Source organism: Streptomyces sp. NBC_00457 (assembly GCF_036014015.1).
GTDB lineage: Bacteria > Actinomycetota > Actinomycetes > Streptomycetales > Streptomycetaceae > Streptomyces.
The window spans coordinates 629,169-685,924 of the sequence record NZ_CP107905.1 but is presented as its reverse complement, the minus strand read 5'-3'; the positions used below and the strand labels follow the sequence as shown (position 1 = coordinate 685,924).

52 protein-coding genes and 4 pseudogenes (2 of these 56 cut by a window edge) are annotated in these 56,756 nt (G+C 71.6%); 33 read left to right on the top strand and 23 right to left on the bottom strand.

The features are described from left to right. Together OG828_RS03255 and OG828_RS03250 are read left to right on the top strand one after the other, a co-directional pair. Positions 1-1,427 carry the 3' portion of an MFS transporter gene (locus tag OG828_RS03255; protein ID WP_328504791.1) on the top strand. 52 nt of this gene lie to the left of the window's left edge, so 1,427 of the gene's 1,479 nt are visible here — the last part of the coding sequence; its start codon lies off the left edge, out of view; its stop codon occupies positions 1,425-1,427. A 57-nt stretch (positions 1,428-1,484) separates the two neighbouring features. Next, positions 1,485-1,937, top strand: coding sequence for a flavodoxin family protein (locus OG828_RS03250; RefSeq protein ID WP_328349957.1), 453 nt, complete (start codon positions 1,485-1,487; stop codon positions 1,935-1,937). Between the two features lie 37 nt (positions 1,938-1,974). On the opposite strand, the gene OG828_RS03245 is transcribed toward OG828_RS03250, so the two are convergent. The 6 genes from OG828_RS03245 to OG828_RS03220 all read right to left on the bottom strand — a co-directional run bounded on the left by OG828_RS03245 (position 1,975) and on the right by OG828_RS03220 (position 6,008). Beyond that, complete coding sequence (locus OG828_RS03245; protein WP_328500030.1) at positions 1,975-2,724, bottom strand: carbonic anhydrase; 750 nt, start codon at positions 2,722-2,724, stop codon at positions 1,975-1,977. A 188-nt stretch (positions 2,725-2,912) separates the two neighbouring features. Further along, on the bottom strand, positions 2,913-3,278 hold the full coding sequence (locus OG828_RS03240) for a peptidase M23 (protein ID WP_328349953.1): 366 nt from the start codon (positions 3,276-3,278) through the stop codon (positions 2,913-2,915). A 53-nt stretch (positions 3,279-3,331) separates the two neighbouring features. After that, positions 3,332-3,718, bottom strand: a complete 387-nt coding sequence (locus OG828_RS03235) for a hypothetical protein (RefSeq protein ID WP_328500029.1) — start codon at positions 3,716-3,718, stop codon at positions 3,332-3,334. Positions 3,719-3,743: 25 nt separating this feature from the next. Next, positions 3,744-4,100 (bottom strand): SH3 domain-containing protein, encoded by a 357-nt coding sequence (locus OG828_RS03230; RefSeq protein WP_210570294.1) that lies wholly within the window; start codon positions 4,098-4,100, stop codon positions 3,744-3,746. 111 nt (positions 4,101-4,211) lie between these two features. Next, the gene (locus tag OG828_RS03225) at positions 4,212-4,664 is read right to left on the bottom strand and encodes a hypothetical protein (protein WP_328500028.1); all 453 of its coding nucleotides are present in this window, start codon (positions 4,662-4,664) and stop codon (positions 4,212-4,214) included. Positions 4,665-4,856: 192 nt separating this feature from the next. Further along, entirely contained in the window at positions 4,857-6,008 is a 1,152-nt protein-coding gene (locus OG828_RS03220) for a S1 family peptidase (protein ID WP_328349944.1), read from the bottom strand. 247 nt (positions 6,009-6,255) lie between these two features. Here OG828_RS03220 and OG828_RS03215 point away from each other — a divergent pair, with 247 nt between their 5' ends. Further along, positions 6,256-6,894, top strand: a complete 639-nt coding sequence (locus tag OG828_RS03215; protein ID WP_328500027.1) for an SAM-dependent methyltransferase — start codon at positions 6,256-6,258, stop codon at positions 6,892-6,894. A 20-nt stretch (positions 6,895-6,914) separates the two neighbouring features. Here OG828_RS03215 and OG828_RS03210 read toward each other — a convergent pair whose 3' ends face one another. From OG828_RS03210 to mgrA, 3 genes are all read right to left on the bottom strand, one after another. Further along, positions 6,915-7,595: a class I SAM-dependent methyltransferase gene (locus OG828_RS03210; protein ID WP_328500026.1), complete on the bottom strand. Its 681-nt coding sequence runs from the start codon at positions 7,593-7,595 to the stop codon at positions 6,915-6,917. A 50-nt stretch (positions 7,596-7,645) separates the two neighbouring features. Further along, a complete protein-coding gene (locus OG828_RS03205) occupies positions 7,646-8,521 on the bottom strand; it encodes an oxidoreductase (RefSeq protein ID WP_328500025.1) in 876 nt (291 codons plus the stop codon). A gap of 113 nt (positions 8,522-8,634) precedes the next feature. After that, positions 8,635-9,678, bottom strand: coding sequence for an L-glyceraldehyde 3-phosphate reductase (gene mgrA / locus OG828_RS03200; RefSeq protein ID WP_328504790.1), 1,044 nt, complete (start codon positions 9,676-9,678; stop codon positions 8,635-8,637). A gap of 311 nt (positions 9,679-9,989) precedes the next feature. Here mgrA and OG828_RS03195 point away from each other — a divergent pair, with 311 nt between their 5' ends. Further along, complete coding sequence (locus OG828_RS03195) at positions 9,990-11,972, top strand: DUF1996 domain-containing protein (RefSeq protein WP_328504789.1); 1,983 nt, start codon at positions 9,990-9,992, stop codon at positions 11,970-11,972. Between the two features lie 97 nt (positions 11,973-12,069). Here OG828_RS03195 and OG828_RS03190 read toward each other — a convergent pair whose 3' ends face one another. Together OG828_RS03190 and OG828_RS03185 are read right to left on the bottom strand one after the other, a co-directional pair. Next, a complete protein-coding gene (locus OG828_RS03190) occupies positions 12,070-12,996 on the bottom strand; it encodes a GNAT family N-acetyltransferase (RefSeq protein WP_328349936.1) in 927 nt (308 codons plus the stop codon). A gap of 215 nt (positions 12,997-13,211) precedes the next feature. Beyond that, positions 13,212-14,086: pseudogene (locus OG828_RS03185) on the bottom strand (alpha/beta fold hydrolase). A 142-nt stretch (positions 14,087-14,228) separates the two neighbouring features. Between OG828_RS03185 and OG828_RS03180 the strand changes: the two are divergent. Further along, a pseudogene (locus OG828_RS03180) lies at positions 14,229-16,149 on the top strand (AfsR/SARP family transcriptional regulator). Between the two features lie 18 nt (positions 16,150-16,167). Here the strand turns inward: OG828_RS03180 and OG828_RS03175 are convergent. From OG828_RS03175 to OG828_RS03150, 6 genes are all read right to left on the bottom strand, one after another. Continuing rightward, positions 16,168-17,379, bottom strand: coding sequence for an MFS transporter (locus tag OG828_RS03175; RefSeq protein ID WP_328349934.1), 1,212 nt, complete (start codon positions 17,377-17,379; stop codon positions 16,168-16,170). Beyond that, positions 17,364-17,918, bottom strand: a complete 555-nt coding sequence (locus OG828_RS03170; RefSeq protein WP_328349932.1) for a GNAT family N-acetyltransferase — start codon at positions 17,916-17,918, stop codon at positions 17,364-17,366. The genes OG828_RS03175 and OG828_RS03170 overlap by 16 nt, the downstream gene beginning before the upstream one ends. After that, complete coding sequence (locus OG828_RS03165; RefSeq protein ID WP_328500024.1) at positions 17,909-19,093, bottom strand: type III PLP-dependent enzyme; 1,185 nt, start codon at positions 19,091-19,093, stop codon at positions 17,909-17,911. The genes OG828_RS03170 and OG828_RS03165 overlap by 10 nt, the downstream gene beginning before the upstream one ends. Further along, positions 19,090-20,439 carry a DUF6271 family protein gene (locus OG828_RS03160; RefSeq protein ID WP_328500023.1) on the bottom strand — a complete coding sequence of 450 codons (1,350 nt, stop codon included), beginning with the start codon at positions 20,437-20,439 and terminating at the stop codon, positions 19,090-19,092. Before OG828_RS03160 ends, OG828_RS03165 begins: the two co-directional genes overlap by 4 nt. Then, positions 20,436-21,467: a phytanoyl-CoA dioxygenase family protein gene (locus tag OG828_RS03155; RefSeq protein ID WP_328349928.1), complete on the bottom strand. Its 1,032-nt coding sequence runs from the start codon at positions 21,465-21,467 to the stop codon at positions 20,436-20,438. Before OG828_RS03155 ends, OG828_RS03160 begins: the two co-directional genes overlap by 4 nt. A gap of 259 nt (positions 21,468-21,726) precedes the next feature. Next, positions 21,727-23,217 (bottom strand): glycoside hydrolase family 3 protein, encoded by a 1,491-nt coding sequence (locus tag OG828_RS03150; RefSeq protein ID WP_328500022.1) that lies wholly within the window; start codon positions 23,215-23,217, stop codon positions 21,727-21,729. A 318-nt stretch (positions 23,218-23,535) separates the two neighbouring features. On the opposite strand from OG828_RS03150, the gene OG828_RS03145 reads away from it, so the two are divergent. The 8 genes and pseudogenes from OG828_RS03145 (at position 23,536) to OG828_RS03110 (ending at position 32,273) form a co-directional block, all read left to right on the top strand. Beyond that, entirely contained in the window at positions 23,536-24,300 is a 765-nt protein-coding gene (locus OG828_RS03145) for a GntR family transcriptional regulator (RefSeq protein WP_328349925.1), read from the top strand. A gap of 253 nt (positions 24,301-24,553) precedes the next feature. Continuing rightward, complete coding sequence (locus OG828_RS03140) at positions 24,554-25,885, top strand: helix-turn-helix domain-containing protein (RefSeq protein WP_328436495.1); 1,332 nt, start codon at positions 24,554-24,556, stop codon at positions 25,883-25,885. 51 nt (positions 25,886-25,936) lie between these two features. Further along, positions 25,937-26,439: pseudogene (locus OG828_RS03135) on the top strand (acyltransferase family protein); the annotation flags it as partial. An 80-nt stretch (positions 26,440-26,519) separates the two neighbouring features. Beyond that, positions 26,520-26,894: a glycoside hydrolase family 15 protein gene (locus OG828_RS03130; RefSeq protein WP_328500021.1), complete on the top strand. Its 375-nt coding sequence runs from the start codon at positions 26,520-26,522 to the stop codon at positions 26,892-26,894. A gap of 77 nt (positions 26,895-26,971) precedes the next feature. Continuing rightward, positions 26,972-29,635: a LuxR C-terminal-related transcriptional regulator gene (locus OG828_RS03125; RefSeq protein WP_328500020.1), complete on the top strand. Its 2,664-nt coding sequence runs from the start codon at positions 26,972-26,974 to the stop codon at positions 29,633-29,635. Positions 29,636-29,782: 147 nt separating this feature from the next. Continuing rightward, positions 29,783-31,399 (top strand): MFS transporter, encoded by a 1,617-nt coding sequence (locus tag OG828_RS03120; RefSeq protein ID WP_328500019.1) that lies wholly within the window; start codon positions 29,783-29,785, stop codon positions 31,397-31,399. 15 nt (positions 31,400-31,414) lie between these two features. Then, the gene (locus OG828_RS03115; RefSeq protein ID WP_328349917.1) at positions 31,415-31,930 is read left to right on the top strand and encodes a hypothetical protein; all 516 of its coding nucleotides are present in this window, start codon (positions 31,415-31,417) and stop codon (positions 31,928-31,930) included. 145 nt (positions 31,931-32,075) lie between these two features. Continuing rightward, on the top strand, positions 32,076-32,273 hold the full coding sequence (locus OG828_RS03110) for a hypothetical protein (RefSeq protein WP_328349915.1): 198 nt from the start codon (positions 32,076-32,078) through the stop codon (positions 32,271-32,273). 3 nt (positions 32,274-32,276) lie between these two features. On the opposite strand, the gene OG828_RS03105 is transcribed toward OG828_RS03110, so the two are convergent. Continuing rightward, entirely contained in the window at positions 32,277-33,686 is a 1,410-nt protein-coding gene (locus OG828_RS03105; RefSeq protein ID WP_328500018.1) for a DUF2252 domain-containing protein, read from the bottom strand. A 221-nt stretch (positions 33,687-33,907) separates the two neighbouring features. Between OG828_RS03105 and OG828_RS03100 the strand changes: the two genes are divergently transcribed. The 4 genes from OG828_RS03100 to OG828_RS03085 all read left to right on the top strand — a co-directional run bounded on the left by OG828_RS03100 (position 33,908) and on the right by OG828_RS03085 (position 37,020). Next, complete coding sequence (locus OG828_RS03100) at positions 33,908-34,570, top strand: HdeD family acid-resistance protein (protein ID WP_328349911.1); 663 nt, start codon at positions 33,908-33,910, stop codon at positions 34,568-34,570. 32 nt (positions 34,571-34,602) lie between these two features. Then, on the top strand, positions 34,603-35,946 hold the full coding sequence (locus OG828_RS03095; RefSeq protein ID WP_328500017.1) for a hypothetical protein: 1,344 nt from the start codon (positions 34,603-34,605) through the stop codon (positions 35,944-35,946). Between the two features lie 135 nt (positions 35,947-36,081). Continuing rightward, positions 36,082-36,534 (top strand): SHOCT domain-containing protein, encoded by a 453-nt coding sequence (locus tag OG828_RS03090; RefSeq protein WP_328349907.1) that lies wholly within the window; start codon positions 36,082-36,084, stop codon positions 36,532-36,534. Positions 36,535-36,573: 39 nt separating this feature from the next. Continuing rightward, complete coding sequence (locus OG828_RS03085; protein WP_328349905.1) at positions 36,574-37,020, top strand: DUF7144 family membrane protein; 447 nt, start codon at positions 36,574-36,576, stop codon at positions 37,018-37,020. A gap of 93 nt (positions 37,021-37,113) precedes the next feature. Here OG828_RS03085 and OG828_RS03080 read toward each other — a convergent pair whose 3' ends face one another. Further along, on the bottom strand, positions 37,114-37,464 hold the full coding sequence (locus tag OG828_RS03080) for a DoxX family protein (RefSeq protein WP_328349903.1): 351 nt from the start codon (positions 37,462-37,464) through the stop codon (positions 37,114-37,116). Positions 37,465-37,567: 103 nt separating this feature from the next. Between OG828_RS03080 and OG828_RS03075 the strand changes: the two are divergent. The 3 genes and pseudogenes from OG828_RS03075 to OG828_RS03065 all read left to right on the top strand — a co-directional run. Next, positions 37,568-37,783: pseudogene (locus tag OG828_RS03075) on the top strand (LysR family transcriptional regulator); the annotation flags it as partial. A 223-nt stretch (positions 37,784-38,006) separates the two neighbouring features. Continuing rightward, positions 38,007-38,369 carry an ArsR/SmtB family transcription factor gene (locus tag OG828_RS03070; RefSeq protein WP_328349901.1) on the top strand — a complete coding sequence of 121 codons (363 nt, stop codon included), beginning with the start codon at positions 38,007-38,009 and terminating at the stop codon, positions 38,367-38,369. After that, a complete protein-coding gene (locus tag OG828_RS03065; protein WP_328349899.1) occupies positions 38,362-38,994 on the top strand; it encodes an SRPBCC family protein in 633 nt (210 codons plus the stop codon). The genes OG828_RS03070 and OG828_RS03065 overlap by 8 nt, the downstream gene beginning before the upstream one ends. Positions 38,995-39,044: 50 nt before the next feature. On the opposite strand, the gene OG828_RS03060 is transcribed toward OG828_RS03065, so the two are convergent. Together OG828_RS03060 and OG828_RS03055 are read right to left on the bottom strand one after the other, a co-directional pair. Further along, complete coding sequence (locus OG828_RS03060; protein WP_328349897.1) at positions 39,045-39,689, bottom strand: lipoprotein; 645 nt, start codon at positions 39,687-39,689, stop codon at positions 39,045-39,047. 67 nt (positions 39,690-39,756) lie between these two features. After that, entirely contained in the window at positions 39,757-40,173 is a 417-nt protein-coding gene (locus OG828_RS03055; protein ID WP_328349895.1) for a DUF6010 family protein, read from the bottom strand. 209 nt (positions 40,174-40,382) lie between these two features. Between OG828_RS03055 and OG828_RS03050 the strand changes: the two genes are divergently transcribed. Together OG828_RS03050 and OG828_RS03045 are read left to right on the top strand one after the other, a co-directional pair. After that, complete coding sequence (locus OG828_RS03050; protein WP_328500016.1) at positions 40,383-40,961, top strand: TetR/AcrR family transcriptional regulator; 579 nt, start codon at positions 40,383-40,385, stop codon at positions 40,959-40,961. A gap of 16 nt (positions 40,962-40,977) precedes the next feature. Next, on the top strand, positions 40,978-42,162 hold the full coding sequence (locus tag OG828_RS03045; protein ID WP_328349891.1) for a GDSL-type esterase/lipase family protein: 1,185 nt from the start codon (positions 40,978-40,980) through the stop codon (positions 42,160-42,162). Between the two features lie 26 nt (positions 42,163-42,188). Here OG828_RS03045 and OG828_RS03040 read toward each other — a convergent pair whose 3' ends face one another. Together OG828_RS03040 and OG828_RS03035 are read right to left on the bottom strand one after the other, a co-directional pair. Then, a complete protein-coding gene (locus OG828_RS03040) occupies positions 42,189-42,890 on the bottom strand; it encodes a bleomycin resistance protein (protein WP_328500015.1) in 702 nt (233 codons plus the stop codon). A 43-nt stretch (positions 42,891-42,933) separates the two neighbouring features. Next, entirely contained in the window at positions 42,934-44,133 is a 1,200-nt protein-coding gene (locus OG828_RS03035) for a hypothetical protein (RefSeq protein WP_328500014.1), read from the bottom strand. A gap of 91 nt (positions 44,134-44,224) precedes the next feature. Here OG828_RS03035 and OG828_RS03030 point away from each other — a divergent pair, with 91 nt between their 5' ends. From OG828_RS03030 to OG828_RS02980, 11 genes are all read left to right on the top strand, one after another. Beyond that, positions 44,225-45,202, top strand: a complete 978-nt coding sequence (locus OG828_RS03030; protein ID WP_328436481.1) for an ABC transporter substrate-binding protein — start codon at positions 44,225-44,227, stop codon at positions 45,200-45,202. Between the two features lie 104 nt (positions 45,203-45,306). Further along, positions 45,307-46,368 (top strand): FecCD family ABC transporter permease, encoded by a 1,062-nt coding sequence (locus tag OG828_RS03025; protein WP_328504788.1) that lies wholly within the window; start codon positions 45,307-45,309, stop codon positions 46,366-46,368. Further along, complete coding sequence (locus tag OG828_RS03020) at positions 46,365-47,372, top strand: FecCD family ABC transporter permease (RefSeq protein ID WP_328500013.1); 1,008 nt, start codon at positions 46,365-46,367, stop codon at positions 47,370-47,372. The genes OG828_RS03025 and OG828_RS03020 overlap by 4 nt, the downstream gene beginning before the upstream one ends. Positions 47,373-47,392: 20 nt before the next feature. Beyond that, a complete protein-coding gene (locus OG828_RS03015) occupies positions 47,393-48,214 on the top strand; it encodes an ABC transporter ATP-binding protein (RefSeq protein ID WP_328500012.1) in 822 nt (273 codons plus the stop codon). A 57-nt stretch (positions 48,215-48,271) separates the two neighbouring features. Next, complete coding sequence (gene amiA, locus OG828_RS03010; RefSeq protein WP_246884701.1) at positions 48,272-48,385, top strand: streptamidine family RiPP; 114 nt, start codon at positions 48,272-48,274, stop codon at positions 48,383-48,385. Positions 48,386-48,475: 90 nt separating this feature from the next. Then, positions 48,476-49,312, top strand: coding sequence for a hypothetical protein (locus OG828_RS03005; protein ID WP_328500011.1), 837 nt, complete (start codon positions 48,476-48,478; stop codon positions 49,310-49,312). Continuing rightward, the gene (locus OG828_RS03000) at positions 49,309-50,790 is read left to right on the top strand and encodes a CocE/NonD family hydrolase (protein ID WP_328500010.1); all 1,482 of its coding nucleotides are present in this window, start codon (positions 49,309-49,311) and stop codon (positions 50,788-50,790) included. The genes OG828_RS03005 and OG828_RS03000 overlap by 4 nt, the downstream gene beginning before the upstream one ends. Further along, positions 50,787-52,166, top strand: a complete 1,380-nt coding sequence (locus OG828_RS02995) for a YcaO-like family protein (protein WP_328500009.1) — start codon at positions 50,787-50,789, stop codon at positions 52,164-52,166. The genes OG828_RS03000 and OG828_RS02995 overlap by 4 nt, the downstream gene beginning before the upstream one ends. 10 nt (positions 52,167-52,176) lie before the next feature. Continuing rightward, a complete protein-coding gene (locus tag OG828_RS02990) occupies positions 52,177-53,289 on the top strand; it encodes a nitroreductase family protein (protein WP_328500008.1) in 1,113 nt (370 codons plus the stop codon). Continuing rightward, positions 53,286-55,025 (top strand): ABC transporter ATP-binding protein/permease, encoded by a 1,740-nt coding sequence (locus OG828_RS02985; RefSeq protein WP_328349867.1) that lies wholly within the window; start codon positions 53,286-53,288, stop codon positions 55,023-55,025. Before OG828_RS02990 ends, OG828_RS02985 begins: the two co-directional genes overlap by 4 nt. Beyond that, a protein-coding gene (locus OG828_RS02980; protein WP_328500007.1) for an ABC transporter ATP-binding protein crosses the window boundary here: on the top strand, positions 55,022-56,756 show its 5' portion. It continues 8 nt past the right edge of the window; only the first 1,735 of its 1,743 coding nucleotides appear in the window; it begins with the start codon at positions 55,022-55,024; the stop codon falls past the right edge of the window. The genes OG828_RS02985 and OG828_RS02980 overlap by 4 nt, the downstream gene beginning before the upstream one ends.

The window sequence follows — 56,756 nt, the reverse complement described above, 5'->3', positions numbered from 1 at the left end:
CCATCGTGAACATCGCCCTGCCGGAGATCCAGCGGGACCTCGACTTCTCCACGACGAGCCTGTCCTGGGTGGTCAACGCCTACACGCTGACCTTCGGCGGACTGCTGCTGCTCGGCGGGCGGGCCGGCGACATCCTCGGCAGACGGCGCGTGTTCATCTTCGGCGTGCTGCTCTTCGTCCTCGCCTCGCTGCTGGGCGGACTGTCGCAGAACGCCGGCCAACTCCTCGCCGCCCGCGCCCTCCAGGGCGTCGGTGGCGCCATCGCGTCCCCGACCTCGCTCGCCCTGATCAGCACGACGTTCCGCGAAGGCCCCGCACGCAACCGGGCGTTCGGTGTCTTCGCCGCGGTCTCCGCGGGCGGCGGCGCGATCGGGCTGCTGGCCGGCGGGATGTTGGTGGAGTGGCTCAACTGGCGCTGGGTGCTGTTCGTCAACGTGCCGATCGGGCTGCTCATCGTGCTCGCCACCCCGCGCTGGATCCGGGAGTCCGAGCGTCACCCCGGCCACTTCGACGTGACCGGCGCGCTCACCTCGACCGTCGGCATGGTGCTGCTGGTGTACGGGTTCATCCGGGCCGCCCAGGACGGCTGGCGGGACCCGCTCACCCTGGCCTCGTTCGGCGCGGCCGTCGTGATCCTGCTCCTGTTCATCCTCGTCGAACGCCGCTCCAAGCAGCCCATCACGCCCCTGCACATGTTCGCCGACCGCAACCGGGCCGGCACCTACGGGATGATGCTGAGCCTCGCCGCCGCGATCTTCGGCATGTTCTTCTTCCTGACCCTCTTCGTGCAGAACGTGCTGGACTTCAGCCCGCTCATGACCGGCCTGGCCTTCCTGCCGGTGAGCGCGGTCATCGCCGTCGGCGCGGGCCTCGCCTCCCAACTCCTGCCGAAATACGGGCCCAAGCCGTTCATGGTGACGGGCGCGATCCTGGCCGCAGCGGGCCTGGGCTGGCTGACGCTCACCGACGTCCACTCCACGTACGCGGGCAGCATCCTGGGCCCGATCCTCGTCTTCAGCCTCGGCATGGGCATGGAGTTCGTGTCCCTGACCCTGATGGCCCTGTCCAACGTGCCCGTCCACGAGACCGGCGCCGCCTCCGGCCTCCTCAACGCCACCCAGCAGGTCGGCGGGTCCCTCGGACTGTCCATCCTGGTCACGATGTTCGGCACGGCCAGCAACAACGAGGCGGAGAAACAGATCCCGGCCTTCCTGTCCCAGGCGACCCCCGCTGAACGGCTGCGCTTCGAACGCACCGGCCAGCTGCCCTCCCCCTGGGCCGACGAGGTCCTCGCCTCCGGTGTCTCCGCCGCCTTCATCGTGGCCGCGATCTTCACCGGTATCGCCGCGGTGATCGCCCTGCTGGTCATCCAGGTTCGCCCCTCCGATCTGGAACGCCTCAAGGGCGGGGTGGGCCCGGTCCCCTGAGGCATCGCGCGCGGCGCGGCTTGCGGCCGACGGAACCGGCACGGCAGGGTTCGCACTGTGGCCACTTTGCTGATCGTGCATCACACACCGTCGCCGAACTGCCAGGCGCTGTTCGAAGCCGTCGTCTCCGGTGCGACGGCGCCGGAGATCGAAGACGTCCGGGTCGTACGGCGGGCGGCGCTGTCCGCGACGGTGTCCGACGTGCTCGCCGCGGACGGATACCTGCTCGGCACTCCCGCGAACCTCGGCTATATGTCCGGCGCGCTGAAGCATTTCTTCGACCAGGTGTACTACCCGTGCCTGGACGAGACCCGTGGCAGGCCGTTCGGCTATTACGTGCACGGCGGCAGCGATGTCACCGGAGCGGTTCGCGGCATCGAGTCGGTCACGACGGGTCTGGGCTGGCGGCGTGCGGTGGAGACGGTGACCGTGACCGGCACGCCGGACAAGGCCGACATCGACGCGTGCTGGGAACTCGGCGCGACCCTCGCCGCGGGACTGATGAACTGAGAGAGGAGGGGCGCGGGCCACGCGCCCCTCCGGACCGTCAGACGATGCTGTGGACGCGCTGCGTGTTCAGTTCGTAACGGGCGCCCACGATGGCCAGTTGGCCGCCGGCGACCTTGGCCGCGAGGTCGGGCTCCGCGGCGAGCCGCGAGCGTACGAGCCGTACGTTGGCGTCGATCGTGGCGTCGACGCGGGCGTCGCCCGCCACGCCGCGGTCGATGGCCGGCTTGATCTGGTCGGCCAGGTACTGGATATGGGCCGGCAACCGCTCGCCGGACTCGTCCGACTCGACAGCGGCCTTCACGGCACCGCACGACTGGTGGCCGAGCACCATGACGAGCGGGATGTCGAGTTCGAGCACGCCGTAAGCGACGCTGCCGAGGACCGCCTCGTCCAGCACCTCACCGCCCGAACGCACGGTCATCAGATCGCCGAGGCCTTGGTCGAAGACCAGCTCCGGGGGCACTCGGGAGTCGATGCAGCCGAGTATGAGAGCGAAGGGATGCTGACCCGACGTCAACTCCGTCCGTACCGCGCTCGTCTCGTCCGGGTGCTGTTCACGGAAGGTGCGCCAGCGCCGGTTTCCGGCGGCGAGCTCGCGCAGGGCTGCTGCGGGGGTGGTGGGACGGGGCCGCGTGGCGGTGGCCGCAGGGGCCGCGGACGCGGTGGAGATGCCGGTGGACGCGGCACCGAGGACCGCGGCTCCGGTCAGCCCGGCGCGCAGGAGTGTGCGTCGGGCGGGCGTCGTGGCGGTCGGCTTGAGGCCGACTGCTCTGTGGGGAGTGTTCACGTCGCTGAACGTATGTGCGGATCGGAGGTCGAACCCTCGGCTTGCCGAATCATGGCCGGCCGTGACGCAATCATGGGCAAGATCGGACCCGTGTTTGGTGCTAGTGAGGGCTGCTCTTGGCAGAACCGCGGGGCGAGCCGGTCGCCCGGCTCGCCCCGCATGCCGTAGGACCCGATGATCGGCCTGCGTCAGCAGTCCGGGACGCCCTCGATCTTCTCGCCGCCCTGCAGGTACAGGTTGCTGACCCAGGCGATGTCGCTGCCGGCGAACTCCTGGACCGCGGTCCACCAGCTGTTCGTGCCGACGCCGGGGTCGGTCACGGTCTGGCCCTGCTTCTGGCACACGGCGTCCAGCCAGTGCTGCGAGCGGACCGCGAGCACGTTGGACGAGGTGTTCGTGTCCTCGCGGAGCTGGACGTCGGTCGCCCAGATGTAGACGTCGGTGAGGGCCGGGTCACCGTCGGCCGGGGCGGCCTGGGCCGTGGCGGCGAGGGCGCCGGTGGTGAGCGTGGCCACGGCGAGCGCGGTGGCGGTGCGGCGGATGAGCTTGTTCATGTGAGTCTCCCCCGGAGGTGGTGGTGGGTGTGGTGACGGGTTTGGGGCTGCGGTCAGCCGCCGGCCCAGACGCATTCCGTGGGCACCCCGTCGATCCAGTTGGTGGCGTTGTCGATGTAGTAGCTGGGCATCACCCCGTACTTGGTCCAGCCGGGCACCTCGACGACCACCCAGTACGGGTTCCCGCCGATCGTCTGACCCGGGAACTGGCAGCGCACGAAGACCTCGATCGGTGCGCTCACCTGCCCCAGTACGGACGGGCAGTTGGTCGTGGACGGGTGGTCCCAGCAGGCGTCGGGATAGACCTCGCGAATGTTGACGTCGGTCGCCCAGACGCCGTACATGCCGGGTCCGTGTCCGTCGGCTGCGGCCGTCGGGGCCGTGGCACCGATGAGGGCGAGGGCCCCGGCGGTGGCGAGCAGTCCGATTCTCCTGCGCATGGCGTACGCCTCCTTCTCGGGCGGGTCAGCAGGTCGCGGAGGCGGGCAGGTCGCCGTACTCGTTGCCCTTGAGGTAGACGGCGCTCACATAGCCCTCCACGAGCTGCACCCAGACGTCGTTGGTGACGCCGTGGTCGCTGACGGTCTCGCCGCGCGTCCAGCAGTAGGCGCCGCGCGGCTGGTCTGCCGCGACGCTGCCGACCTTGGCGGTCGAACTGGCCGGTCCCTGGCGCACGTTGACGTTCTCGTACGGGACGACGGCGTACGGCGCCGCCAGGACACGGGCGTCGGACGCGGAGGCAGCGGTGGCGGTGAGCGGGCCGAGCAGGGCGAGTGCTCCGGCGCCGACGAGTGCGGCCCTGGTGAAGGTGCGGGTGGTCATGGTGCGTGTTCCCCCTGTGCTGAGGTGGTGCTGTTCTGTGCTGAGGTGGTGCTCTTCGGCGAGGTGGTGCTCTTCAGCGCGGTGCGTACGCGCACGTGCCGTACGGATGGCTCAGTGCCAGCCCGTCTCGGCCAGGACATGGCCGTCGCAGGTGAGCAGGGCGTGCGAGACCCGGCCGTCGAGGTTGTTGCCGATCTTCGTGTAGGCGTAGTCGATGCCCGCGTCGACGGTCTCGGAGACCCAGCCGTCGGGGCGCGCGGCTCCGGAGTTCGCACGCTCCAGCACGGCGGCGCAGTTGTCCCGGGAGTTCTCGATCCGGGCGAAGGAGCCGCAGCTGTCGGAGTAGAAGTACTTCAGGGCCATGCCCTCGGCGTACTGGGTGGCGCCGACCTGGCGGAACGTGCCCGAGCAGCCGGAGACGGTGGGGTACTGGCCCTCGTGGGCGAAGGCCCCGTAGTTGCCCCCGGAGTGCGGGGCGGCCTGAGCGGTGAACGGCGTGGTCAGTGCCAGCGCTGCGGCGGCACCTCCGGAGATGAGCAGGGTCCTGAGCGAACGGCGGCGCATGAGACCTCTTTCGTGGTCGCGGTGTTCATGGCGTTACGGCGGGACGGTGACCTGCTGCGTGGTCAGCGCCCTTGTTCGCGACCTTAGGGTCCGTCAGCGCCTCTGCGGCACCTGACAATTGTCAGGACGCAGAAGGCTCCGCCGGGCAGCCCGGCGGAGCCTTGTGTCGTCGTGTGGATCAGGTCGTACGGATCAGGCGGTGTGCAGGGTCAGCCCGTAGCGGCCCAGGATCTCGTTCACGGGCTGGAACCAGGTCTCCCCGCCGCTGGAGCAGTTGCCCCAGCCGCCGGAGGTGACGCCCTGTGCCTGGTCCCCGCTGATGAAGGAGCCGCCGGAGTCGCCGGGCTGGGCGCAGACGCTGGTCTTGGTCATCTGGTGCACCGCGCCCTGGCTGTAGTTGACGGTCTCGTTCATGGCCAGCACCCGGCCGCAGTGCCAGTGCGTGGTCGAGCCGGAGCGGCAGATGGAGCTGCCGACGGGCGCCACGGCCGAGCCGCGCACCAACTGGTCCGGGACCGTGCCCCAGCCGAGGACCACCGGCACGGTCCACCAGCCGCTGCCGACGTTGACCCAGGCGTAGTCGTCGCCCGGGAACGAGGAGCCCTGGAAGTTCCCGATGTACGAGCCGTCCCAGCCGCGCACCCCGGCCCCGGCGCCACCGCAGTGCCCGGCGGTGACGAAGCCGCCGTGGACGGAGAAGCCGATGGAGCAGCGGACGTTGCCGGTGTAGTAGGGGTCGCCGCCGACGGTGCCGGCCGCGAAGGTCTCCGGCGCGTCCGCGACGGTCCGCACCGTCACCGGTCCGGTCTTGCGGGCCTGCGAGAGGAACCGCTGGACATCGTTGTCGGCGCGCTCGTCGTCGACCACGTTCACCACGACGGTGTTCGCGGCCGGATCGACGTGCCAACTGCTCACGCCCGAGGGCGCGGAGAGCCGGTCGATACGTGCCTTCGCCGCGTCGAGCTGTCGCGCACTGTGCTCTACGGTGCGGACGGCGGCGCCGGCCGCCTCGACGGCCCGTACGGTCGTGGGGGAGGCGTCCGGGGTGACGGCGACGGTCAGCCGTCCGCTCTCGGCGTCGAACCATGAACCGCCGTACGCGGCTCCGGCGGCCCGGCGTGCCGAGGGTGCCAGCTCCGTGGCGGTCCGCTCGGCCTTCAGCCGCGCTTCGGCCTGGTCCTTCGACAGTCCGAGATCCCGCTGCATCGCCTGCAGCAGGCCGGTGGAGAGGGATGGTGTGTCGGGGGAGTCGCTCGCGGCGGCCGGCAGTGTTCCGGCGACGGCCAAGCTGCCCAGCATCAGGAGGGCGGCCAGGCCGGCGCGCATGAGTCTGGTGCGTCTCATGGATGTTGCCCTTCGTCGTTCCAACGAGGTGGGGGTGGAACAACCGCAAACTGAGAGCGCTCTCACCGGGGTTGAGCCGAGCTTAGCCACGCACTCCTATCAGGTCCATGCCAATGCCGTTGATCGTTTCGCCGGGATGCGCCACGACGCCGCCCCCGAGTTGCGGAACCGGCAAAGAAGCTTTGCGGAGGATGCCGTATCGGCGCAGGCTGCACTTCTGGATCGCTCACCACCTCAGGGAGACACCATGACCGACATCCCCGTCACGGAGCCCGCCGCGTTCTGGGAGGCCCGCTACCGCGACAGCACCCGAGTCTGGAGCGGGCGCCCGAACGACCTGCTCGTCCGTGAGGCGGCCGGCCTCCGCCCGGGCACCGCCCTCGACCTGGGGTGCGGTGAGGGCGCCGACGCGGTGTGGCTGGCGTCGCGCGGCTGGCACGTCACCGGCGTCGACATCTCCGCCACCGCCCTCGAACGCGCCGCCGAGCACGCCGTCGAGGCCGGTGTCGGCGACCGGGTCGCCTGGGAACGCCACGAACTGGGCGAGACTTTCCCGCAGGGACGCTTCGACCTGGTGAGCGCGCACTATCTGCAGTCCCCGGTCGGAATCGACCAGGAGAAGGTGCTGCGGCGGGCCGCCGAAGCGGTCGACGCCGACGGCACCCTGCTCCTCGTGCTGCATGCCGCCTGGCCGTCGTGGCAGACCGAAGCGCCCTTCGACGTGCAGTTCCCCACGCTCGACGGAGTGCTCGCCCAACTCGCCCTGTCCGAAGGGAGTTGGACCGTCGAGACCATGGAGACGGTCCGCCGGCCGAGCGTCTCGCCCGACGGCATCGAGGGCCACCGGGAGGACAACGTGTGGCGCATCCGGCGTACCGGCCCCTGACCGGATCGGCCCGCACCGGATCAGCCTGCCGAGGGCTCCCGCTCGCAGTGCACGAACAGATGCGGCTCGGGCGGGGCATCGGGGAGCGCGGGCGTGAACATCACGCTCTCCTCGGACAGCACCGCCAGGCCCGCGGCGGTGAGCAGGGCGGTGAAGTCCTCGGCGGAGAAGCTGGTCGCGCGCACGGACTGCCCCATGAAAACGGTCTCGAAGTCCTCGACGTCGACCGGCACCGTGGCGAGCGCCATCTGCCCGGCGGGCTTGAGCGCACGCGCCAGACGCCGTACGAGGTCGGACTGCTCCCGGCGGGACATCTGCAACAGCGAGAAGTACACGCAGACCGCGTCGAACGCGCCCTCGTGGAGGGGGACTTCGCGGATGTCGGCGCAGCGGAAGGCGGCGTCGGGCACCTGCCGGGCGGCGAGGTCCACCATGACGGGGGAGACGTCGAACCCGAGGACGTCATGTCCCGCCGCGGCGAGCGTCTCGGCGGTGGGCCGCCCCGTGCCGCTGCCCACGTCCAGCACCCGGCTGCCGGGGGCGAGCCGGCCGAGCAGCCGTTCCAGCGAGGCCCGATGCGCCTCGGACTGCGCGAAGGCCTTCTCGTACGTCGCCCCCAACGCGTCGAACACCACTGCGGCCGGCGGACGTTGGTCCTCTGCGGTCACTTTGCCCCCTTCGCTGCGCGCGTGCCCGGGCATCGTCGCAACAGGGCCGGACGGCGCACAACCCGCAGTAGGCGCACACGGTTTCAGCGGGGCTCGATGAAGTAGCGGACGCCGGTGAGGAGTTCGGACCGCTCCCACAAGCGGGCGGCGAGCGTGCCGTCGCGTGACGTACGGCTCGAACCGACCGTCGTCGGATGCCCGTGCCGCTGCAGGAACCCGTCCGGCCCGATGCAGGTGCCGCCCACGATCCCGGGAGCCGCCGCCGCGTACAGGATCGGCAGCGCGCCCATCGCGGGGCTCTGCGCGGGCCCGCCGGCGAGAATCTTTCCCTGGAACGACGTGTCGCGGCGCTGCCCCTCGGTGGCGGCGATGCCGGGGTGGGCGGCCACCGAGATGGTTCGTCGGCCCGCCGCGGTGAGTCGGCGCTGGAGTTCGTGGGCGAACAGCACGTTGGCGAGCTTGGACTGCGCGTAGGCCAGCCACCGCTGGTAGCGGCGGCGTTCCCAGTTCAGGTCGTCGCTGATCCGGCCGAGCACGTGCAGGCCGCTGTACACGGTGACGACACGGTCGCGTACGCGGTTGATCAGCAGGCCGGTGAGAGCGTACGGCCCCAAGTGGTTGGTGCCGATGTGCCGCTCGAAACCGTCCGCCGTGGTGCCCTGCGGCACCGCCATGACGCCCGCGTTGTTGATCAGCACGTCGACCTCGCCGTCGAGACCGTCGGCGAACGTCCGCACCGACGACAGATCGGCCAGATCGAGGCGGCGCACCTCGGCGTCCCCGCCGATCGGCTCCGCCACCGCGCGCGCCCGGTCCGGGTCGCGGCACGCCATGATCACGTGAGCGCCGGCCCCGGCCAGTGCCCGGGTGACCTCCGCGCCGAGCCCGCTGTTCGCCCCGGTGACGACCACCGTGCGCCCGCGCTGGTCGGGTACGTCCGCCGCCGCCCACTTGGTCATGTGGCCTCACTCCCGCCATGCCCCGGCAGGACGATTCTCGCGGCTCGCGGCATCGGGAGCCAGCCGTCGTCGCCGGCCCGCAGGTGCGGGCGCGCGAGCGCCCCCGCGCCGGTTCAGCGGAGCTTGCCGAGGCGGGCGTCCTGCCACAGGTCGACGCCGCCGTCGCCGGCGTACTTGTCGATCTCGGCCAGTTCCTCGGCGCTGAAGTCGGGGTTCTCCAGTGCGGCGACGTTCTGCTCCAGCTGCTCGGTCCGCGAGGCGCCGATGACGAGGGAGGTGACGCGTGCGTCGCGCAGCGCCCACGCGAGGGCCATCTGGGCCAGGGTCTGCCCCCGTCGGGCGGCGATGTCGTTCAGCGCCCGCAGCCTGTGCAGCATCTCCTCGGACAGCCACGTGGTGTCGAACGACGTGCCCTGCGCGGCCCGCGAGTCGTCGGGAACGCCGTTCAAGTAGCGCCCGGTCAGCAGCCCCTGGGCGAGCGCCGTGAACCCGATGACCCCGAAGCCCTCCTCCTGTGCGGCGTCGAGCAGCCCGTCGGTCTCGATCCAGCGGTTGAGCATGCTGTACGACGGCTGATGGATGAGCAGCGGCGTGCCCAGCTCCCGGAGGATGGCGGCCGCCTGCCGGGTGCGCTCGGTGTCGTACGAGGAGATACCGACGTAGAGGGCCTTGCCCTGGCGCACCGCGGTGTCCAGCGCGCCCATCGTCTCCTCGAGCGGGGTGGTCGCGTCGAGTCGGTGGGAGTAGAAGATGTCCACGTACTCCAGCCCCGTCCGGCGCAGCGACTGGTCCAGCGAGGCGAGGACGTACTTGCGGGAGCCGCCGCCCTGGCCGTAGGGCCCCGGCCACATGTCCCAGCCGGCCTTGGTGGAGATCACCAGCTCGTCCCGGTACGGGGCGAGGTCCCGCCGCATCAGCCGACCGAAGTTGATCTCCGCGGCCCCGTACGGCGGGCCGTAGTTGTTGGCGAGGTCGTGGTGCGTGATGCCGAGGTCGAAGGCCCGCAGCGCGATCTCGCGCTGGGTGTCGAAGGGGCGGTCGTCGCCGAAGTTGTGCCAGTAGCCCAGGGACAGCACGGGCAGGTCGAGTCCCGAGCGTCCGGTGCGCCGGTAGCGCATGGTGCCGTTGTAGCGCTCGGGATTCGCGACGTGGTTCATCGGGTGGTCTCCGGGTGGTGCGGTGCGGGGTGCCCCGCCGGAATCGCGGGACATGTCCACCCTGCTCCTGCGTGATCGAGAAGTCCAACAGCTCGCCGTCATGCCATTCAGCGGTCGCGTTTCTGAATCGAACAATCTGAGAAATTTCCAAGAATCTGTGAGGGGTTTGAACACGCGAGGGCTGAGTTCCGTATGGGGCGTGGGGATTCCATGCCGAGCAGATCCACACGCGTAGGAGTACTTCCTTGACTCGCACCTCGCGCAGACGTCCAACGGGCAAGCGGCGCGCGACCTTTGCTGCGGTCGCGCTGATGCTGGGCGGAGGTGGACTGATAGCCGCGAACGTCTACGCGTCGGCGACCGAGGACGGCGCCACGCAGAGCGGGACCGATCAGGTCCTCGCCTCCGGAGCCGCCACGATCGACTGCCCGGACGTGGGCAGCCGGCTGACGACGGTGCCGGACACCGCACGGCCGGACGTCGACCGTGAACTCGCCGTGCTCGACCAGCAGATCACCGACGCCTACCAGCGTCTGAGGGAGGCCCAGGCCGCGCAGCAGGACGGCGGCTCCGTCGACGGCGGGATCATGAACCCGCTGAAGGAAGACCGGACCGCCACGATCGAGAGCATCGCCCAGGCCATCGACGGCGCCGGCGACCGCCCCGAAGGCCTCGACGCGCTCGCGGCCTGCGAACTGCGCGCCCCCGAGGCCCCGGTCGAGAACGGGGACCAGAACGGCCAGGACCAGGCGGAAGGCGACGCGGGCCAGGAGGCGGGCGAGGGCCAGGATCAGGAGCAGCAGGACGGCCAGGACGGGGGCGAGCAGCCGGCCGGCAACGGTCCCGTGGCCGCCGACTACGCGGACATCACCGCCGTCCAGCCCAACGCGCCGAGCCCGGCGAACGCCTCCCGCGGCACCTTCACCACCAGCTGCGGCGTCAACGAGAACGGCCTGTTCAACTCGGACAACGTGATCGTGGCCCCCGGCGTCTCCAACGGCGCCCACCACTTCCACGACTACATCGGCAACCAGGCCAACGACGCCTTCGCGAGCGACGACGACCTGGCCGCCGCCGACACCAGCTGCGAGGACGCGGGCGACAAGTCCACGTACTACTGGCCCGTGGTGCGCCTGCAGAACGGCGTCCAGGAACAGGACGCGAACTCTCCCGGCGGCGGCATCGAGGGCAACACCGGTGAGATCGTCACGCCCAAGCAGGTCACGCTGAACTTCGTGGGCAGCCCGCAGGGCGACGTCACGGCCATGCCGCGGTTCCTGCGCATCATCACCGGCGACGCCAAGGCGTTCGTCAACGGCACCGCCAACGCCAACGCCTCATGGAGCTGCACCGGCTTCGAGGACCGGCAGCTCAAGGACAAGTACCCGCTCTGCCCGCAGGGCAGCGACGTCGTGCGCACCTTCAAGTTCCAGAGTTGCTGGGACGGCTCGAACATCGACAGCGCCAACCACCGCACGCACGTGGCCTTCGCCGCGGCCGACGGCAGCTGCCCGTCCGGCTTCAAGGCCATCCCGCAACTGGTGCAGCGCATCGTCTACGACATCGACGCACCGAGCCTCGACGACGGTGGCCGTACGACGCCGCTGTTCGCGGTGGACGCCTTCCCCGAGCAGCTGCACAAGCCGGTCACGGACCACGGCGACTTCATCAACGTCTTCGACGAGGACCTGATGACGGAGATGGTGGACTGCATCAACAGCGGCCGCCAGTGCGGTGCGGGAACCGGTGACGGTGGGGGCGACGAGCCCGAGCAGCCGACTCCTCCCGCGGACGAGCCTGAGCAGTCGGCGCCGCCCGCCGACGAACCCGAGCAGTCGGCCCCGCCCGCGGGCGAGCCGGAGAAGCCGTCGCCGAGCGCGGACGACCCGTCCGGCGGCGACAACGGCGAGGCCACCCCCGGCGACCCGGGCAACGGGCAGCAGGACGAGGAGCCTCCGGCCGACACGCCGGCCACCGAGCCGGAGAACGGCGCCGCGAACCCTCCGGCCGAGGCCGACGAGCCCAAGGTCTACGCCACGCCGTCCCCGGAGCAGTCCGACGCCGCCGCCCCCGCACAGGGCGGCGCAGGACAGGACCAGGAGATCGGGGAGGCCGCGACCGAGCAGCCGGTGGCCAACGACGTCGGGTCCGACCAGCAGGCAGCGGGACAGACCGAACCGCAGACCGTCGACGGCTCACTCGCCGAAACCGGCGCGAAGCTGTGGCCGGCCGCGGCCGGGGCGGTGCTCCTGATCGCCGGTCTGCTGCTGTTGCGGCGACGCGGCTCGGCATGACACCGACCGCTCCCGCGGGCACCTGAACGGCGGCCGGACCTGCGAGGCGGGTCCGGCCGCCGTCGTTCCCGCACCGGGGGCCTCGCACCCCGGCCGGTCACGTCACGACCGCCTCCCACGTGTCGACGGCGTAGTGGACGGTCATGCCGTGGCGGGCGTACAGCCCGGGAGCCCCGGTGGCGTTGTCGGTGTCCACGCCGAGTCCCACGGTGTCCCGTCCCCGTGCGGCGAAAGCGGCGAACGCGTGCCGCAGCAACAGGCCGCCCAGGCCCCGGGCGCGGGCTTCGCCCAGGACGCCGATGCTCCGGATCCACCCCATGGCCGCGCGGTCGTCACGGGCGATCAGGAACCCGACGTCGCCCAGGTCCTCGGTGCTCACGATCCACACCAGTGACCAGTCGAGGCTCTCGGCGTCGATGTCATGCAGCCACTGCCGGTAGGTACGCGACTGGAAGTCGAAGTGCTCGGCGAACGTGCCCTGGTACAGGGCGTGCACCCGCACCCGGTCCGCCTCGTCGGCGCACGCCCGCAGACGCACCCCCGGCGGCAGCTGCGGCGCACCGTCTCGGGCGGGATCCAGAGGCCGGTGCAGCACGTGATAGCGCCGTACGACGGACCAGCCCCGTGCCCGGATCAGTTCCGTGTCCAGCGTGGGCGAGGTGTTCAGGTGCAGATGCACGACGGCCCTCACCACGCCGTTCTCGCCGGCCTTGCGCAGGGCCCTGGCCTCCATCGCCTCCAGCATGCGCAGCCCGGCCCGCTGGTGGTCGGGGAGCACGTAGTGGTCGATGTCGATGCGCTCACCACCCGACTCGTCCCACAACAGGCCGTAGGCCACCGGCCGGTCCCCGTCGAAGGCCAGCCAGGAGTCCTGCTCCAGGTCGGTTTCCGGGTGCTTCAGGTCGGCCTGCACGGTGTGCAGGTCGGTCTCCGGCCGACCGATCTCGATCCGGTCGATCTCGTTGAGCAGGTCGGTGATGACGGCCGCGTCGGTCAGCGCGGCGGGGCGCAGGGTGTAGGCCATGGGGTCAGGGTCCGGGGGAGGGGGAACCGGCCGCAACGCATTAACGGCCCACGGCCGGCTGACCGGCACCCGACTGCTCGAACGCCTCGGCCAGACCCGCACGTTGCTCTACGGCGCCACCGCCGCGCTCGGCTGCTCCTCGGGCCTCCGGCCATCGACTTCCTCACCCGCAGTGCGGCAGCGCGCTGACGCGTCGGCTCAGCGGGCCAAGAGCATCAGTGAGCCAGGAGCGCTCGAATCGCCTTGGTGACCTCGGCGGGGGCTTCTTCGGCCATGAAGTGTCCGCAGGTGACGGTGGTGTGGCTCAGATCCGGGGCCCAGGCGTTCCACAGGGCCGATGCGTCGAAGCCGAGAGCGGCGCCCCAGTCCTGCTGGAGCAAGGCGACCGGCATGGTCAGGCGGTTCCCTGCGTCCCGGTCGGCCCGGTCGTGGGCGAGGTCGATGCCGGCGGAGACACGGTAGTCGGCCACGATCGCGGGCACGGCGGTTCGGCAGGCGTCCAGATAGGCGGCCCGGACGTCGGCGGGGATCGTCTGCGGGTCGCCGGTCCAGCTGTCGAGGAAGTGACCGAAGAAGAGGTCGGGGACGGCGCCGATCAGTTGCTCGGGCAGTCCCGGAGGCTGGGCCATGAGGTAGAGGTGGAAGCCGACGGCGGCGGCGACCCCATGCATCACCTCCCACATGTCCACCGTGGGAAGCACATCGAGGCATGCCAGGTATGTGATCGTCTCGTGTGGTCGAGCCCGGCGCGGAACGCGACCAGGGCGCCGCGGTCGTGCCCGACGAGTGCGAAGCGCTCATGCCTCAGGGCCTGCGCCAGGGCGACGACGTCCGCGGCCATGGTGCGCTTCCCGTAGACCGTGTCGTCGGTCTCGGCGGGTTTGTCACTGTCGCCATAGCCGCGCAGGTCGGGGCAGATCACGGTGTGGTCGGCCACGAGGTCAGCCACATGCCGCCACATCAGGTGGGTCTGCGGGAAACCGTGCAGCAGGACGACCGGGGTGCCCGAACCGGCGACGGCGGCGTTCAGGGACACGCCCTCGGCGCCGGGAACGCGTCGGCGGTCGAACCCGGGGATGGCAGGCGTCATGATGCGGCCTGTCGTATGCGCAAGAGAAGTCGTGTCTCGTCATGCGCGACGTGGTGTCTCAGAGCCTGCCGGGCGTGAATGAGTAGCCGATGAGCGCGCTACCGTGACCAGGGCAGATGCATCCGGAAAGGGTGGTCGAGAGGTGGAGGTCGCACTCGGAGTGCTGGGGCCGGTGGCGGCCTGGGACCGTGCCGGAGATGCGATCGCCTTGAAGGGGCCGCGGCATCGAGCGGTGCTGGCCAGGTTGATCGTCGCTCGTTGCCGCATCGTCCCCGTCAGCCGCCTGGTCGAGGACCTGTGGGAGGACCCACCCGCCGACGCGCCCGCCCCGTGCGCCGGCCGGGCTGCTGGTCACCGAGGGGCCCGGGTACGCGCTGCGCGCAGCGCCGGGCACGGTGGACGCCTGGCGGTTCGAGCAGGCGGTGGCCGCGGCCACGACCGAGTCGCCCCGGCATGCGCCGGCCACGTTGGAAGAGGCTCTGGGATGGTGGCGCGGCCCCGCCTACGCCGACTTCGCCGAGGAGAGCTGGGCCCGTGCGGACGGCTCCCGCCTGGGCGAGCTGCGGCTGCACATCGTGGAGCGCGCGGCCGAGGCACGGCTGGCCCTGGGACGTGCCGCCGAGACGGTACCCGACCTGGACGCGCACGTCGCTGATCACCCGTCGCGCGAGGAGGCCTGGCGGCTGCTGGCCCTCGCGCTGTACCGCACCGGCCGCCAGAGCGACGCCCTCGCGGTGCTGCGCCGGGCACGCACGCTCCTCAGAGAGCAGCTGGGACTGGATCCGGGTCCCGGGCTGCGCCGTCTTGAGGCGGACATCCTCGAACACGCACCGCACCTCGATCGCGCCCCCGCATGGGCGGTCCGGCGCAGGTGTGGGCCGAGGCGACCGCGGCGTACGACCGCTCCGTCACCAGCGGCACCCGGGCGCGACTCGACTCGACCGTGGGCCTGCTGCGCAACTTCGCAGTGACCGGAGGCGACGGGCTGCTGGCCGCCCGTCGGCACCGCGTCGCGGCCATCACGGCGGCGGAGGAGCTGGGCGATCCGGAAGTGACCGCCCGGGTGATCGGTGCGTACGACGTGCCGGCCATCTGGACCCGTGTCGACGACCCGGAGCAGGCCGCCGGCGTGGTGGCGGCGGCCGAGCGCACCCTCGCCGCCTTTCTTCCGGGCGCGCACCCTGCGGCGCGGGCCCGCCTGCTGGCCACGATCGCCCTGGAGTCCCGCGGCACCCACTCACCCCGTGGCCACGAGGCCGCCCGAGAGGCCGAGGAGATCGCCCGCAGCCTGGACGACCCCACGCTGCTGGCGTTCGCCCTCAACGCCGTGTTCATGCAGAGCTTCCAGCGCGCCGGGCTTGCCCCGCTCCGCGACTCGATCGGTGCCGAACAGGTGGCCCTGTCGGCACGGAACGGTCTGGCCACCTGGGAGGTGCTCGGACACCTCATCCGGCTCCAGGCCCGCGGCGCGCTCGGCGACTCCCCCGGGGCGGACCGTCACGCGGCCGATGCGGACCAACTGGCCGAGCGTCATGAGCTGCCGCTGGTAGGCGTGTTCACCCGTTGGTACCGGGCCCTGCGGCTCGCCGCGACCGGCGGGAGGCCTGCGGCCGAGGCGGCGGCGGCCTACCAGGAAGCCGCCGCACTGCTGGAGGGATGCGGCATGCCCGGGCTGGAGCGCGGGCTGCTGCCGCTCGCCCTGCTGTGCGTCCGCGTACGGCACGCGCAGCCCGCGCAAGCCGACGAAGACACCGACTGGGGACCGTACGAACCATGGGTCCGCCCACTGGTGCTGCTGGCCCGCGACCGCGGCGACTGGGTCGCGGCAGCCCTGCAGCGGCTTCCGGCCCCCGCGCGACCTGCTGTTCGAGGCCCTGTGGTGCCTGGTCGCACGAGCGGCCGTCGCCGTCGGCGACCGTGCCACGATGGAGCGCGCCCACACCGAACTCACCCCCGCGGCGGCGGAGTTGGCCGGTGCGGGCAGCGGTCTGCTCACCCTGGGCCCGGTCGCCCGGCACCTCGACGACCTGGCCACGGCCACGGCCCTCGGGCACCCTCGATGAACCGCATAGTTCAAGCGCTCACGCGGCGCCGTGCTCGGCAGTCAGAGCCGAGGATTCTCCCGCTGAGTTCCCGGAGTCCCAGCGAATCCGGGTGGCACACACCGAGACGATGACGGCCGAAGCGGCCACGACACCCATGCCCCACGCCAGGCTGCTCACGCCGGCCACCAACCCGATCAGCGCGGGACCGGCCAGCAGCCCGGTGGTGCCCAGGGCTGCGACCAGCGACAGTGCCTGCGGGCCTTCTGCCGCCGCGGCGACGTAGAGGCACGGAGCCACGGCCGCAACGCCCAGGCCCACACACGCGAACCCGATGAGCGCGGGCACCACGCCTCCGGTGAGCAGTGCGAGGGCCAGTCCCGTTCCCGCCACCGCGCTGCCGACGCGGACGACGCGGGCGTCGCCCCAGCGGCTGCGCCAGCCGTCGCCCAGGAGGCGCGCGACGACCATCATGACCGAGATGACGGCGATGCCCAACGGAGCGACCTGGGCCGATGCGCCGGTCACGTCCTTGAGGTAGAGCGCCGACCAGTCGTTCATGGAGCCCTCGACCACCTCGGCGAACGCCATGGCGCAGCCGAGCCAGAGCATCACCCGCGACGGCCTGGTGAAGGTACGGCGCTTCTTGGCGGTCTTCTCCTCGGCGGGCTGCTCGTCCTTCGCCGCGTCGGCCAGCAGCCGGGGCCTGGCGCAGACGAGGAGCACCAGGAGGACCACGGACGCGGCGGCGAAGTGCGGCGCGATCTTCGAGGTCACGGCGTTCATGCCGGACGACAGCAGAGCGGCGAGGAACGCCCCGGCGCTGAAGGTGGCGTGCAGCTGGGTCATGGCGGTACGCCCGTACGTCGACTCCAGGGTCGCGCCCTGGGCGTTCATGGCCACGTTGAGACAGCCGACGGCCACGCCGTCGGCGCAGATGATCAGCAGGGCCACCGGGTAGTTGGGAGCCGCGGAGAGCCCGAGGAGGATCGCCACCAGACCCAGCCCGGAGAGCAGGGCGAGCAGCCGCGTGCCCAGGCGTTTCATCAGGAAGGTCACCAGGGGGAAGGAGGCTGCCGCCCCTGCTCCGCAGGCCACCAGGAGCAGACCCACCTCCCCCGCGTTCAGGTCGAGACGGGTCTTGAGGGCGGGCAGCCGGGACGCCCAGGTGGCGTACTGGAACCCGAGAAAACAGAACAGCGCCGCGATCGCCAGCTGCGTACGTCTGAAGTCGTCTAGGACGCGAGGCATGGGAACCGGACCACCTCCTTCGAAGGGCTGGCACCGCTTCCGCGCAGCGCCATGGACATGTACACGGCATCGTCGCCGTAGCTCTCCGGAAGCCGGACCGCCGACAGGGCCCGGAACCCACGCGACGCCCAGAAGGCCGCCATTCCGTCTACGGCGATGAGGGAGATGCGTTCGTACGACGGCTGCGCCGCCCCCGTGAGGCGGCGCAGGAGGCTGCTTCCCCATCCCCTGCCGCGCTGCTCCGGTGCGACGACCACGTCGTGCAGATGGAGGTTGCGCGAGTGGTGCGCGGGCTCTTCCGTCTGGGCCAGGCCCGGGTACTGGAACATCGGATACGGCAGGGCGAGCAGATAGCCCGCGATGCGTCCCTCGATGTCCACCACGAAGCAGGTGTGCGGCGAGGCGTGCCCCTTGGACTCCAGCGCCGCCTGCCCTTCGGAGAGCGAACTGCCGGCGTACGCGGTGGTTTCCAGGGCGGCTATCTCCGGCCAGTCGGTGTCGCGGACGTGGCGGATCCCGGTGTCGAGGCCTACTGGCACTGGTCACGCTCTCCCGCGGTCAAGGTGTAAGGAAGCGGCCCGAAGCCGTTGAAGCCCTGGGTCATATAGCTGGTGGCGTAGGCGCCCGCGGACAGGATCCAGACCGGATCGCCCGATACGAGCGCCCTGGGCACCCGCTGGTACGCGGCCCCGTAGGCGTCGTCGCTGTCGCATGTGGGACCGGCGACGACGGCGGACACGTACTCCCCGCCTGTGTGACCGGGAAAGACGAGCCGATGGCAGAGTTCGTCCATCTCGTAGAGGCCGTTGAACTTGCCGCAGCTCAGGTACAGCCAGTGGACGCGTTCGCCGTCGGGCTGCCGTCGCTCCGTGAGCCGGTAGACGTGCGCCCGGATGGCGCCGTGGTCGGCCACCAGATGGCGGCCCGGCTCCATGACGAAGTCGAGGGGAGCGGCGTTGAGGTCCCGCAGCTCTTCCATGCCCTCACGGAGGACGGTGAACATCTTGTCCAGCGGAGGCTCCAGCCTCCTGCCGTGCCGGTCGCGGTAACCGAGCGCGGGCAGACCACCGCCGAGGTTGACGTGATCCAGCACGATGCCCTGCTCACGCAGCGCCAGCATTGTGTCGGCCAGCACGTCGACGGCCCGTTGCCAGGCTTCGCACGTCATCTGCTGGGAGCCGACGTGCACGGACAGCCCCGCCGGGGTGAGACCTGCGGCGCGGGCCGCCGTCAGCACGCGCACGGCGTCGTCCTGTGAGCAGCCGAACTTCCGGCTCAGGCCCCAGAGGGCTCCGTCCCCGCTGGTGGCGAGGCGGCAGTACACACGGGCTCCGGGTGCGTGCGTGGCAATCGCCGCCACGTCCTGCATGCTGTCCGTGGCGAAGGTCCGCACGCCGAGCCGGTGGGCTTCCGCGATGCTCTCGTCGGACTTGATGGTGTTGCCGTAGTGGATACGGTCCGTCGGCACGCCCAGGCGCAGTGCCTGTGCGACCTCGGCCGGACTCGCCGCGTCGAAGCCGGCGCCCCGGTCCGCGAGGCAGGTCAGTACCTCGTCGACGGGACACGCCTTCATCGCGAACCGGATGGTGACATCCGGCAGTTCACGCATCAGGTGGTCGTACTGGCCCGCGATCCCCGTGAGGTCGAAGACGATGCAGTCCGACGACGCGGCGGCCAGTGCGCCGGCCAGCCGCGTGTCCAGGTCCGTGCTCACCCGTCAGCACTCCCGAGGCCGACCGCGGTTCTGAGGCCGGTGTCCCGTGCGGCGCGCACCAGCGCGGGCCAGGCGTCGATCAGCAGGGCGAAGTCCTCCATGTCCGACTGGGCCTCGTCCAGCAGCTGTTCGCGCCGCGCATCCATCAGCTCGGCGAACTCCGCATAGCGGCCGCCCAGTTTGCGGTAGGACGTGCTGACACGGTCCAGCCGCCAGACGTTGTCGGTACGGTCGAGACCCGTGCTCTCCCCGAGGAAGCCGGAGATGGTGTCGCCACGAACGTGCTCGTGGTCGTCCACCAGTGCGGCGCCGGCCGAACCCATCCTGTCGTAGACGAAGTTGAGGTAGAGCATGGACAGGAGGAACTTCACGAACCGCATCTGGTACGCCCTGAATCCGGCGTCGGTGCGGCGGTAGGGCGTGTAGAAGTTCTCGATGTGGCGGTTGTGGAGCACGCCGGGCAGGGCGGCGTCGTGGACAAGGTGGATGAGGAAGTAGTCGCTGCCGATGGTGTCGGTGGCCGGCGGCAGCGGCACCCGCTCGTACACCTCGTGGTGGAAGCCGATGTTGCTCATGTCCACCCGCATCGGGTCGACCAGGGTCAGCGTCGCGTGGTCGCCGGTGAAGGGTTCCGTTCCGGCGCCCTTGAAGGACTCGTCGACCAGCTGCCGCTTCTCCTCGTCCGACCAGTCGACGGGCCCCCACAGGCTGACGACGTCGTGGTAGACGCCCGCGTCGAGCCGCTCGATCTCGGCGATGTCCACGGACGGTTCACCGATGAAGGACGATCCGACCATGGACACGGGACGGTGGGCGTGGGCCGGCTCGAGGACGGTCTCCGACACGGCGGCCGATGCCTCGGAGGCGGGCTTGCCGAGCGAGGCGAGCTCGTGGTGGATCGGGAAGACCTTTTCGCCGTCGAAGACTTGGTACGTGCAGTCGGAGTCCCTGCGGTGCACGGACCGGCAGCCGAGCGCACTGGCGATCAGGAAGGCGCGATTGGTGCAGGCCCCGTAGGAGAGGTCGGCCGGCAGCATGAGTTCGAGCATCCGCTCCTGCTCGGCGAGGCCGGAGTGCCGGATCGCGTGCCGCAGGAAGTCGCGCTGCCGTGCCTCGTCGAGGTGGTGGACGGTCACGTTCGGCGTGACGGGCAGCTCGGCGACGACACGGGCGTGCTCGGACCGCGTGGCCTCGTCGCTGGAGTCGAGGATCAGCAGATCCACCTCGACTGGGAAGGTGCGGGCCGCGTACGCCGCCTCCTCGCTGATCTCGGCGATGGCGGGGGAACAGGCCCTGTTGGTGGGGAGGGTCAGGCAGATCCGGTCGGTGCTGGTCTCTCGGTTCACTTCGTGCTCTCTTGTCCGCTCCAGGACTGAAGTCCCAGGAGTTTCCTGCCCAGGTCGTTGAGCGTGGCGGGGCCGTACCGCACAGATTCGTGCCGCTGCGCGTCGCCGAGCAGCGTCCCGTTCCAGTCCGGTGTGCTGAGCGTCCGCCACGACTCGACGCGGGAGGACCGCAGTTCCTCGTGCTCCTCGAGCGCCGGCATCATCGAGAGGTACTGCACGGCCCGGACACCGTTGTCGGAGAGGTTGGGCGCGACGCCGTGGGCCAGCAGACCGTTGAAGATCAGCAGGTCGCCTGCGCTCAGATCGGGACGGACCACCGGGAACTCCCCGCGGTCGACCGCGGGCCTGATCGGATCGCGGCCGGCCGGCTGGGCGATCCGCCACTCCTCGAACTGCCGGAACAGGTCGGGCGCGCACTGGAATCCGCCGAGTTCGGGTTCGGTGTCATTGAGGGCCACGATGCCCTGGATCCGCTGCGGCAGCACGCCGAGGGTGGTGTCGACGTCCCAGTGCAGCTCGATGTCGAAGCCCTCGTCGGTGGGTTCGATGAGGGAACGCGAACGGCTGCCCCGATTGGGCGGGTTGAGGTTCAGCCGGTCGAGCGTGACCCACAGCTCCTCGCAGTCCCACACATCGACGAAGGCGTCGTAGACCCGCTCGGTCTGCCGGTTGTCCCAGATGAGCTGGTGGTGGTACGCCTCGACAAAGCCGTAGACATGCAGGTCACGGTCCAGGTCCGAGCGGAACTCCCGCTCCTCGTACCAGGTTTCGGGCCGGTCCGGATCAAGGCCCTGGAACTCCCAGGCGAATTCGAGCAGGCTCTTCGCGGCGCCCGGCGAGATGGCGTCCCTGACGACCACGTAACCGTAGGTCTGCCAGAAGGCGAAGTCCTCCTCCGACAGCACGCGCAGCGGTCGTGACTTTTCGATGTCCCGCAGTTGCGTCTGCGCGAGGTAGGTCTCGCCGTCGGCACTGAAGTACGGGCGTTCCGATAAGGCCCTGTACAGGAAGGGGGCGGGTGTCGGCATGTGCAATCACTCCAAGGCTCGGGTGCTCAGTGGCCGAGTGAAACCTCAGAACGCCGGATTTGACCGAACTGAGGTTCCCTCAAACTGGACTGGACCAGTTGAGGGTGTCAATCAGAATCGGCCGAAGTTGCCGCCAACTGCCTGTCAACTGCCGGTTGTTGAGCACGCGGGCAACGCTGCCTTCACCTGGGCGAACGTTCCAGGACGCGCGAGGTTCGGTTCTTCCGCGCGGCCCGGAACGTCGTACGACGGTGGGAGGTCAGCCCGCGACGATCGCCTCCGCCGCCGCCAGGCCGCAGACCCGGGCGGCTCCGTGGGTGGCGATGTGCACGGCACCCCGTGGCGGGGACTGCGGCACGCCCATCTCGACCACGAGGGAGTCCGGGCGCGCGGCGAGCAGGACGTCCAGGGCTGAGCGCATCCAGGGATGCCGGTGCTCGTCCCGGACCACCGCGACGATACGACGGCCGTCCGCCGCCCGCAGCGCCTCCTCGCCCGCGTCGGCGCCGGTGAAGGAGCCGGTTGCGGTGCCCGGCAGCAGCCGCTCGAGCTCGACTCCGACTCCCCAGGGCGTCTGGTCTCCGACGGCGATGTTCGCGGCCGGACTGAATGCCGCCACATACACGGGCCCGTCTACCGGGGCGGCAGGCCCGACACGCGTCACGGCCAGCGCACGGCGAGCCGCGACCAGTCCGATCTCCGGATCGAGGGCCGACCCCGTAGCCGTGACCCGCCCGGCCTCGGCGGTCCACCGCGCCAACTGCCGCACCCGGGCGGCGGCATCGGCCAGTCGTTCCTCGGGGAGCTCGCCGGACCGTACGGCGGCCACGAGCGCGTCCCTGAGCTTCAGCACCGTGCCCTCGTCGCACAGCCCGCCGCCCACGCAGATGGCGTCGGCGCCTGCCGCGAGCGCCAGGACCACACCCCGCTCCAGACCGTAAGGCCCCGAGATGGCGCGCATTTCCATGCCGTCGGTGACGATCAGCCCGCCGTAACCCAGTTCGCCGCGCAGCAGGTCGGTGAGGATGCGGCGCGAGAGCGTCCCGGGACGCTCGGGGTCCAGGGCGGGGACGAGTATGTGCGCGCTCATGACGGCGCGGGTGCCGGCCTCGATGGCCGCCCGGAAGGGCATCAACTCGCGTCCGCGCAGCGTGTCCTCGTCGACGTCGATGCGCGGTACCGCGTCGTGGGAGTCGACGTTGGTGTCGCCGTGGCCGGGGAAGTGCTTGGTGCAGGCGGCGACGCCGCTGGACTGCATGCCCTGCACATAGGCGGCCGTGTGCCGGGCCACGAGGCCGGTGTCCGCGCCGAAGGAACGTACGCCGATGACCGGGTTGTCGGGGTTGGCGTTGACGTCGGCGGACGGCGCCCAGTTGAGGTTCACCCCGCACTCGGCCAGGCGCCGGCCCAGCGCTTTTGCGACACGCCGGGTGAGGTCCGGGTCGTCGACCGCGCCGAGGGCGTGGTTGCCGGGAAACGAGGAGCCCGTGCGGACGTCCAGCCGGGTCACATCACCGCTCTCCTCGTCGATGGCGACCAGGAGATCGTCCTGTTCCGCTCGCAACTGAGCGGTGAGCGCGGCGACTTGCCCGTGAGAGACGACGTTGCGGCCGAACAGGGCCACGGTGGCGAGCCCTTCGCCGATGCGGCGGCGTACCCAGTCGGGCGCGGTGGTGCCGTCGAACCCTGGTTGGAGCACCGCGAGAGAGTCTCGGGTGAGGGTGTCGTCGACGGTGGCGAAAACTGTCATCGGAGGGTGATCCCTTCACGGGCGGCACCCGCCACGGCGTCGGGGCGCCCCTTCGCCGCCCGGCCCGGCACGGTGAGGCCTCGACGAGGTCTTGGGCGTGTCCGCCGCCACGGATTGCGCCGAATGGTGTAGACCTACGCGAGGAAGCTTGGTCTAGACTTTCAACCAACGTCAAGGTGGCCCAGCAGGCTGCGCTGACGGTGCCGAGAAGGTCACGGGACGACCTCCCGCCTGGAGCACACACCCTCATCTGGACTAGACCACAAGGCAGTTGGGGGCTATAACGGGATACCTTCGAGCGCACTCGAAAGGCAAGCCATGAGCACCGACGTCAGCAGCGCCCAGCGCGACACCGGGGCTCCCGGCAGCATCGCGCGAGTGCCGAAGTACTACCGCGTCAAGCAGCAGGTCCTCAACATCGCTCAGGCGCTGAGACCCGGTTCGCGCATGCCCGCCGAGCGATTACTCGCCGTCCGGCTCGACACCTCGCGCACCACCGTCCGGCAGGCGTTGCAGGAGCTCGTGGGCGAAGGCCGGCTGGACCGCGTTCATGGAAAGGGCACGTTCATTGCACGGCCGAAGCTCTACCGCACGCTCCGACTCACCTCCCACACCGAGGACATGCAGGCCCAAGGGCTCGAACCCGATTCGCGTCTGCTGGACATCGCCGAGGCCGAAGCGAACAAGAAGCTGTCGGAGCTGCTCGACATCGATGTCGGCGAAGGCGTGCTGCGTATCGAACGGCTGCGACTGGCCAGCGGCGAGCCCATGGCGATCGAGACGACGCACCTGTCGGCACGGCGCTTCCCCGGTCTGCGCGAGTCGCTGGCCAGACACAGATCCCTGTACACGGCGCTCGCCGAGGGCTACGGCGTGCACCTCGCGGAAGCCGAGGAGGGCATCGAGACATCGCTCGCCACCCCGCGCGAGGCCGCCCTGCTGGCGACGGCAGTGGGCCTACCGATGCTGCTGCTCTCCCGGCACTCGTACGACGCGGACGGCAGACCTGTGGAGTGGGTGCACTCCGTGTACCGCGGCTCCCGCTACAAGTTCGTGGTGCCCTTGATGCCCACGGTGGACTGAGTCACCGGCCGTCCCTTTCTCGCGCCCCCCACTTTCACGGCAGCCGCAGGCACTTGCGGCACCTTGATCGCGCGACCGACTCGCACAACGCAGCCCGCCACGGCGCTCCGTCGCCGACGGCTCCGGGCGATCCCCCCTGCTCACGTTCCTCATGATGACGACAGCACATCGATATCGGGACTACCGTGACACAACAGGGTGTACTCACCAGCCGAGTCCAGGCCGACAGGCCGGCCGAGGAGTTGGGCGTTCGGTGAGCGACACGCCATCGCCTGCGACGCTCGCGGCGGCTCTGGTCAACGCACGTGAGGCGGCCTGCCTCACCCAGGAGGACCTCGCGGACCGGTCCGGGGTCAGTGTGCGGGCCATCCGCAATCTGGAGACCGGTCAGACCTCCCGCCCCCGCAAGCAGTCGCTGGTCCTGCTCGCCAAGGCCCTCGGGCTGCCGCCCGGCGAGGTGGGGCAGTTGCTGCGCAAACCGGAGACCGGAAGCCACCGGGAGCCGTCGGCCGGGTCCACACCGGCAGAACTGCCGGCGGCCCCTCGCCACCGTCTCGTCGGCCGGAAGCCGCACCTCGACGCCCTGCGGGCCCATCTGTCGGCGCAGGAACGACCCGACCTCGGAACACCCGCGGTCGTCATCGGGCCGCCCGGCGCGGGAAAGACCTCACTGATCCTCGAAGCGGCACACAGTGTGCGCGGCCGCTTCCCGGACGGGCAGGTCTTCGTCGACCTGCACCCCGATGCCTCCTCCGTGCCGTTCACGCCGGACCGGCTGGTCCGCCGCGTGCTGCGTTCCCTGAGCGGTGCGCCCGTGGCGGACCATCCGGAAGAAGCGGCTGCCCGGCTGCGGGACGCGCTGAGCCGCAGACGCGTTCTCGTCGTCCTCGACAACGTCGACGGTGAGGGGCAGGTCCGGCCGCTGCTGGTGGACGGCGCGCGCAGCGCCGTACTGGTGGCCGCGCGGCGCGAACTCCCCGCGCTCCCAGCGCAGTTCCGCCGGCGGATCGGTGCTCTCAGCGAGGCGGACGCGTACCAGGTTCTGGAGGATCTGCTCGGTCCCGCGCGCACCCGCGCGGAACGGGCGTCCGCGATGAGCATTCTGCGTTCCAGCGCCCGGCTGCCGCTCGCCCTGCACATCGCCGGACTGTGGCTCTCGGCGCGACCGCACCGCTCACTGCGCGATCTGTCGGACCGCCTGATGTACGAGCAGGACCGCATCGGGTTTCTGCGCATCGGGGATCTGTCGCTGCAAGCCAGCGTGGCAGCGTATTGCCGTTCACTGCCGGACCCGGTCAGGGCCGCGCTGCAGCGGATGAAGACCGTACGCGGCGACTTCGGCCTCGACGACGTGGTAGAGGCCGATGTCACGCCGTCGAGAGGACTTGCCGCGGATCTCCTCGACGAGCTGCTGGACCGGCAGATGGTTCATGTCAGCGGAGTCGACGACAACGGCCGGGTCCGGTACCGGATGTACGACGCGGTACGTCAGTACCTGGCGTACGGTCCGCCGGATCTCTGGGGCACGCGCAGGGCCGCAGGCCATGTCTGGCTCCCCCAGCAGGCCGGCGGCCCTCGGCCATGAGTCCTGGAGCCGATGCAGGGTCACTCAGCCCGGAATTGGTGAGACGCGAGGGTGTTTCACCGCTTCCTCACAGCAGCCGCTCCCGTACCACCCGCCTCCGACGGTGGCCCGGCGCGCGAAGAGACCAAGCAGCGGGACGCGTTTTCGACAACGCCAAGTACCTGGCGATCGTGATGGTCGCGATGGGGCACGCGTGGGAGCCGCTGCGCGACGGAAGCCGGACCGTCACGGCGTTCCACCTGTCGGTGTACGCGTTCCACGCGTCACCCTTCATCGTCGTCTCCGACTATTTCGCGCGGAATTTCGAGCCGAGCCCCGTGCAGCTGAAACGGCTGGTGACCGGGCTCGCCGTGCCGTACGTCGTCTTCGAGACGGCGTACACACCCTTCACCAGGTGGACCGACCAAGTGCCGGACCGCCCGATCAGCCGGCTGGATTCTCTGTATCTGACGTGGTTCCTCGCGGCGCTGTTCATCTGGCGGCTGATCACTCCGCTGTGGCGACTGGTGCGCCATCCTCTCCCGATCGCGCTCGCCGTCGCGATGCTCGCGACCGGGGGTAGCTGCATCCCCGGTGCCCTGCGTCGAACTCCGGTCCTCTGCCACGTTCCGCCTTCTCGCCGTCTCCGCCCGTAGTGAGGTGGAGCCGAGGCCACAGCGAGGCAGCTCCGCCAGGCAGCGCCGAAGATCGACACCTCCACGCCGTGGCCGCAGCCGCTGCCCGTGCTCGACGAATCCGAGTGAGCGCAGGCCGGAAACGCACGCACCAAGCGATGCCCGAGGGGGAGTCGCTGTGCACGCAAAAAGCGATGTCCGCCTTCGACAAGATGCTGACCTACGCCAATCACGCCGGCCTGTTCGCCGAGGAGATCGGCCCGACCGGGGAGCAGCTCGGAAACTTCCCGCAGGCCTTCACACACCTGGCACTGATCAGGGCCGCCCTTTCGCTCGACCACCCCATGGACGCCGCCCGCCGAGTCGGCGCGGGGCCTGTGGCGCAAGGGGCCTGAGGGACGGCGCGCGCATGCGGAGCAACACTGGGATCCTGAGGAGGAGAGAGCTGCCCATGACCTGACGGACCGTGGGGGTGACCGACGTGTCCGGCACCGAGGACGAAGGGGCGGGACCGACCACTCCCTGCGCCGATCCGCTGGGAGATCCCTTCCTGGCCGCGAGTTTCGCCGTGCCTGCGCGGCCGGACACGTTTCTCCGGCGGGACAGGCTGGTCCGGCACCTCGACCAGGCTCTCCTGACGCCGTTGACGATGGTCAACGGCGCCGCCGGCGCGGGCAAGACGCTGCTGGTCGCCGACTGGGCCGCGGGGCTGGACCGGCCTGTCGCCTGGCTCACCACCGACGCGGTGGACCAGGGTCCCGGGATGTTCTGGGCATATCTGACGCAGGCCCTGCACGCCTCCGGCACACCGGTACCCGCGTCGGTCGGCCGGCCCTCGGACGCGCACCACGTGGACCACACACTGCTCGCCCGTCTCGCCGCCGATCTGAGCACCCGCGACTGTCCTGTGATCGTCGTGCTCGACGAGTACGACCGTGTGTCCGCACCGGAGATCGCCGATCAACTGGAATTCGTCCTGCACCACGCGGGTGCGGGCCTGCGTCTGATCCTGGTCACCCGCACCGAACCGCTGCTCCCCCTGCACCGCTACCGGGCCGTCGGCGCCATGACGGAGATCAGGGGAGCGGAGCTCGCCTTCACTCCAGAGGAGGCGGCGACGCTGGTGGCCCGGCACGGCTTGCGCCTCGGCGTCAGCGCGGTGCGCGCGCTCGTCGAGCGCACCCGGGGCTGGGCCGCCGGGCTGCGCCTGTGCGTCCTGGCCGCGCTCGACAGCCCGGACCCCGAGCTCTACCTGAAGGAGTTCGAAGCGGACCGCAGCGCGGTGGCCGACTTCCTGCTGGCGGAGGTGCTCAAGCGGCAGAGCGCGCAGACGCAGGACCTGCTGCTGCGGGTCAGCGTCCTGGAGCGGTTCTGCCCCGATCTGGCGAACGCACTGACGGGGCGCACCGATGCCGAGCCGCTGCTGGCCGGGCTGCACCGCGCGAACGCGTTCGTCGAGCACCTCGGGCACGCCTGGTACCGCCTCCACCCGCTGTTCGGGGAGATCCTGCGCGCACACCTGCGGGAGCGTGCTCCCGGACTGGAGCCCGAACTCCACCGGCGAGCGGCACGGTGGCTGCGGCACTCCGGGTTCCTCTCGGAGATGCTCGCGCACGGTACGGCCGCCGGCGACTGGGAGTTCACCGCCGGTGCCCTGGTCGAGGATCTCGCGATCGGCCAGCTATTCACGGGCCTGCACTCCACCGACCTGGCCGAGCTGGTCTCCCGGACGGGCCCCGAGGCCGAGAGCCCGGCCATGAGCCTGGTCCGCGCGGCCCATGAGCTGTCCCGGAGCGACCTAGACCGTGGCCTGCCCCATCTGCACCACGCCGAGGAAAGCCTGACCGCGGACGACGCCCCCGGAGCCGCGGCGGCCCGGCTGAGCTGCGCCCTGCTGGAAGTCCTGGCGGCCCGGCTGACCGGATCGCCGGGACGTGCGGAGCAGGCCGCGGAAGCGGCCCGGCACCTGCGCACGGAGGTCCCCGAGCACCTCCTGGACAAGCATCCCGAGCTCAACGCGCTCACGCAGACCCATCTGGGCTCGGCACGGCTGTGGGCCGGGCGCTTCGAGGACGCACGAGCCGCGCTGTCCCCGGTGGCCGGCACCACCGGTGGAGCGGCCACGGCCCTCCCGCGCGAGGAGTCCCTGGGACACCTGGCGTTGATCGACTACCTGAACGGCTGGCCCGGCAGGGCGGAGCGCAAGGCCCTGGCGGCGATGAGCGAGACGGAACGGCTCAGCCGGGACCCGCCGACCGGCTCCGGCATCGATCGGATGGTCCTTGCCGCGGTGGCCGTGGACCGCAACGAGCTCGCGCAGGCCCAGTCCCTCCTCGACGCCGCGGCCGACTCGCCCCCCGCGCTGCGGGACCCGGTGACCGAGGCGGGCCGGATGATCGCCACAGCGCGGCTGCTGCTGGCCCGCGGCCACGCACGGGCCGCCCTGGAAGCGGCGGAACCGGCGGTCCCGGCGGATGTCGTCTCACCCTGGGCGGAGGGTCAGACGGCTCTCGTCGCCTCAGCCGTACACCTGGCCGAAGGCCGACCGGAAGCCGCCGCCAGGATTCTGCGGGCGGTGCCCCACAGCCACCCGGCGTGCACCGTCGGCGCCGCGCGGGCCGAACTCGCCGCGGGGCGACCGGACGTGGCGATGGACCTGCTCGACGGTGCGCGCCCTGAGGGCCGCGCCGGCCCCGCGGTGACCGTCCGGGCCGCGCTGCTGAGGGCACAGGCCGCCGACGTGGCAGGGGACTTCGCCACGGCCCGCAGACACGTCGGCCAGGCCCTCCTCGAGGCCCGGCGAGAGCGGCTGCGGCGTCCTTTCCTCGAAGCCGGACCCTGGCTGCGGCCTCTGCTGAGCACGGAACCCCTGCGCGGGCTGGGCGCCGGCTGGCTCACCCCGGGCCCCTCACCCAGCCAGGAGCAGCCGTGGGCGCCGGTCGTGGAGGAGCTGAGCGGACGCGAGCGCGATGTCCTGCGACGGCTGGCCCAGATGATGTCGACCGAGGAGATCGCAGCTGATCTGTATGTGTCGGTGAACACCGTGAAGACGCACCTCAAGAGCGTCTACCGCAAGCTCGCGGTGAACCGGCGCAACGACGCGGTCCGCCGGGCCCGCGAGTTGCGGCTGCTGTGACCGCACACCGGTGAGGAGCGGCTCGCCCGTGGCGGGTGAGGCGCCCGGCGGTCGGTTCGGCTGCCATGGAAGCGGCGGCAGGCCCAGGCCGGCCGCTGCCCGGCCGATTCCGCCGGCATCCCGGGCCGACTCGGCGAGGGAGACACCGTGAAGCACTGGCGGGCTCTGATCGTCCTCGGTACCGCCCAGTTCCTGATGGTCCTGGACACGTCCGTCATGAACGTCTCCATCAGCCAACTGGTCGAGGACTTCGACACCGAGGTCACCGCCATCCAGGCCGTCATCACGCTGTACGCACTGGTCATGGCAGCGTTCATGATCATCGGCGGCAGACTCGGAGACATCCTCGGACGACGTCGCCTGTTTTTCCTGGGCCTCGTCGTCTACGGCACCGGATCGGCTCTGACCGCCGTCGCGCCCACCCTGTGGGTGCTCACGCTGGGCTGGTCGGTCATCGAAGGACTGGGTGCCGCGATGGTGCTGCCCGCCATGGCGGCCCTCGTCGCCGAGTCCTACCGGGGCAGGGACCGGGCCGTGGCCTACGGCGTCATCGGCGGACTGGCCGGCGCGGGGATCGCGGTCGGCCCGCTGCTCGGCGGCTGGGTGACGACGTATCTCACCTGGCGGCTGGTCTTCGCCGGCGAGGTCGTGGTCGTCGCGGCCATGCTGTGCTTCCGCCGGGTGATCACACAAGCGCCCCGGACCGGTCCGCGGACCCGGCTGGACGGGGTCGGCGCGGCGCTGTCGGCGGCCGGGCTGGCGCTGGGCGTGCTCGGTGTGCTGCAGAGCGGCTCCTGGGGATGGGTGCAGCCCCGCAACCCGCCCTTCACCGTGCTGGGATTCGCGCCGACGCTTTTCGTCATCGGCGCCGGAGCGGCCGTACTCGCCGTCTTCGCCCACTGGGAGCGGCGACGCGAGGCGCACGGCACCGAACCGCTGGTGCATCTCGCTCTGCTGCACAAGCCCGCGCTGCGGGCCGGCCTGATGTCGTTGCTGAGCCAGAACCTCATCCTGCTGGGACTGTTCTTCGCCATCCCGCTGTATCTGCAGGTGGTTCAGGGATTCGACGCCTTCGAGACGGGGCTGCGGCTGCTGCCGGTGTCCGCCACCATGCTCGCGGCCTCCCTGATCGCCGCGCGGCTGGGGCGGCTGGCGGGACCGCGCAGGGTGGTCCGGCTGGCCCTGGTGACCCTCGCCGCGGCCATCGTGTGGCTGCTGGCCACCATCGATCCGGTCATCGACGACGCGCAGTTCGCCGGGGCGATGGCGCTGCTCGGCGTGGGCATGGGTCTGCTCGCCTCGCAACTGGGCAACGTCGTTCAGTCCAGCGTCGGCGAGGAGGAACGCAGCGAGGCCGGCGGACTGCAGTTCACGGCCCAGCAGTTGGGCTCCGCGCTGGGCACCGCGCTGATCGGATCGCTGCTCATCGGAGCCCTGGCGCACGCCTTCACCGCGCAGGTGGAGAACGACCCACGGCTGTCGGAGGAGGCACGACAGCAGACCGGCATCGCCCTCAATGCCGGCATCACCTTCGTCCCCACCGAGCAGGCGCGCTCGGCCGCCGAACGCGCCGGTCTGCCACCGTCCGAGGTCGACGCCCTCGTGGAGTCCTACGCGTCGGCTCAACTCGACGGCCTCAAAGCGGCGATCCTCGCCACCGGAGGAATCACCCTCGCCAGCTTCCTCGTCACGCGGCATCTCCCGACGCGGACCGGGCAGCCGGAGAAGGCGACACCGGCCGACGCGACGGGCCCGTCCCGCTGACTCGAGGAGGCCGCGATGTCCAGGACCGGGCATGTCGCGCAGAGCGGTGCCGAGCGCCGCGTCCGCGCCGACTACACCGGCGGCGTCTACGGCTCGATGCTCGCCGCCTCCGTGGTCGTCGGGGCCGGCGGCACCCTGGACCACTTTCCCCGCGTGGAACTGGTGCTGCTGCTGTTGCTCACCGGGGTGGCGTTCTGGATCGCGCACGTGCACGCCCAGCTCTTCGGTGCCCGTCTGGCACAGCGGCGGCTGGACCGCCGTGCCGTGCTGGAGGTGTGCCGTGAGGAGTGGCCGATCGTCAACGCCGCCGTCCCGCCCGCCACCGCCGTGGCCGTCAGCCCTCTGCTCGGCCTCGATGTTCCGGGTGCGCTCTGGCTGGCGCTCTGCGTGGCCGTGGCCGGGCAGGTGGGCTGGTCGGTGGCCGCGGCGCGACGGGCCGGTGCCTCCCCGCGGCTGATGGTCACCACCGCCTCGGTGAATCTGGTGCTCGGTCTGCTGATCATCTCGTTCAAGATCTACCTGACCCACTGATATCTACCTGAACCACTGATCGGGCGCGGCCGCGACGAAGCCGTCACTTCACCTGCGGCGGGTGAGGGCGGGCGTCGCGGCGACGCGGACCATCGCAGGTGAGGACGGACTCCGCCCATCCCAGGCCGCCGCGGGAGGGCAGCTCATGCGCTACGAGATCCGCGTCGAAGGCCATGTGTCTCCGACGCTGGCCAAGGCCTTTCCGGAGCTGGACCATGTGGTGATGGCCGGTCAGACCGTCCTGTTCGGCCCCGTCGTCGACGAGGCGCAGTTGTACGGTCTGCTGGCCCGCTGCCAGTCGCTGGGGCTGCGGGTCGTGGAGATGCGCCAGCTGCCGGAGTGACCCTCACAGGCTCTGCGTACGCACCCGTCCGGAGCGGGCCGCGGCGGCCAGCGCCTCGAAGTCGCGCTCGTTCCGGTCGGCGTAGGCCTGGGCGAAGCCGGTGAGTGCGCGGTCGAAGCGGTCGCTCCCGCCGAGGTAGGCCGCGATGGCGACGGGATCACCGGAGCGGGCGTGGGCGCGCGCCAGGCTGCCCCCGCACAACTGCCCGAACAGGCGCAGCAGATAGGGGTCCATGGTCTCCGGCCGCGCGATGCCCTTCCAGTCCCGCAGCTGCCGTACGTAGAAGTCCCGGCCGCGCCCGTCGAGGCCCACGACATGCGTCCAGCCCAGGAAGATGTCACTGGTCGTCTGGATCAGCCGCTGCCCGGTCACCACGCGGCGGCCCTGGTTGTCGTAGGAGGCACCGCCCGTGTGGGCCGCGAGCACCGACTCCTGCGCCTCCTTGGCCTGCAGCAGCAAGGGATCGTCGTCGTCCCGGCCGAGCAGCAGCAGGACCCAGCACCGCGTGCCGACACTGCCGACGCCCACCACTTTCCGGGCCATGTCGACCAGGCGGTAGTGGCGCAGCAGGTGCCGGCGCTCGGACGACAGGGTGCGCGCGTAGTCCTCCACGAGGGTCTGGAGTTCCTTCTCCTGCGCGTCGTCCGACGGGTCGCTCAACAGGTCCTGGAGCGGGGTGATCAGCGGCGGGTCCGGTGCGATCCGGCGGCCTTCCTCGGTGATCCGGGTGAGTTTGTCGACGGCTTGGAGGTAGGTGCGGGTACGGGCGCGTGCGGTCGCCTCGGCGGTCCGGCGCCGGGCCCGCTTGCTGATCGACTCCGCCATCAGCTCCCCCAGCCGGTCGGCGTCGTCCTGCGCGTACCAGATGTCCAGGGTGCGCATAGCGGCGAACTCCCGGATGCGCTGCCGATAGGCGCGCACGCAGGTCAGGACCGCTTCGTCCTGCTCTCCGACCGAGAATCCGTTGGCCCGGCCGGCGATCGCGAAGCTGGCCGCCAGCCGTTTGACGTCCCACTCGAAGGGCCCGGGCAGGGTCTCGTCGAAGTCGTTGATGTCGAACACGAGACGGCGCTCGGGCGAGGCCAGCAGCCGGAAGTTCAGCAGGTGGGCGTCGCCGCAGAGTTGGACCGTCAGCCCGCTGTTCGGGAGCGGGCCGAGGTCCGCCGCCATGATCGCTGCCGCGCCCCGGTAGAAGCGGAACGGGGACTCGAGCATCCGGCCGTACCGGATCGGGACCAACTCGGGCACCCGCGCGGCCGATTGGCGCTCGATCACCTCGATCGGGTCGGGGCGCTCCGGTCCCGTCTCGAACCACGCCTGGCGCGAACGAGGGGCGCGCTTGCGCGCGTTCCTGCCGTACGCCGCTCTGTCGGCGGGGGACAGGGAGGCCGTGAAGTCGCTGGGTGTGGTCATGGCTCCACCTCCGACAGGAGCAGCCCGCCCGCCGGCCGTCCGGGCATCGGCGCGCGCATCTCCGCTGCCATCCACCTCATCGCCCCGGTGGTGTGCCCGGATCACCCGCCGCGGGTGACCCGACCGTCGGCGGAGGGCGGGACGCTGGCCGGTGAGGTCTCCGCACGCCGCCCCGCCGGCGGTCCGGGAGCGGGATCCGCCCGATCACGCGAGGAGGAGCCATGACCGTGCCGCGTGGTCCGGCGCCGCACACCGGACCGGAGCACATGCCGGGCGGGGCGGTCCCCGGACCGCCCGGTGACCCCGCGGAAGCCCTCGCGGCGCTCGGACGCTCCTGGACCTGGCCCCTCGGCTCGGCGATCGCCACGCTCGTGCCGGGCATCCTGATCCTGGTCTGGCCGGACGAGACCCTGCACGTCCTGGCGGTCCTGATCGGCCTGTATCTGCTCGTGATGGCGGCCTTCCGGTTCGTCGAGGCGTTCGCCCGCGAAGAGCCGGGCGAACGGGTGACCCGGCTGCTCCTCGCCCTGCTGTACGTCCTGGCGGGCGTGCTGTGCCTCAGGAACCCGCTGCAGACCATCGCCGCGCTCTCGCTGATCGTCGGGGTCGTCTGGCTGGTGTCCGGCATCCTCACCCTCCACACCGCCATCGCCGCCCGAGACCTGCCCCACAGGGGCTTCGTCGTCGGCGTCGCGGTGATCGGCATCGTCGCGGGGATCGTGGTGCTGGCCCTGCCGTCCGAGTCGGCGCGTGCGCTGACCCGGCTGCTCGGTCTCTGGCTCGTCCTGCTCGGCCTCGCCGAGGCGGCGGTCGCCTTCGCCTGGCGGGCCGCACTGCGCAGGGCGGGCGTCCCGGTGGCCGGTGCCTCCGCCGGCACTCCATAGCCCGCGGGGGGAGACAGGACCCGGGAGGATCCATGGCCCCGGACAAGACGCCCGACGCGCCCCACTCCGGCGGAACCGGCCACACCCTGAGCCCGCAGGAGCGCGCCGAGTACGAGCGGCTGCGCCTGGCCGCGACCGTACGGCACCGGCGAGCGCGCAAGGCGGGCGCCACGGTCCTGTTCCTGCTGACCCTCCTGCTCGCGCCGGTGGCCGTCGTCGCGGCCTGGGTCGACGACGAGGTCTCCGACACCGGCCGGTACGTGAAGACCGTCGCCCCGCTGGCATCCGACCCGGCCGTCCAGAACGTCGTGACCGACCGGCTGACCAAACGCGTGGTCGCTCAGGTGGACGTCGAGGCGGTGGCCGCCGCGCTGTCGAAGACGCTGGCCGACGCCGGGGCGCCGCCCCGGGTGGTGGAGGCGTCGCAGTACCTCGCCGGTCCGCTGCGCTCCGCGGTGACGACCGTCGTGCACAACAACGTCGAACGCGTGATCACCAGCGACGCATTCCAGCAGGCCTGGGAGACCGCCAACCGAGAGGCGCACGCCGCCGTGGTGAACGTACTCACCGGAGAGCGCGAGGGCGCGCTGCGGGCCACGGGCGACACCGTTCAGCTGGACATCGGCACCGTGGTCGACCAAGTACGGCAGCGCCTGGTCGACCAGGGCTTCGACAAGGCCGCCGCCATCCCGAACGTCGACCGCACCGTCACGCTGTTCCACACCGAAGAGCTGAGCCAGGCACAGGACGCGATGCGGCTGCTGGACATCATGGGCACCTGGCTGCCCGTGCTGACCGTCGCCCTGGCCGCCCTCGCCGTGTGGACCGCTCCCGCACACCGAGTGATGCTGATGATCACGGCCGTCGGCATCGGCGTGATGATGGTGGTCCTGCTCGTCGCGCTGGCCGTCGTACGCCGGGTCTACCTGGACTCGGTCCCCTCGGCGACGCTGCCGACCGACGCCGCCGCGGCGATCTTCGACACCTTCCTCCGCTTCCTGCGCGACAGCGCCCGCACGCTCCTCGTCGTCGCCGTGATCACGGCCCTGGCCGCCTACATGTACGGTCCGGGCCGGGTGGCCCGCGGCGTACGGAGCCTGGCCCGGCGGGGTGCGACAGCGGCCGGACGGGCGCTGAGCGGCACCCCCGTGGTGCGTACCGGTTCGACAGGTCGCTGGCTCGACGCGCACCGCTCGTGGACCGGCGGCGCGGTCATCGGGGCGGGTGCCCTGGCGCTCCTGCTCTGGAATCACCCCACGGTCGGCGTGGTGGTGCTCGTTCTCGTCCTGGTCCTGGTGGTGCTGGCCGTCATCGAGGTGCTCGCCGCGACCGGCGTGGCCGACGGCGAACCGGGCCGAGCGGAAGCAGGACCATGACGACCCCCACGCTCACCCGCCTCGGGTGAGGCCACCTGCTCCTTGCCGTGGGCACGCTGAAAACCGAACGGCTTCCGGGCGAGCGACCTGGACGGAGAACGGTTGCCGGGCGAGCGCCCTGGACGGAGGAGAGACATGAGCGCACAGACGTACCTCGCGTACGACTATCCGCTGTTGAGCGCCTTCTGGACCATCTTCGTGGTCTTCCTGTGGATCCTGTGGTTCGTCCTGCTCTTCCGGGTCATCGTCGACATCTTCCGTGACGACGACCTGAGCGGCGGGGTCAAGGCCGGCTGGCTGGTGTTCTGCATCGTCCTGCCCTTCCTCGGTGTCTTCGTCTACGTGGTCGCCCGCGGCAAGAACATGGGGCACCGCGAGGTGGCGCAGGCCCGTGCACAGCAGGAGGCCTTCGACAAGTACGTCAGGGAGACCGCCGGCACCGGCGAGCACCGGCCCACCAGCGCGGACGAACTCGCCAAGCTGTCGGAGATCCGTGCCCGCGGTGACATCACGGACGAGGAGTTCAGCAGGGCGAAGGAACTGGTTCTGAGCGACTACGGACCCCCGTCACCCCCCTCCGGCCACTGAGCGACGCCGGACCACACCACACCGAATCGAGGCAGCAGGATGACCGCCACACACCCCGCACACCCGCGGACGACCGGCCAGGCATGGGCCGGCGGCCTGACCGTCTTCGCAGCCGTCATGCTCATGATTGGAGGCGTCCTCGACATCCTGCGAGGCATCGCCGCGATCGCCGAGGACGACGTCTTCGTCACGACCCAGGACTATGTCTTCGAGTTCGACCTCACCAGTTGGGGTTGGATCCACCTGGCCCTCGGCGCGGTCGCCGTCCTCATCGCCTTCGGGCTGTTCCAGTCCGCGATGTGGGCGCGCGTCGCCGGCGTGGCCATCGCCGGGCTGGTCCTCATCGCCAACTTCCTTTCCCTGCCGTACTACCCGGTCTGGTCGGTCGTGATGATCGCGATCTCCGGCTTCATCATCTGGGCCCTGTGCGTGTCTCGTGACGACGAGTCCGCCACGTCGGCCGAGGGCTCGCCCCGGCAGCTCTGAGTCCAACTCCGCGCCCCGAAGGGGCGCGGGGAACTGCGCGACCAGCCACAACGAACCCGCGGCCGATTGCTGGCGCCACTTCCCGCGGAGCGCCTAGCGTGCGACCCCCAGCACGAGCGCGGCGACGGCCAGCGCCAGGAAGCCGCCCGGAAACACGATCGTGGCAAACACGCGGGCCCGGACATGCGCGGCCACGGCGCCCACGAAGAACAGCACGAGCCCCGTGGCCGCAGCGATCCCGATGCCCGGGACCCCGAGCAGACCGAGGAGCAGACCGGCGGCTCCCGCCGCCTTGAGCGCACCGAGCCACGGAAGCCACGACTGCGGGACCCCCACCGCGGTCGAGTTCGCCAGGACGAATCGGGCCCTCGCGAAGTCGGCGCCCGCGATCGCGGCGTTGGCCACGATCGTGACGACGGTGATGAACACGTAGGCGGTGACCATGTGTCTCGCCCTCCCTTCGGTGCCTTCCCTTCGACCGGGCTCGCTGAACAGCCTCGTAGCGCCGCACGGCGACGTCCAATACCTGCGTCTATAACCTGACGGCATGGATGTGGACACCCGGCTGCTGCGCTCCTTCGTCGCCGTTGCGGAGGAGGGCACCCTCACCCGCGCCGCGGAACGCGTCTACGTCTCCCAACCGGCACTCACCAAACAGATCAAGCAACTCGAAACTCAGCTGGGCGTACGGCTGTTCACACGCTCCCGCACCGGCATGACCCTCACCGCGTCGGGCCGTGCCCTGGCCGAGCGGACGCCCGCCTCCGGCCACCGCGGCTGCCCGACGACACCGCTGGAGAAGGCGAAGGAAGAGGTGGCGACCCTGCCGAAGCCGACGCTGCCGGGGGTGGATCAGACGTTCCCGCACCAGGAACGAGGGCGCCGACCGCACGTCTGAGACGGACCGGGGCCGTGGGCACCGCTCACGGCCCCGAGCCTCTACTTAAGGCTTGCCTTATATAAGTCGACGATGGCATAGTCGTCCCGTGCACGCCTTCGACGTCCTTGGGGATCCGGTCAGGCGCCGGATATTGGAGCTACTCGCATCCGGTGAGCAGGCGTCGGGCGAGATCAGTGCCGTGATCCGGGACGAGTTCGGGATCTCCCAGCCGGCCGTCTCGCAGCACCTGCGGGTGTTGCGGGAGAGCGGCTTCGCGTCCGTGCGCGCGGAAGGCACCCGGCGGCTGTACGCCGTCGACGCCGCGCCGCTGCGCGAGGTGGACGCCTGGCTGGAGCGGTTCCGGGGGTTCTGGGATCAGCGGCTCGACGCGCTCGGGACGGAGCTCGCGCGGGGCAAGCGCGAGCGCAGGCTGAGAGAGGAAGAAAAGGGAGTGAGCGGGGATGAGTGACATCGTCGACGAGATCAACCGTCGCCACCGTGAGGTCGGCGCCCGCCAGGTCGAGGCGGGCGAGGCGAAGACCGTGCTCCTGCGGCGGACCTTCGACGCCGATATCGCCGACGTGTGGGACGCCGTGACCTCGCCCGAGCGGATCAGCCGCTGGTTCCTGCCGGTCAGCGGTGAGCTCAAGCTCGGCGGGCGCTACCAACTGGAGGGCAACGCCGGCGGCGAGATCCTCGAGTGCGCCGAGCCGACCCGGCTGCGCGTGAGCTGGTTGTACGGGCCCGACCCCGGCTTCAGTGAGGTCGAGGTGCGCCTCACGCCGGACGGCGCGGACCGCACGGTGCTGGAGCTGGAGCATGTGGCCGTGGTGCCGGACGACTTCTGGGACCAGTACGGGCCCGGCTCGGTCGGTGTCGGGTGGGACCTGGGGCTCCTCGGACTCGACAGGCACCTGGCGGGCGGCGAGATCAGCAGGGAGGAGGCGGAGGCCTGGGACACCTCGCCCGAGGGCAGGGAGTTCGCGACGCGCTCGGGGGAGGCGTGGGGTGCCGCGTACGCCGCATCCGGTGCGGAGGCGGAGGTCGTGGCGGCCACGACGGCGGCGACGATCGCGTTCTATACGGGAGCGTAGGAGGCCCAGATCGTCATCGTGACCCCGGTCGCCGCGCCAGGCCTCCGGGCTCAGTTGCCGCGCAGGGTCCGCTTGGCGAGCTGATACGCCGGGAGCATCTCCTCGTGTTCCTCGGTGTCCAGGCCTCCGAGATGCACGACGACCGGTCCGTCGGATGTGACGACGGCCAGGGCCCGCTCCTTCTTCGTTTCGTCCAGGAGTTCGCTGGTGTAGAGGTACTCCACCTCGACGCCGTCGAGACCGCCCGTCTTGAACGTCCGGTACGTCTCCTTGCTCGCGCCGGCTTGGGCCTCGACGAATGCTTGCAGGACGGCGCGCGCGTCGCCCTTGGCCGGTTCGCCGGTCCAGACGCGCAGGTAGCCGATGTTCCCCGCGGGCTTGGCGTCGATCTCGCAGGTGACGGCGACCGGGCCCTGACGGAGAAGCTCCTCGGCGACGTCCCCGGCAGGACCGACGTCCACGGTCTCGGCCGTCCACTCCTCGGCGATGTCGAAGGTGACCGGGAGCTCGCAGGAGGATCCTTTCGCGCCGATGGTGCCCCCCTTGGTGGCAACCGTCCCGTCGGCGCTCGCCGACGCCGAGGGCCGCTTGTCCTCCGGCTCCTCCGGCGCGCCCTCCGAACACCCCGTCAGCACCCCCGCCAGCAACGCCACATACACCGCACCACGCCCCGCGATCCCCGCCCTGACCTGCATCGAATCCCCTCCCCAGTGATCCCGGCGGGACACTGTATCGGAGGCACGCCGGCGATGCTCGCGGACGTCACACTGCCTGGTCCTGGACGACCGCGGGCCTTCCCCGGCGGAGGAGCTCGCGCGGCGACAGCCCGCCGGACAGGCACCACAGCGCGATGACGGGGTCGCAGATGGCGCACCCCAGCGACGAATCGTGCAGGAAGGGGATCAGAGGGCTGCCCTTGATGTGGTGGATGACGTCCCACACCGTGTGCAGCAGCCAGCCGATGCCGATGAACGTCCACGAGTCCAGGCCGCGGAAGGCGACGTACGTGACGAGCGCGGTGAAGGCGAACTCCCACCCGCCCAGACCCCCGGTCCCGAGGTAGGCGGCACCGGCTCCGGCGACCATGACCGCGTTGAAGCGGCGCCGGTGGGGTTCGCGGATGAGGGACATGAGCAGGGCGTACAGGACGCCGATGCAGATCGGTGCGATGACGAGCATGCGAGTGCCTTCTCCTGGGACCTGACGGTACGTCGGCCGCGCGGCGGGACGGCTCACACGCTAGGTCCGTACCGGGTCGCGCCCCAGGGGGATTACCGACACCTTCCGACGGGATGCCGCCACCGTAAGGCGAAGTCGAATGGTCCAGGTGATTTGCCTAAGGGCTTTAGGTAAGTGCATACTCGATTTCGGTGAACGGGAGGACGGTTATGGCACGAGTGGGGCTGACGACAGAACGCCTGATCCGGGCAGGCGCGGACCTGGCCGACGAGGTCGGCTTCGATCAGGTGACCGTCTCCGAGCTCGCCCGTCGGTTCGACGTCAAGGTCGCGAGTCTGTACTCGCACGTGAAGAACTCCCAGGACCTCAAGACCCGGATCGCCCTGTTCGCGCTGGAGGAACTGGCCGACCTGTCCGCCGACGCGGTCGCCGGGCGGGCCGGCAAGGACGCCCTGACTGCGTTCGCGAACGTCTACCGCGACTACGCCCACGAGTACCCCGGCCGGGCCGCGGCCGCCCGGATGCGGCTCGACCCCGAGACGGCGGCCGCCAGTGCCGGGGTCCGGCATGCCCGGATGACGCGGGCGATCCTGCGCGGCTACGACCTGGCGGAACCCGACGAGACCCACGCCGTACGGCTGCTGGGCAGCGTCTTCCACGGCTACGCGAGCCTCGAAGGCGCGGGCGGTTTCAGCCACAGCGCCCCCGACAGCGAGGAGTCCTGGGCGCGGGTCCTGGACGCCCTCGACACCCTGCTGCGCAACTGGCCCGCCCGCCCCACCTCTTGATCGACAGGCTGAGGACATGAACACCGAGCACGACTGGATCACCACGCCCGTCACCGCCGGCCTCCTGCGCGGCGCCCTCGACGTGGAGCGCACCGAACACGGAGTACTGCCGCACCGGCTGCCCGCGTGGGCCCGTGCCCAGAACACCGACGCCCAGCTGGCCATGGCTGAGTCCCAGCCCTCCGGCGTACGGCTGGTCTTCCGTACCCGCGCCACCGCGGTCGAGCTGGACACGCTGCCCACCAAGCGGGCCTACGTGGGCGCGCCGCCCCGCCCGGACGGGGTGTACGACCTGATCGTCGACGGCCGCCCGGCCGGACAGGCAAGCGTTACGGGCGGCAACACCGTGATCATCGACATGACCGCGGGCACCGCCGAGATGCAGCCCGGCCCACCCGGAACCGTCCGCTTCACCGGTCTGCCCGAGCGTGACAAGGACGTCGAGATCTGGCTGCCGCACAACGAGACCACCGAAGTCCTGGCCCTGCGCACCGACGCCCCGGTCGAGCCCGCGCGGGATTCGGGCCGCAGGGTGTGGCTCCACCACGGCAGCTCCATCAGCCACGGTTCCGACGCGGCCAGTCCCACCACGACCTGGCCCGCCCTGGCCGCCGGCCTCGGTGGCGTGGAGCTGATCAACCTGGGCCTGGGTGGCGGCGCCCTGCTCGACCCGTTCACCGCACGCACCATGCGCGACACCCCCGCCGACCTGATCAGCGTCAAGATCGGCATCAACCTGGTCAACGCCGACCTGATGCGCCTGCGCGCCTTCGGTCCCGCGGTCCACGGCTTCCTCGACACCCTCCGCGAGGGCCACCCGACCGTGCCCCTGCTGGTCGTCTCGCCCATCCTGTGCCCCATCCACGAGGACACGCCGGGCCCCGCGTTCCCCGACTTCAGCGAGATCAGCGAGGGGCGGCTGCGGTTCGCGGCCCTGGGCGATCCGGCGGAACGCGCGAGCGGGAAGCTGACGCTGCGCGTGATCCGCGAGGAGCTGGCCCGCATCGTGGCGCAACGGTCGGCGGACGACCCGAACCTGCACTACCTCGACGGCCGCGAACTCTACGGCGAGACCGACTACGCCGAACTGCCGCTCCCCGACGAGCTCCACCCGGACGCCGCCACCCACCGCCGCATGGGCGAACGCTTCGCCGCACGCGCCTTCACCGCCGACGGCCCCTTCGCTGACGACGGCTCCTGAGACCGACAAGTGGCTGTCAGCAGCCTTCAGTCGCGCAGCTCTTCAAGGCGCTCGAGGTCGTCGCGAACCGACTCCCGTTCCTCGGCGGTGAGTTGGACCGCGACGGCCTCGGTGAGCGCCGTCGTCGCGGTCTCTTCGTCACCGAGGCGCCTGGCGACGTCCGCTCGCAGCACGAGGAGGCGCAGCAGTTGTACGGGCGTGGGCCGCTCGTCCTCCAGGTGAAGCACCCGGTCGATGATCTTCGCGGCGCCCGCCAGGTCGTCCTTCGAGTGCGCGAAGAGGGAGGCATGGTGGAGGGCGCGGGCGAAGGTCTCCTCGGGGGCGGGCCGGTGGTGCTGGTCCTCGCTCGTCGGCTGCCCGATGCGGATGCAGTTGCCGCCCGGATCGGTCATGAGGAACTGCCGCACGCCGTACGACATGTCCTTGAGCGGCCCGATACGCGGCAGCCCTCGGGTGGGGATCCTCCCGTACGCCGCCTTGAGCCCCGTCCGGAAGGCGGCATGCAGTCCGTCGACGTCATCGGTGAGGACGTAGCACGTACTGAAGGACTCAGCCGGCTCGTACTGCTTCATGCCGAAGAACTGGAGCTCGATGCCGCCGCGCTCCACGACCGCGTACGGGTTGGGGCTCTTCTGCTGGAACGTCACCTCGAACCCGAGGGCGGTGTAGAAGTCGAGAACGGGCTGAAGGGTCCGGCACGGCAGGATCGGAATGGTTTTCTCAGTCATAGGTCCACTCTAGTCAAACTTGAATAGATCGTGCTGGTGATTGTCACCGGCCCACAGGATCGCCTTCGGCGCCGTCGGTCTGCGTGCGCAGCATCGTGTGGCCGCCGTGATGCAGGGGTGTGTCCAGTTTCAATCGGGCTGCTTCGCTGCCTGTCCCGGCGTCGACGATGTGGACTTCGCCGTGGCCGCCGCGGGTGACGGCTATCCAGTCGGCGCCCGGTGAGGCGGCCACCGCGCGGCGTTGGACGCCTTCCCAGGGGGTGCCGCCTCGGCGGGGTGCGCCGTCCATGGCGGGGAGGGGGACGTGGCGGGCGGTGTCGTCGGCGTCCAGGAGGATCAGTTCGTCGCCGTCCGGGTGGATACGGGTGAATGCGGTGTGGTGTCGGGCGAGGGCCAGCCGGAAGACCAGGCCGGGGCCGAGCTCGGTCACAGTCGTGCGGTTCGTCTCCAGGTCGTGGTGCCATGCCTGGTTGGTCCACTCCGGCCAGCGCAGCGCGTCTGCCGGGCCGCCCCGCAGCGTCGACCACAGCGCCCGTCGTCGTGGGTCGAGTCGTAGGTACCAGCCCCGGGCGGGCGAGTCCCAGGGGATCGTGTGCTCCCGGACGAGTGCGTCGCCCTCGCGGCGTGCCCGGTGCACCCCGTCGCTCGTGGCCGCGAAGACGTGGCCGGAGCACGGGTCTTGGGCGTCCCCGTGTCCGTCGTCCGGCAGCGGAAGGTGTGCGTGCGGCGTGACCGGCGGGCAGCCGGGCGGTGCCTCGAGCAGGTCGGCGAACCGGTGGGCGGCCAGCGCGCCGGGTTCCCGGTGGCGCAGGACGACCAGTGGATCGCCGTTGCCCAGGACCGTCACGCCCGGTTCGCCTACGCGTGTGCGTACCCGGGTCGCGTCGCCCGTGGTGAGGTCGACGACCGTCAGCAGGTCCGACCACGGCTCGGCGTTCTCGCCCAGGCCGGTGGTGACGGCGACCCACCGTCCGGACGGGTCGCACGCGAGGTGCTCGGCCGGCACGGCGACCGGGATCGCGGTTTCCACCAGTTCGTCGCCGAAGGGGTCGAGCACCAGGAGCTCGCCCCTGCGGTCGTCGACGCAGGCCGCCCGCCCGCCGGGCAGCGCCAAGAACCCGGCGTGCTCGGAGAGGTGACGGCCGGTGAGGCGGCCCGTCTCGGTGCCGTCCGGCACGGTCAGTACGTGGACGGATCCCTCCACGTGGTCGGAGACGAGCAGCAGGGGAGAGGTGGCGGTCATCGATGCCTCCAAGCAAACAGGGTGATGTTGAAAACGATTATCATGTATCTTCGGGTCGTTCCGGGGTCCCTGAGAAGAAGCGAGGGCATCGATGCTGCGCTCACCGTCACGATTCGTCCGAAGCTGGATCACCGCAGCCCTGGTGGGTTCGGTGCTGGCCGGGTGCGGCTCGTCCACCGAACCGGCGAGCGAGAAGGCCGCCGCGGCCGGCCCGAAGACCGATGTCACCGTCGAACCCATCAAGGCGACGCGGGAGTTGACCGACACGGGCGGTGTGAAGCTCTCCCTCAAGGAGGAGCCCAAGAGCATCGTCTGCCTGTTCGCGCTCTGCGACGACATCCTGACCGAGTTGGGTATCGTCCCCACAGCCACGAACAGCGTGCTCCTTGCCCAACCCGGCTTCCTGGGGGAGGAGAAGGCGAAGGAGGCCGACGTCATCCCCGGCGGCTTCATCGCGCCCGAGGTGGAGGCGATCCTCTCCCACAAGCCCGATCTCGTGATCGGCCTCGAGGACACCCACGGCAAGCTGGCCCCGGCCCTGAAGGGCGCCACCACCTTCTGGCCCATGCAGCCCGAGACGTGGGAGGACAGCGTGGGCTACCTGCGTGATGTCGCCGCGCTCACCGGCCGCACCGCCGAGGGCGAGAAGGCCGAGAAGACCTTCCGCACCAAGCTCGCCGAGGCCGAGAAGACCAGGAGCGACAAGACCGCGCTCATCATCTACGGCAGCGACGAGAACTTCGGCGTCGCCACCCCCGAGACGGACGTGGGCGCCAGCCTGTTCCCGAAGCTGGCCGACTATCCCTGGAAGTCCCGCGGCGTGGAGGGGAGTTACAGCCTCGAGGAGATCCTCGCGGCGGACGTGGACGTGCTGTTCGTCGAGACGATGAGCTTCGGCGAGGCGGACGGCAAGCTGTCGGAGAAGCTGGCGAAGAACCCTCTGTGGAGCAAGATCCCGGCTGTCAGGAACGGGGACGTCCACGAGGTGAACTCCGAGGTTTGGGCCAAGGGACGCGGTACCCGATCGCTGGGCATCATCCTCGATGAGGCCACGGCCGCGCTGCGGTGAGCGCGCCCACCACGACGCACATCACGGCAGGTGACCCGGCGTCGGGCGCACGGCGGTCCGTGCGCTCCACGGCAGTGTGGCAACTGCCCGTCGTGGTCGTCCTGTTGGTCGCCGCGTCGGCCTGTGCGCTGACCCTGGGCACGCCCTACGTCCCGCTGCACCGGCTGCCCGCTGCGGTGCTGGACGCGGACAGCACGCTCGCCGGGATCGTCGTCACCGAACTCCGGGTGCCCCGGCTGGTGCTGGCGCTCGTCGCCGGTGCCTGTCTGGGTGCGGCGGGGCTCGTGCTCCAGGAGGCGCTGCGCAACCCTCTGGCGGTCCCCGAGATGCTGGGTGTGTCGTCCGGGGCCGCGCTCGGGGTGGCCGCGCCGCTGGTGCTGGCCGTGTCCCTCCCCGCCGCCGTCCAGCCCCTGCTCGCCATCGGCGGGGCCGGGCTCGGCGGCGGACTCACGCTGCTGGCCGCCGGGTTGGGGCGCAGTCCGTCCGCCGTACTGCTGACCGGCGCCGCGGTCGCCGCCGCGTTGCAGGCCGCGCTGCTCGTGCTGATGGTGATGGCCGACCAGCTCGACCTCCAGCTGATCTACCGCTATCTGCTCGGTTCGCTCTCCGCCCGTACCTGGGACGACGTCACCGGGCTGTGGCCGTGGCTGCTCGTCGCGGTGCCCGCGCTCGTACTGTGCGCGCCGGTGCTGTCCGTGTTGCGACTGGGGGACGAGGACGCCGAGGCGCTGGGGGTGCGCGCCCAGCGGGCACGGCTGGCCGCGCTGGCCATCGCCGTCGTCCTGATCGCGCCCGTGACGGCCGTGTGCGGGCCGGTGGCCTGGGTCGGGTTCCTCGCTCCGCATCTGGCGCGGTGGTTCAACCCCGCAGCCGGTGCCGTGCGTTGGCTGCCTTGGTCTGCCGCGTGGGGCGCTGTCGTCGTAGCCGTCGCCGACGTACCGGCCCGGCTGGCGCTGGCGCCCGTGGAGACACCGGTCGGTGCCTGGACGGCTCTGCTCGGCGTGCCCGCCGGGGTCGCCCTGCTCCGGTCGGCCGACCACAGGCCGGCGGCCCGGCGCGGGGTGGCGGGCGCGGCTGTTGTGGGCTCGGCGCCGCAGGGTGCCGAAGCGGTGCCCTCAGGCCCTTCCGGAGTTTCCGCCGACCACCATGAGAAGGAGACCCGGTGAGCCGGCGCTTCGCGGTGCTCGCCGCACTCGTCGTCGTATGCGCCTGCGTGGAGCTGGTGGCCGGGCGGGGCATGTCCCCGTCCGTGGTCTGGGACGTCCTGGGCGGGGGCGGCGACAGGACGGAACGGCACATCCTGCTCCAACTCCGGCTGCCCCGTCTCCTGGTGGCCCTCGGTGCGGGGGCGTGCCTCGGCGTGGCGGGTCTGGTCCTGCAGTCGGCGCTGCGCAACCCGCTGGCCGGGCCCGAGGTGACGGGTGTGACTCCGGGTGCGGTGCTCGGGGCCGTCACCGCGACCAGCCTGGGACTCGCGGGGTGGGAATCGCCTCTCGCGGTGGTCGTCGCCGCGTGTGTGGGCGGCTGCGCCGGTGCGGCGCTGCTGTGGCTGCTCGCCGGGCGCGGCCGCAGCGATCCCGCGCAGACCGCCGTGCACGGGGTGCTGGTGTCGGCGGTGCTCGGCGGGCTCACGGCCATGGTGCTGCTCGTCGATCCGGGCGAGCTCGGCAGCGTCGTGCAGTGGCTCGTCGGCACGACGGAGGGCCGGGTGTGGCAGAACTGGCATCTGCTGTGGCCGTGGGCGCTGGCCTGGGGCGTGGCGGCGTGGCTGCTGACCGGGCCGCTGACCCTGCTGCGCTGCGGGGACGAACTCGCCCTCGCCGCAGGGCTCTCCGTGCGGCGGGCCCGGACCCTCGCCCTGCTGTGCGCGGTGGCGCTGACGGCGGGTGCGGTGGCCGCCGTAGGGGCGCTGGGGTTCGTCGGGCTGCTCGTACCGCACCTCGCCGTGGCCGTCTTCGGGGCCGACCTGCGGGTGACGCTGCCCGGCGCCGCCCTGGTAGGCGCGGTGGTGGTGTGCGGGGCGGACGCGCTGGCACAGCTGTCCTCGCGGCTGCTGGCGGCCGCTCTGGACTCCGGTCGGCTCACGCTGCCGGTCGGGGCCCTCACCGCCTGCCTCGGGGCCGCGCTGCTGCTGGTCGTCGTACGCCGCGCGCCGAGCCGTACGTTCTGATGTCGACTTAAGGACAGACCATGACCGAGTCCGTGGGGATCCGCGTCGAGGGGGTCCACTTCGGCTACCCCGGACAACCCGTGTTGCGGGGCGTCGACATGACCGTCGAGCCGGGTGAGCTGACCGCTCTCATCGGCCTCAACGGCTGCGGCAAGTCGACCCTGTTGCGGCTGGCCGCCGGGCTGCTGCGGCCGGACCAGGGGCGCGTGCTGCTCGGCGGGGACGACCTCGCCCGGCTGTCCCGGCGCGCCACCGCCCGACGGGTCGCGCTGCTGCACCAGTCGGCCCCGGCCGTGCCCGGTATGACAGTGCGTCACCTCGTGCGGCAGGGGAGATACGCGGCGCGCGGCCCGCTCGGCATGCTGCGCGAGGGCGACGACGCCGTCGTACGCCGTGCACTGCGCGACGTCGGCGTGGAGCAGTGGGCCGAGCGGGACGTCGATGCCCTGTCCGGGGGAGAGCGGCAGCGGGTCCGGCTCGCGATGGCGCTCGCCCAGGACACCCGCGTCCTGCTGCTGGACGAGCCGACCACCTATCTGGACCTGCACCACCAGCTCGACGTGTTGCAGACGGTGGTCCGTCTGCGCGAGGAACGGGGTCTCACCGTCGTGATGGTGCTGCACGACCTGGCCCACGCCGCCCGGTTCGCCGAGCGGATCGTCGCGCTGCGCGACGGCCGCGTGGTGGCCGACGGGACGCCCAAGGAGGTGGTCACGCCAGGGCTGCTTGCGGACGTTCTCCGGGTGGCCGGCCGGGTCGGCCGGGACCCCGAAGGGGGCTGGCCCGTGTGTTACCCAGATCACCCTCTCCCAGCACTAGAATATGAAAATCATATTCATTAGAGTCGGCGACGGCGCTCACCCGAACGCCGTATCTCCCCTGACGAACAAGGAGAGTTCATGGACAACGAGCAGATCTTCACCCCGATCGCCGACCAGGGTCAGCTGGCCCACGCCTCGGCCTCCCACTCCAACGCGCTCGTCGAGAACCCCTTCGAGGACACCGAGGAGTAAGCGAGGGTCCAGCTCCCTCGACCGTGGGCCCGCCCGTCACTGTGCGGGCGGGCCCACGCCGTTCCAAGCCCTTCCCACAGGAGGATCGACGTGTCCCGCAGCCAGCTCGCCCCCGGTGTCGAGGTCGTCGCCGTACCCGGGCGGGGTCTCGCCGTCCGTACGGCCGAGGGGGAGTTCCTCAGCGTCAGGACGAGCGACGAGGACGAGGACGCCCTGCTCTCCCGCCTCTCCGGTACGACGACCGCGGGCGAGCCGGACAACGAACTCGACCGCATCGTCCGGGCCTTCGAGGGCGCCGGGTACCTGGCGGACGGACCGCGCAGCCCGCGATGGCCCGCCGATCGCCGGGACATCCGCCTGCTGGGAGACCCGGTACTGACCGAGCCACTGGCCGCACTCCTGCGCGCACTGGGCGCCGAGCCGACGCGCCCAGCCCCCGACGGCACGGCTGACGATCTGCCCGCCGACGAACCCGCCGCCGTCGTGTGGTGCCTCGACGGGCCCGTGCCCGACGAGCTGTGGGACGCCGCCGACCGGCTGCCCGAGCGCGGCATCGCCTGGCTGCGCTGCCACCGCGAGGGCTGGCAGGCGTACGTCGAGCCCCTCGCCGCCGCTCCCGGCGATGTCACCTCGGCACACGTCCGCGCCCGCCGGCTCGCCGCCACCCCCGCGCACCGCGAGCTGGCCGCCTACTGGAGCGGGCCCCGCACCTCCGGCGCCCCCGTTCACCTCACCGCCCCCGCCGCGGGGCTGCTGGCCGCCCTGCTCGCCGACGACCTGAGCCGGTGGGCCACCGGCGCACCCGACACCGGCGACCTGCCCGCCCGGCGCCGGCTCCGGCGCGTCGACCTGCGCACGCTGACCGTCACCGAACACCCCGTGCTGCCCGTGCCCGACGTCGCCCGGATACCGGAGAAGGCCGGATGACGCCGTTCACCGTGGCCGTCGAAGGGCTCGCCACCGACGTCCGTCTCCCGGACGGCGACGGCCCCTTCCCGGCCGTCCTCATCCGCACGCCCTACGACCGCGGACGGCACCGGGCCGAGCTGCGCGGCTGGGCCCACCGCGGGTTCGCCGCACTGGTCCAGGACGTACGGGGCCGGCACGCGTCGCCGGGGGAGTGGCACCCGTACGAGAACGAGGCCGCCGACGGAGCGGCGACCGTCCACTGGATTCGCGGGCAGCCATGGAGCAACGGGCAGGTGGTCGCCGTCGGCGCCTCCTACGCCGCCCACTGCGCCCTGGCCCTCGCGCTCGACGCGCCCACGGACGCCCGGCCCGACGCCGTCATCGCCGCCGTGCCCGCGCTGGGCCCCGCCGAGACGGCGCGCGAACCCTCGGGCGTGGAACGGCTGCTGGCCCGCGCCGGGTGGTGGGCGGCGCACGGCGACCGGCCGGACTCCGACGAGAGCGCCCTGGGCAAGGCACTCGCCGCGGACCCCGGTCTGCTCACCCATCTGCCGCTGACCGGCCTCCCCGAGCGGCTCGGCCGGAGCCTGCCCTCCTGGCCAGGCCTGTGGCGCCACCGCGAACGTGGCCGGCTCGTCTCGGCGGCCGGGCGCGCCGGGATGCCTCTGCTCGCGGTGGGCGGCCACCACGACCACTTCACCGACGACACCGTCGCGCTGTGGCGCCGCTGGGGCGGTCCGTCGGCGCGGCTGCTGCTGGGCCCCTGGGGGCACGGTCTCGTCGCCGAGCCCGGCCCCGACGCCGAGGCCGCGCACCGGGTGAGCCTCGGCGAGCTCTACGTACGCTGGGCCCGCCGCGCCCTCGCCGGGGACCTCGGCCCCGGGCACCGTGGCGCGGTGGGCCTGGGCGGCAGCCTCCTGTGGATGCCCGCCGACATCGAAGGAGAGCCGCGCACGCAGAACGTACGGCTGCTGCACGGCTCCTCCTTCACGGCCGATCCGGAACGTCCCGTGTCCTCCGAGGACTTGGCCGTCACCACGGACGGTCACCCCGACCGCTGTCTGCTGGTCACCCCGCCACTGCCGCGCCCGCTGGACGTGGTCGGCCCCGTGGAGGTGCGGCTGCGGGCCACCGCACACACTCCGTCCGCCGACTGGGCCGTCCGACTCGTCGCCATCACGTCGGCAGGAGTGGCCCAGCGGCTCGCCGTCGGCATCGTCCGACGCGACGAACCACCAGGAAAGGACGCCGAGTTCACCGTAGGACTCGGCCGGATCGCGCGGCGACTGGCCGCGGGTACCCGGCTCCGCCTGGAGATCGCCGGCCACCACTTCCCGGCCCACGCCCGCAACCCCCACACCGGCGACGCCCCGGTCACGGCCACCCGGCTGCTGCCCTCCCGGCGTGAAGTCGACGCCGGGAGCGTGGCGCTCCGGCTGTCCGTGCTCCGGTCCCGTCCCACCCCCACCGATCCCGCACAGGAGATCCTGCGATGACGGCGCTGCCGCTGGAAACTCTCGTCGACCCCGTCTGCGGCATCGTCCGCGCGGTCAAGCCCGTGGAGCACCCTGAGGGCGCACCGCCCCGCTACACCGCGCTCACCGCGGAGATCGCCGACGCCCGGCGGCTCGGTCTGTGGCCCGCCGACCGGGTGTCGCTCGGCACCACCTTCGGCGACCCCGAGGGCGCCCGAACAGCCGCCATAGCGGAGGGGATCGAGCGGTACTGCGGCAACCGGGTGCCGCCGCCCGGCCACCCCGCCGCCCCGCTGCGCGCCACGGCCACCGACCTGGCCGAGAAGGGCCTGCGGCTGTACGGGCCGGACGAGCTGCCGACGTACGCCGACTGGCAGTACGCCCGGGAGAAGTTCCCCTACCGCCCCCTCACCGCCGACACGCCGTCCCTGTGGACGCGCGGCACGGAACGGCTGCCCGGCGGCGGCACCGCCGAGGTCTGGGCGCCCGTCGCGCTCACGCACCTCAACTGGCGCCAGGGCGACCTGCGTTCGCTGCCGCGCACCCACCACCTCAACTACGCCGGGATCGCCACCGGGCAGGGTCTCGACGACGCCGTGGAACGCGGCCTGCTGGAGATCGTCGAACGCGACGCGCTCGAACTGTGGTGGCACCTGGACGGCCCGACCCGCGGCATCGACCCGGCGAGCGTGCCCGGCCTCGCCGACGACCTCGCCGGATCCGCGCTCGACGTCCATCTCGTCGAGATGCCCTCGGAGTTCGCTCCCTGTATGGCCGCGCTCGTCCACGACCCCCGGCTCGGTCTGTACGCCGCCGGGTTCGCCTGCAAGTACGACCCGTCCGAGGCCGCCCGCAAGGCCGTACTGGAGGCCGTCCACACCTGGGTCTTCACACAGGGGCTCGTCGATCCCGACGGCTGGGTGTTCCAGGCCGTCGAGGCAGGGCTGCTCGCCCGCGGACTGTATCTGGACCACCGTGCCGACGGCCGCTATCTCGAAGTGTGCGGCGAACAGTTCGAGCACGTACGGGACTTGGGCGCGCACGTCCAGGTGTGGCTGGACGAGCGGATGGCGCCCGAGGCCCGGCGGTTCACCGACCCGGCGCACGGGACCGTCTCCATCGACGCGGTCGAGCCCGGCAGCCGGGACCGGCTGGAATGTGCCCTCCACGAGGGCGGCCACCGCGTCATGACGTTCGACCTCACCACCGAGGACGTGGCCGAGACGTCCCTGCGCGTCGCCCGGGTCCTCGTCTCCGGTCTGATCCCCAACGCCCCAGCGGCTTTTGGGTACTTCGGCTCCTCGCGCCTCGCCGACGCCGCCGTCGCCCGTGGCTGGCGTACGACCGCGCCGAGCGGGCCGGAGGACTTCACGCTGGCTCCTCCGCCCCACATGTGAGGACCACCCCGTGGATCTCGTCACCGCCCTCGCCCGGGCCCGTTCCCCCGAGCGGCCCGGACCGGACACGCCCGCCGGGCCCGCCGTACGTCCGTGGCCGGGACCCTCGCGTCCCCTGCCGGAGGCAGGCCCGGGGGAGCTGGACCTGGAGCGGCTGCTCCGCCTCTCCCTGGCGGCATCGGACGGCTCCGGGCGGCTGCGGCCCGCCCCCTCGGCGGGCGCGCTGCACCCGGTGGACGCGGAACTCCTCGTAGGCACCGGCTGTCCGCTGCCGCCCGGGCGCTACGGCTACGACCCGCTGCGCCACCGCGTGCACCGACTCGGCAGGGAACCCGACGGCACCCTGCCCGGGGTGACGGTCGAACTGTCCGTCACCCCGCAGCGCACGGTCTCGCACTACGGCCACCGTGCCTGGCCGCTGATCCTGCTGGACACCGGGCACGTTGCCGCGGCGCTGTGGCACGCGGCTGGTGCGCTGGGCATCGCAGAGCCGCTAGTGCGCTTGGACGGGCTCACCGAACACCCGCTGGCCACACTGCACTTCACCCCACCTGAGCAGGGAGGCCAGGTCTCTCAGTCCCAGGGGGCGAGCCCACCCATGGACATGCCCGCTCCCCGCGAACTGCTGGCCCGCCGCAGCGCCCCGCCACCGCTCACCGGCACCCCGCCCCCGGACGTTCTGCGTGCGGTGCTCGCAACAGCCGTTCAGGCGAGCGCCGGTGAGCTCGCCTGGTGTGCGGCCGTCGGCGAACCGCGGCCCGAACTGGTCGAGTTGGCGCCCGACGGCACACTGCGGCGGCTCGCGGCGGGGGAGGCCCGGCCGACGCTCGCCGTATGGGCTGCCGGCCAGGCATGGATCGCGGACGTGGGCGCCGTACTGCTCGCGTACGGGTGCCCGGCAGACGCCAACGCGCCACGGATCCGCCGAGCGCACCTACGGGCCGGTTTCGCCGTCCACCTCGCCCACCTGGGCGCCGTACGACACGGGTTGGCCGCCCGCCCCGTCGGCTCCTGGCAGCAGGCGGACCTGGGCGCCGCGCTCGGCGCCCCACCGGGCCGGGACTGGATCGTCCACGGCCTGGCCCTCGGCACCACCCACTCCGACCAGGAGAAGACCTCGTGATCGTCCACCCGGAGCTGCTCCGCGCCGCACGGCACGCACGGCGCCCCCTGCTCGCGGCCACCCTCCTGCAGGCGGCCGTCACCCTCACCCACCTCGCGCAGGCCGTACTCCTGGCGTTCGCCCTCGCCGACCTGGCCCGCGGGGACACGGACCGGCTCCCGCTGCTCCTCGGCGCGGTGCTCGGCGTCGTCGCCGCCCGCGCCGGACTCGGCAACTGGCAACGGCGCACCGCCACCCGAGCCGGGGCCAGGGTCAGGGTGGCTCTGCGGGACGAACTCCTCGCCCACCTCGGACGACTGGGGCCCGCGCACCTGACCACCGCACGCGCCGGGGCCGTCCGCACCACCCTCGTCGACGGGGTGGAGGGCGTCGACGCCTACGTCTCCCGCTACCTGCCCCAGCTCCTGATCACCCTCACCGTGCCGCCCCTGCTGCTCGCAGCCTTGGCAGTCATCGAACCGGCCGCCCTCCTCGCCCTCGTCCCCGCACTGCTGCTCGCCCTCGTCGGGCCGCGCGCCTGGGACCGGCTGCTGGCCCGGCGCGGCAAGGAACACTGGGACACCTACGAGGAACTGGGCGCCGACTACCTCGAAGCCCTGCAGGGCATGCCCGCCCTGCGGGCCGCCGGTGCCGTCGGGCGCACCCGGGAACGGCTGGAGAAGCGGTCGGCGGCGCTGCACCGGGCGACCGTCGCCAAGTTGCGCGTGTCCCTCGTCGACACCGGCATCACCGATCTGGCCATCCAGGGCGGCACCGTGGCCGCCGCGCTCCTCGCCTGCTGGTCGGCCGTCACCGGATCCACCACGGCGACCGGCACCTACCTGGTGCTGCTCCTGGCCTCCGAGTGCTTCGGGCCGGTCCGTGACCTGGCCCGCGAATGGCACTCCGGATACCTGGGCGTGTCGGCCGCGGACGGACTCGCGGCGCTGCGCACCGCCGAACCCGCCGTCCCCGACACGGGAACGGCACCGGCGCACTGGCCAGGCCCGCCGGAACTGCGCTTCGAGGACGTCGAGTTCACCTACGACGCCGCCGAGACGCCCGCGCTCAGGCACGTCACCTTCACCGCCGAAGCGGGACGTACCACCGCGATCGTCGGCCCGTCCGGAGCCGGCAAGTCCACACTCCTCGCCCTGCTCCTGCGCCACCACGACCCGCAAAGCGGCCGGATCACCCTCGACGGCCACGACGTGACCACGTACGCACTCGACTCGCTGCGGCGGGGCATCGCCGTCGTCTCCCAGGAGACGTACCTCTTCCACGCCACCATCGCCGACAACCTGCGTCTGGCCCGGCCGGACGCCACGGACGACGCGCTGATACGCGCGGCACGCACCGCCGGCATCCACGACGAGATCGCCGCCCTCCCCGACGGCTACGCCACCGTCCTCGGCGAACGGGGCGCCACCCTGTCCGGCGGCCAGCGGCAGCGGCTCGCCCTCGCCCGAGCCCTGCTGGCCGACGCCCCGGTGCTCGTCCTCGACGAGGCCACCAGCGCGGTCGACGAACGCCGTGAGGCGGACATCATCCGTGAACTGCTGGACGCCGCGGGCGGTCGGACCGTCCTGGTGGTCGCCCACCGGCTCGCCGCCGTCCGGCACGCCGACCGCATCGTCGTCCTCGACGGCGGACGCGTGGACGCCGTCGGCGAGCACACCACCCTCGTCGAAGCCGGGGGCGTCTACACGGAGCTCGTCAAGGCGGGCCACGCTCACCTGGGAGGGCTCGCCGCATGAGCAGCAGCACCCGAACTGATCTGCCCGCGCGCGGCGCACTGCGCGCCCTGCTCCCCGCCCTCGCCGGGCACCGGATCATGATGGCCCGCACCTGCGGCGCCGCACTCATGGAACAAGGCTCACTCGTCACGTTGCTGACGCTGGCCGCGCACACCGTCGGAACGGCCGTCATCGAGGACCGCGCCCCCTCGGCCGGTACGGTCAGCGCGCTCGTCGTCCTCGTCCTCGTACGCACCCTGATGACCTGGCGCGAGATGGACCTCAGCCACGACCTGGCTTACCGGGTGCTGGCCGAACTGCGCGTGCGCGTCTTCGACGGGCTCGCCCGCAGCGCACCCGCCCGCGTCGCAGGCCGGCGCAGCGGAGACCTGGCCGCCACCGCCATGGCCGACGTCGAGGCACTGGAGTTCTTCTACGCCCACACCACCGCTCAACTCCTCGCATCCGGGGTGGTGTTCACCGGCGGGTCCGCTGTTCTGGCCACGGTGGAGCCGTGGTTGCTGGTGGCGGTGGTGCCGGTGGCCGCGCTGCTCGCCGTGGCGCCCTTCGCCGACGCGCGCGGACGCGCGGCGCGCGGGGCCCGCACCCGGGCGGCGGCCGCGAAGCTGTCGGCCGACACCGTGGAGACCGTCGACGGGTTGCGTGAGCTGCTCGCCTTCGGAGGGCTTGCCGAGCGGCGCGGCCGTCTCGCCGAACAGGGCCGGCAGGTGGGTGAGGCCCAGCGGGCCGAGGCCACCTGGGAGGCCATGGCCGCCGCTGTCCGCGACCTCCTCATCGTGCTTGCGGTCCTCGGCGTGGTGGCTGCCGCGGGGCAGTCCGTGACCTCGGGGCGGCTGCACGGCGCATGGGCGCCGGCGGCGATGGCTCTGGCCCTGTCGGTGCTGGGCCCGGTCGCCGAGTCGGCCAGGGCACTGAGCCAGGCGGTGGGACTGCGCGCCGCGGCCGCCCGGGTCGACGCGGCCCTGAAGGCCCCCGCTCTCGCCCCGCCGCCCGCCTCACCCCGCCCGCTCCCTTCCGGCCCGCTGGGCGTCCGGCTGCATCAAGCGAGCTTCGACTACGGTGGCAGGCCCGTGCTGGACGGAGTCGACCTGACGGTCCGCGCAGGGCAGACCCTCGCACTGGTCGGCGCCTCGGGGGCCGGCAAGTCGACGTGCGCCCACCTGCTGGCCCGCTTCTGGGACCCGTCCGAGGGAACCGTCCACCTGATACCCGGCACCGGCGATCCCGTCGACGTACGTGACCTGAGCGATGCCGAACTCCGCCGTGCCCTCGCCGTGGTGGGTCAGGACATCTCCCTCTTCCACGGCACTCTCGCCGACAACCTGCGGCTGGCCGCGCCCGAGGCGGACGACGACCTCCTCACCGAAACGGCCCGGCTGTGCGGCGTCGACCGGATCGCCCCCATGGACACACTCGTCGGCGAGCGCGGCTCCACCCTCTCCGGCGGCCAGCGCGCCCGGATCGCTCTCGCCCGCGCGTTGCTGGCCGAGCCGAGAGTCCTCGTGCTCGACGAGACCACCGCCCACCTGGACAACGCCAGTGACGCCCAACTCGCCACCGCTCTCGGCACGGAAGGCCGCACCACGATCGTCATCGCCCACCGCCCCGCCACCATCCGCCGCGCCGACCGCATCGCCGTCCTCGAAGCCGGCCGCATCACCGAGGAAGGCACCTGGGACGAGCTCACCGGCCGCCCCGACAGCGCGCTCAACCGCGTCCTGGCCGTCACTC

Excerpts from the sequence above, each read along its gene's own strand:
- OG828_RS03080 (WP_328349903.1), bottom strand. The coding sequence starts at position 37,464 with ATGGTCACCGCCTACGTGTTCATCACCGTCGTCACGATCGTGGCCAAC.
- OG828_RS03110 (WP_328349915.1), top strand. The coding sequence starts at position 32,076 with ATGCGCTACGAGATCCGCGTCGAAGGCCATGTGTCTCCGACGCTGGCC.
- OG828_RS03060 (WP_328349897.1), bottom strand. The coding sequence starts at position 39,689 with ATGCAGGTCAGGGCGGGGATCGCGGGGCGTGGTGCGGTGTATGTGGCG.
- OG828_RS03035 (WP_328500014.1), bottom strand. The coding sequence starts at position 44,133 with ATGACCGCCACCTCTCCCCTGCTGCTCGTCTCCGACCACGTGGAGGGA.
- OG828_RS03085 (WP_328349905.1), top strand. The coding sequence starts at position 36,574 with ATGACCGCCACACACCCCGCACACCCGCGGACGACCGGCCAGGCATGG.
- OG828_RS03045 (WP_328349891.1), top strand. The coding sequence starts at position 40,978 with ATGAACACCGAGCACGACTGGATCACCACGCCCGTCACCGCCGGCCTC.
- OG828_RS03210 (WP_328500026.1), bottom strand. The coding sequence starts at position 7,595 with ATGCCCGGGCACGCGCGCAGCGAAGGGGGCAAAGTGACCGCAGAGGAC.
- OG828_RS03100 (WP_328349911.1), top strand. The coding sequence starts at position 33,908 with ATGACCGTGCCGCGTGGTCCGGCGCCGCACACCGGACCGGAGCACATG.
- mgrA (WP_328504790.1), bottom strand. The coding sequence starts at position 9,678 with ATGAACCACGTCGCGAATCCCGAGCGCTACAACGGCACCATGCGCTAC.
- OG828_RS03115 (WP_328349917.1), top strand. The coding sequence starts at position 31,415 with ATGTCCAGGACCGGGCATGTCGCGCAGAGCGGTGCCGAGCGCCGCGTC.
- OG828_RS03195 (WP_328504789.1), top strand. The coding sequence starts at position 9,990 with ATGCTGGGCGGAGGTGGACTGATAGCCGCGAACGTCTACGCGTCGGCG.
- OG828_RS03040 (WP_328500015.1), bottom strand. The coding sequence starts at position 42,890 with ATGACTGAGAAAACCATTCCGATCCTGCCGTGCCGGACCCTTCAGCCC.
- OG828_RS02995 (WP_328500009.1), top strand. The coding sequence starts at position 50,787 with ATGACGGCGCTGCCGCTGGAAACTCTCGTCGACCCCGTCTGCGGCATC.
- OG828_RS03015 (WP_328500012.1), top strand. The coding sequence starts at position 47,393 with ATGACCGAGTCCGTGGGGATCCGCGTCGAGGGGGTCCACTTCGGCTAC.
- OG828_RS03030 (WP_328436481.1), top strand. The coding sequence starts at position 44,225 with ATGCTGCGCTCACCGTCACGATTCGTCCGAAGCTGGATCACCGCAGCC.
- OG828_RS03205 (WP_328500025.1), bottom strand. The coding sequence starts at position 8,521 with ATGACCAAGTGGGCGGCGGCGGACGTACCCGACCAGCGCGGGCGCACG.
- OG828_RS03155 (WP_328349928.1), bottom strand. The coding sequence starts at position 21,467 with ATGCCGACACCCGCCCCCTTCCTGTACAGGGCCTTATCGGAACGCCCG.
- OG828_RS03225 (WP_328500028.1), bottom strand. The coding sequence starts at position 4,664 with ATGCGCCGCCGTTCGCTCAGGACCCTGCTCATCTCCGGAGGTGCCGCC.
- OG828_RS03105 (WP_328500018.1), bottom strand. The coding sequence starts at position 33,686 with ATGACCACACCCAGCGACTTCACGGCCTCCCTGTCCCCCGCCGACAGA.
- OG828_RS03230 (WP_210570294.1), bottom strand. The coding sequence starts at position 4,100 with ATGACCACCCGCACCTTCACCAGGGCCGCACTCGTCGGCGCCGGAGCA.
- OG828_RS03095 (WP_328500017.1), top strand. The coding sequence starts at position 34,603 with ATGGCCCCGGACAAGACGCCCGACGCGCCCCACTCCGGCGGAACCGGC.
- amiA (WP_246884701.1), top strand. The coding sequence starts at position 48,272 with ATGGACAACGAGCAGATCTTCACCCCGATCGCCGACCAGGGTCAGCTG.
- OG828_RS03055 (WP_328349895.1), bottom strand. The coding sequence starts at position 40,173 with ATGCTCGTCATCGCACCGATCTGCATCGGCGTCCTGTACGCCCTGCTC.
- OG828_RS03190 (WP_328349936.1), bottom strand. The coding sequence starts at position 12,996 with ATGGCCTACACCCTGCGCCCCGCCGCGCTGACCGACGCGGCCGTCATC.
- OG828_RS03090 (WP_328349907.1), top strand. The coding sequence starts at position 36,082 with ATGAGCGCACAGACGTACCTCGCGTACGACTATCCGCTGTTGAGCGCC.
- OG828_RS03065 (WP_328349899.1), top strand. The coding sequence starts at position 38,362 with ATGAGTGACATCGTCGACGAGATCAACCGTCGCCACCGTGAGGTCGGC.
- OG828_RS03175 (WP_328349934.1), bottom strand. The coding sequence starts at position 17,379 with ATGCCTCGCGTCCTAGACGACTTCAGACGTACGCAGCTGGCGATCGCG.
- OG828_RS03235 (WP_328500029.1), bottom strand. The coding sequence starts at position 3,718 with ATGCGCAGGAGAATCGGACTGCTCGCCACCGCCGGGGCCCTCGCCCTC.
- OG828_RS03145 (WP_328349925.1), top strand. The coding sequence starts at position 23,536 with ATGAGCACCGACGTCAGCAGCGCCCAGCGCGACACCGGGGCTCCCGGC.
- OG828_RS03150 (WP_328500022.1), bottom strand. The coding sequence starts at position 23,217 with ATGACAGTTTTCGCCACCGTCGACGACACCCTCACCCGAGACTCTCTC.
- OG828_RS03215 (WP_328500027.1), top strand. The coding sequence starts at position 6,256 with ATGACCGACATCCCCGTCACGGAGCCCGCCGCGTTCTGGGAGGCCCGC.
- OG828_RS03220 (WP_328349944.1), bottom strand. The coding sequence starts at position 6,008 with ATGAGACGCACCAGACTCATGCGCGCCGGCCTGGCCGCCCTCCTGATG.
- OG828_RS03050 (WP_328500016.1), top strand. The coding sequence starts at position 40,383 with ATGGCACGAGTGGGGCTGACGACAGAACGCCTGATCCGGGCAGGCGCG.
- OG828_RS03240 (WP_328349953.1), bottom strand. The coding sequence starts at position 3,278 with ATGAACAAGCTCATCCGCCGCACCGCCACCGCGCTCGCCGTGGCCACG.
- OG828_RS03000 (WP_328500010.1), top strand. The coding sequence starts at position 49,309 with ATGACGCCGTTCACCGTGGCCGTCGAAGGGCTCGCCACCGACGTCCGT.